48 protein-coding genes and 1 pseudogene (1 of these 49 cut by a window edge) are annotated in these 57430 nt (G+C 70.0%); 19 read left to right on the top strand and 30 right to left on the bottom strand.

Annotation, left to right across the window (positions count from 1 at the left end):
- Positions 1 to 141, bottom strand: a pseudogene (locus ABZ463_RS25050) (ATP-binding protein); the annotation flags it as partial.
- Positions 142 to 574: 433 nt separating this feature from the next.
- Here ABZ463_RS25050 and ABZ463_RS25055 point away from each other — a divergent pair.
- Positions 575 to 979 (top strand): carboxymuconolactone decarboxylase family protein, encoded by a 405-nt coding sequence (locus ABZ463_RS25055; protein WP_352015073.1) that lies wholly within the window; start codon positions 575 to 577, stop codon positions 977 to 979.
- A gap of 220 nt (positions 980 to 1199) precedes the next feature.
- The gene (locus tag ABZ463_RS25060; RefSeq protein ID WP_362779513.1) at positions 1200 to 1754 is read left to right on the top strand and encodes a TetR/AcrR family transcriptional regulator; all 555 of its coding nucleotides are present in this window, start codon (positions 1200 to 1202) and stop codon (positions 1752 to 1754) included.
- Between the two features lie 100 nt (positions 1755 to 1854).
- Here the strand turns inward: ABZ463_RS25060 and ABZ463_RS25065 are convergent, their stop codons facing one another.
- From ABZ463_RS25065 to ABZ463_RS25105, 9 genes are all read right to left on the bottom strand, one after another.
- Positions 1855 to 3387 (bottom strand): MFS transporter, encoded by a 1533-nt coding sequence (locus ABZ463_RS25065; protein ID WP_362779516.1) that lies wholly within the window; start codon positions 3385 to 3387, stop codon positions 1855 to 1857.
- Positions 3384 to 4412: an acyl-CoA desaturase gene (locus tag ABZ463_RS25070; protein ID WP_362779519.1), complete on the bottom strand. Its 1029-nt coding sequence runs from the start codon at positions 4410 to 4412 to the stop codon at positions 3384 to 3386. Before ABZ463_RS25070 ends, ABZ463_RS25065 begins: the two co-directional genes overlap by 4 nt.
- Before the next feature lie 547 nt (positions 4413 to 4959).
- Complete coding sequence (locus tag ABZ463_RS25075; protein WP_352015069.1) at positions 4960 to 5166, bottom strand: hypothetical protein; 207 nt, start codon at positions 5164 to 5166, stop codon at positions 4960 to 4962.
- A 1122-nt stretch (positions 5167 to 6288) separates the two neighbouring features.
- Positions 6289 to 6459 carry a hypothetical protein gene (locus ABZ463_RS25080; RefSeq protein ID WP_352015068.1) on the bottom strand — a complete coding sequence of 57 codons (171 nt, stop codon included), beginning with the start codon at positions 6457 to 6459 and terminating at the stop codon, positions 6289 to 6291.
- 857 nt (positions 6460 to 7316) lie between these two features.
- The gene (locus tag ABZ463_RS25085; protein ID WP_352015067.1) at positions 7317 to 7709 is read right to left on the bottom strand and encodes an Rrf2 family transcriptional regulator; all 393 of its coding nucleotides are present in this window, start codon (positions 7707 to 7709) and stop codon (positions 7317 to 7319) included.
- Between the two features lie 5 nt (positions 7710 to 7714).
- Positions 7715 to 8605 (bottom strand): ABC transporter permease, encoded by an 891-nt coding sequence (locus ABZ463_RS25090; RefSeq protein ID WP_362779522.1) that lies wholly within the window; start codon positions 8603 to 8605, stop codon positions 7715 to 7717.
- Entirely contained in the window at positions 8595 to 9386 is a 792-nt protein-coding gene (locus tag ABZ463_RS25095) for an ABC transporter ATP-binding protein (protein ID WP_362779524.1), read from the bottom strand. Before ABZ463_RS25095 ends, ABZ463_RS25090 begins: the two co-directional genes overlap by 11 nt.
- A gap of 38 nt (positions 9387 to 9424) precedes the next feature.
- The gene (locus ABZ463_RS25100) at positions 9425 to 10501 is read right to left on the bottom strand and encodes an ABC transporter substrate-binding protein (protein WP_352015064.1); all 1077 of its coding nucleotides are present in this window, start codon (positions 10499 to 10501) and stop codon (positions 9425 to 9427) included.
- Positions 10502 to 10821: 320 nt separating this feature from the next.
- On the bottom strand, positions 10822 to 12198 hold the full coding sequence (locus ABZ463_RS25105) for an LCP family protein (protein WP_362779527.1): 1377 nt from the start codon (positions 12196 to 12198) through the stop codon (positions 10822 to 10824).
- 218 nt (positions 12199 to 12416) lie between these two features.
- Here ABZ463_RS25105 and ABZ463_RS25110 point away from each other — a divergent pair, with 218 nt between their 5' ends.
- On the top strand, positions 12417 to 13304 hold the full coding sequence (locus ABZ463_RS25110; RefSeq protein ID WP_352015062.1) for a hypothetical protein: 888 nt from the start codon (positions 12417 to 12419) through the stop codon (positions 13302 to 13304).
- Here the strand turns inward: ABZ463_RS25110 and ABZ463_RS25115 are convergent.
- The 5 genes from ABZ463_RS25115 to ABZ463_RS25135 are packed head-to-tail and all read right to left on the bottom strand — an operon-like array spanning position 13269 to position 18751.
- Positions 13269 to 14186, bottom strand: coding sequence for an NAD(P)-dependent oxidoreductase (locus tag ABZ463_RS25115; RefSeq protein WP_352015061.1), 918 nt, complete (start codon positions 14184 to 14186; stop codon positions 13269 to 13271). The genes ABZ463_RS25110 and ABZ463_RS25115 overlap by 36 nt on opposite strands.
- 47 nt (positions 14187 to 14233) lie before the next feature.
- Positions 14234 to 15931 (bottom strand): class I adenylate-forming enzyme family protein, encoded by a 1698-nt coding sequence (locus tag ABZ463_RS25120; RefSeq protein ID WP_362779531.1) that lies wholly within the window; start codon positions 15929 to 15931, stop codon positions 14234 to 14236.
- Complete coding sequence (locus ABZ463_RS25125) at positions 15928 to 17049, bottom strand: cytochrome P450 (protein ID WP_362779534.1); 1122 nt, start codon at positions 17047 to 17049, stop codon at positions 15928 to 15930. The genes ABZ463_RS25120 and ABZ463_RS25125 overlap by 4 nt, the downstream gene beginning before the upstream one ends.
- Positions 17046 to 17777 (bottom strand): glycosyltransferase, encoded by a 732-nt coding sequence (locus tag ABZ463_RS25130; protein WP_352015058.1) that lies wholly within the window; start codon positions 17775 to 17777, stop codon positions 17046 to 17048. The genes ABZ463_RS25125 and ABZ463_RS25130 overlap by 4 nt, the downstream gene beginning before the upstream one ends.
- A 14-nt stretch (positions 17778 to 17791) precedes the next feature.
- Complete coding sequence (locus ABZ463_RS25135; protein WP_352015057.1) at positions 17792 to 18751, bottom strand: ketoacyl-ACP synthase III; 960 nt, start codon at positions 18749 to 18751, stop codon at positions 17792 to 17794.
- A 576-nt stretch (positions 18752 to 19327) separates the two neighbouring features.
- Here ABZ463_RS25135 and ABZ463_RS25140 point away from each other — a divergent pair.
- Genes ABZ463_RS25140 through ABZ463_RS25150 form a run of 3 tightly spaced genes read left to right on the top strand, consistent with a single transcriptional unit; the run spans position 19328 to position 22127 of the window.
- Positions 19328 to 21241, top strand: a complete 1914-nt coding sequence (locus ABZ463_RS25140) for a DUF6571 family protein (RefSeq protein WP_362779539.1) — start codon at positions 19328 to 19330, stop codon at positions 21239 to 21241.
- A gap of 20 nt (positions 21242 to 21261) precedes the next feature.
- Positions 21262 to 21828: a hypothetical protein gene (locus ABZ463_RS25145; RefSeq protein ID WP_362779542.1), complete on the top strand. Its 567-nt coding sequence runs from the start codon at positions 21262 to 21264 to the stop codon at positions 21826 to 21828.
- Positions 21825 to 22127 (top strand): hypothetical protein, encoded by a 303-nt coding sequence (locus ABZ463_RS25150; protein ID WP_362779545.1) that lies wholly within the window; start codon positions 21825 to 21827, stop codon positions 22125 to 22127. Before ABZ463_RS25145 ends, ABZ463_RS25150 begins: the two co-directional genes overlap by 4 nt.
- Positions 22128 to 22544: 417 nt before the next feature.
- On the opposite strand, the gene ABZ463_RS25155 is transcribed toward ABZ463_RS25150, so the two are convergent.
- Positions 22545 to 23063, bottom strand: a complete 519-nt coding sequence (locus tag ABZ463_RS25155; protein ID WP_362779548.1) for a hypothetical protein — start codon at positions 23061 to 23063, stop codon at positions 22545 to 22547.
- Between the two features lie 424 nt (positions 23064 to 23487).
- Here ABZ463_RS25155 and ABZ463_RS25160 point away from each other — a divergent pair, with 424 nt between their 5' ends.
- Positions 23488 to 24930 carry an MFS transporter gene (locus ABZ463_RS25160; RefSeq protein ID WP_362779550.1) on the top strand — a complete coding sequence of 481 codons (1443 nt, stop codon included), beginning with the start codon at positions 23488 to 23490 and terminating at the stop codon, positions 24928 to 24930.
- Between the two features lie 93 nt (positions 24931 to 25023).
- Entirely contained in the window at positions 25024 to 25392 is a 369-nt protein-coding gene (locus tag ABZ463_RS25165; protein WP_352015051.1) for a metalloregulator ArsR/SmtB family transcription factor, read from the top strand.
- On the opposite strand, the gene ABZ463_RS25170 is transcribed toward ABZ463_RS25165, so the two are convergent.
- The gene (locus tag ABZ463_RS25170; protein ID WP_362779553.1) at positions 25364 to 26359 is read right to left on the bottom strand and encodes a helix-turn-helix domain-containing protein; all 996 of its coding nucleotides are present in this window, start codon (positions 26357 to 26359) and stop codon (positions 25364 to 25366) included. The two genes, ABZ463_RS25165 and ABZ463_RS25170, sit on opposite strands and share 29 nt — an antisense overlap.
- A 101-nt stretch (positions 26360 to 26460) precedes the next feature.
- Here ABZ463_RS25170 and ABZ463_RS25175 point away from each other — a divergent pair, with 101 nt between their 5' ends.
- Complete coding sequence (locus tag ABZ463_RS25175; protein WP_362779556.1) at positions 26461 to 27540, top strand: L,D-transpeptidase family protein; 1080 nt, start codon at positions 26461 to 26463, stop codon at positions 27538 to 27540.
- 6 nt (positions 27541 to 27546) lie between these two features.
- Here ABZ463_RS25175 and ABZ463_RS25180 read toward each other — a convergent pair whose 3' ends face one another.
- The 3 genes from ABZ463_RS25180 to ABZ463_RS25190 form a co-directional block, all read right to left on the bottom strand.
- Complete coding sequence (locus ABZ463_RS25180) at positions 27547 to 28908, bottom strand: HAMP domain-containing sensor histidine kinase (protein WP_362779558.1); 1362 nt, start codon at positions 28906 to 28908, stop codon at positions 27547 to 27549.
- Between the two features lie 114 nt (positions 28909 to 29022).
- On the bottom strand, positions 29023 to 31722 hold the full coding sequence (locus tag ABZ463_RS25185; protein WP_362779560.1) for an AAA family ATPase: 2700 nt from the start codon (positions 31720 to 31722) through the stop codon (positions 29023 to 29025).
- 24 nt (positions 31723 to 31746) lie between these two features.
- Positions 31747 to 33075 carry an LCP family protein gene (locus ABZ463_RS25190; protein ID WP_352015046.1) on the bottom strand — a complete coding sequence of 443 codons (1329 nt, stop codon included), beginning with the start codon at positions 33073 to 33075 and terminating at the stop codon, positions 31747 to 31749.
- Positions 33076 to 33406: 331 nt separating this feature from the next.
- On the opposite strand from ABZ463_RS25190, the gene ABZ463_RS25195 reads away from it, so the two are divergent.
- Both ABZ463_RS25195 and ABZ463_RS25200 read left to right on the top strand, forming a co-directional pair.
- On the top strand, positions 33407 to 33901 hold the full coding sequence (locus ABZ463_RS25195; protein WP_362779832.1) for a GNAT family N-acetyltransferase: 495 nt from the start codon (positions 33407 to 33409) through the stop codon (positions 33899 to 33901).
- Between the two features lie 222 nt (positions 33902 to 34123).
- Positions 34124 to 34693 (top strand): NAD(P)H-dependent oxidoreductase, encoded by a 570-nt coding sequence (locus ABZ463_RS25200; RefSeq protein ID WP_352015045.1) that lies wholly within the window; start codon positions 34124 to 34126, stop codon positions 34691 to 34693.
- Between the two features lie 2 nt (positions 34694 to 34695).
- Here ABZ463_RS25200 and ABZ463_RS25205 read toward each other — a convergent pair whose 3' ends face one another.
- From ABZ463_RS25205 to ABZ463_RS25240, 8 genes are all read right to left on the bottom strand, one after another.
- Complete coding sequence (locus ABZ463_RS25205; RefSeq protein ID WP_362779564.1) at positions 34696 to 35448, bottom strand: glycoside hydrolase family 16 protein; 753 nt, start codon at positions 35446 to 35448, stop codon at positions 34696 to 34698.
- Positions 35448 to 37175 carry a hypothetical protein gene (locus tag ABZ463_RS25210; RefSeq protein ID WP_362779567.1) on the bottom strand — a complete coding sequence of 576 codons (1728 nt, stop codon included), beginning with the start codon at positions 37173 to 37175 and terminating at the stop codon, positions 35448 to 35450. The genes ABZ463_RS25205 and ABZ463_RS25210 overlap by 1 nt, the downstream gene beginning before the upstream one ends.
- A gap of 17 nt (positions 37176 to 37192) precedes the next feature.
- Positions 37193 to 37948, bottom strand: a complete 756-nt coding sequence (locus tag ABZ463_RS25215) for a hypothetical protein (protein WP_352015042.1) — start codon at positions 37946 to 37948, stop codon at positions 37193 to 37195.
- On the bottom strand, positions 37948 to 38940 hold the full coding sequence (locus tag ABZ463_RS25220) for a MinD/ParA family protein (RefSeq protein WP_352015041.1): 993 nt from the start codon (positions 38938 to 38940) through the stop codon (positions 37948 to 37950). Before ABZ463_RS25220 ends, ABZ463_RS25215 begins: the two co-directional genes overlap by 1 nt.
- A 35-nt stretch (positions 38941 to 38975) precedes the next feature.
- Positions 38976 to 40952, bottom strand: a complete 1977-nt coding sequence (locus ABZ463_RS25225; RefSeq protein WP_362779570.1) for a hypothetical protein — start codon at positions 40950 to 40952, stop codon at positions 38976 to 38978.
- Entirely contained in the window at positions 40949 to 42718 is a 1770-nt protein-coding gene (locus tag ABZ463_RS25230; RefSeq protein ID WP_362779573.1) for a hypothetical protein, read from the bottom strand. Before ABZ463_RS25230 ends, ABZ463_RS25225 begins: the two co-directional genes overlap by 4 nt.
- Positions 42719 to 42747: 29 nt before the next feature.
- Complete coding sequence (locus tag ABZ463_RS25235) at positions 42748 to 44028, bottom strand: hypothetical protein (protein WP_362779576.1); 1281 nt, start codon at positions 44026 to 44028, stop codon at positions 42748 to 42750.
- Positions 44029 to 44478: 450 nt separating this feature from the next.
- Positions 44479 to 46038 (bottom strand): MFS transporter, encoded by a 1560-nt coding sequence (locus tag ABZ463_RS25240; RefSeq protein ID WP_352015037.1) that lies wholly within the window; start codon positions 46036 to 46038, stop codon positions 44479 to 44481.
- 125 nt (positions 46039 to 46163) lie between these two features.
- Here ABZ463_RS25240 and ABZ463_RS25245 point away from each other — a divergent pair, with 125 nt between their 5' ends.
- From ABZ463_RS25245 to ABZ463_RS25280, 8 genes are all read left to right on the top strand, one after another.
- A complete protein-coding gene (locus tag ABZ463_RS25245) occupies positions 46164 to 47033 on the top strand; it encodes an NAD(P)-dependent oxidoreductase (protein ID WP_352015036.1) in 870 nt (289 codons plus the stop codon).
- A 445-nt stretch (positions 47034 to 47478) separates the two neighbouring features.
- Positions 47479 to 48678, top strand: a complete 1200-nt coding sequence (gene hemA / locus ABZ463_RS25250) for a 5-aminolevulinate synthase (protein ID WP_362779580.1) — start codon at positions 47479 to 47481, stop codon at positions 48676 to 48678.
- 30 nt (positions 48679 to 48708) lie between these two features.
- The gene (locus ABZ463_RS25255) at positions 48709 to 49551 is read left to right on the top strand and encodes a TauD/TfdA family dioxygenase (RefSeq protein WP_352015034.1); all 843 of its coding nucleotides are present in this window, start codon (positions 48709 to 48711) and stop codon (positions 49549 to 49551) included.
- Positions 49551 to 50513, top strand: a complete 963-nt coding sequence (locus ABZ463_RS25260) for a 3-oxoacyl-[acyl-carrier-protein] synthase III C-terminal domain-containing protein (protein WP_352015033.1) — start codon at positions 49551 to 49553, stop codon at positions 50511 to 50513. The genes ABZ463_RS25255 and ABZ463_RS25260 overlap by 1 nt, the downstream gene beginning before the upstream one ends.
- The gene (locus ABZ463_RS25265; protein ID WP_362779584.1) at positions 50510 to 51802 is read left to right on the top strand and encodes a hypothetical protein; all 1293 of its coding nucleotides are present in this window, start codon (positions 50510 to 50512) and stop codon (positions 51800 to 51802) included. The genes ABZ463_RS25260 and ABZ463_RS25265 overlap by 4 nt, the downstream gene beginning before the upstream one ends.
- Positions 51799 to 53628, top strand: coding sequence for a hypothetical protein (locus ABZ463_RS25270; protein WP_362779586.1), 1830 nt, complete (start codon positions 51799 to 51801; stop codon positions 53626 to 53628). The genes ABZ463_RS25265 and ABZ463_RS25270 overlap by 4 nt, the downstream gene beginning before the upstream one ends.
- Positions 53625 to 54980, top strand: coding sequence for a hypothetical protein (locus ABZ463_RS25275; RefSeq protein WP_362779588.1), 1356 nt, complete (start codon positions 53625 to 53627; stop codon positions 54978 to 54980). The genes ABZ463_RS25270 and ABZ463_RS25275 overlap by 4 nt, the downstream gene beginning before the upstream one ends.
- The gene (locus tag ABZ463_RS25280; RefSeq protein ID WP_362779590.1) at positions 54977 to 56242 is read left to right on the top strand and encodes an MFS transporter; all 1266 of its coding nucleotides are present in this window, start codon (positions 54977 to 54979) and stop codon (positions 56240 to 56242) included. Before ABZ463_RS25275 ends, ABZ463_RS25280 begins: the two co-directional genes overlap by 4 nt.
- 27 nt (positions 56243 to 56269) lie before the next feature.
- On the opposite strand, the gene ABZ463_RS25285 is transcribed toward ABZ463_RS25280, so the two are convergent.
- Positions 56270 to 56884, bottom strand: coding sequence for an anthrone oxygenase family protein (locus ABZ463_RS25285; protein ID WP_362779592.1), 615 nt, complete (start codon positions 56882 to 56884; stop codon positions 56270 to 56272).
- 17 nt (positions 56885 to 56901) lie between these two features.
- Positions 56902 to 57430, bottom strand: the 3' portion of a protein-coding gene (locus ABZ463_RS25290) for an NAD(P)H-binding protein (RefSeq protein ID WP_362779594.1). The gene runs 299 nt beyond the window's last position; 529 of the gene's 828 nt are visible here — the last part of the coding sequence; the start codon falls outside the window, past its right edge — the gene reads right to left on this strand; it ends in the stop codon at positions 56902 to 56904.

A 57430-nucleotide genomic window follows, 5' to 3' on the forward strand; every position in this document is an offset into this window, starting at 1 on the left:
CCCCAGCACCATGCCCAGGTGCTGGTTGATGTCGGCGTCGATCGCCACGACCGGCAGCCCCCGGCTCGCCACATAACGTGCGAACAGCGCCGACACGGTCGTCTTCCCACTGCCGCCCTTACCGACGAAAGCCACCCTCACGACGACGATCCAATCTGATTATGAAAATCATTGCAAGGTCTGAGAGTGATAATCATGCCACGCCGGACGGCGGGCGGCGCCGGCAAAAACGAGAACGGCACGAGGAGTTAGGTGATGGCGCGCCTGATACCAGTACTTTCCCTCCGATAAGTCACTTCGTATTTTTTCCTACCTAAATGGGATATATCGGTCAGGGGTTGACGGGTCTCTGTGGTGCGTCGATTCGGGAGAATGTCGCTGATTGCGTAATTAGTGCTACTTTGTGGGGTTTTCGGGGGAAGGGTTTGACTTAGAGCGCGCTCTAACTTCTAGCCTGTTCGATGTGGCGAACAAGGGGTCGCCGAAGCGCCGGACTCTCCCAGGTGAGGGCAGGGGCACGGTCCCGGCGTCACGTAGGGCTTGGGCACGGAACAGGAAGAAGGGGGCAGTTCCCATGGGTGAGAGCACGACCCGCGAGGAGCGCTACGAGCACGGGCTGGCGATGCTCGACGCCGTGGACGGCACGGCCGGCGCGAACGTCATCGAGTCGCTCAAGGACGTCGCCCCGGAGCTCGGTCACCAGATCGTCGCGTGGGGGTTCGGCGAGATCTACTCCCGTCCCGGTCTCGAACCCCGGGACCGGCAGCTCGTCACGCTCGGGATGCTGACCGCGCTCGGCGGCTGCGAGCCGCAGCTCACCGTCCACATCAACGCCGCCCTCAACGTCGGGCTGACGCCGCAGCAGATCATCGAGGCGTTCCTGCAATCGGCGGCCTACTGCGGCTTTCCCCGGGCGCTGAACGCGACGCTCACCGCGAAGAAGGTCTTCGCCGAGCGCGGGCTGCTGCCGGTCGAGTGATACACCCCGCTATTTGTTGATATTTCGGGGTCTGGGGTCGGTCGTGTGGGTCGTCGAAGCGGGAGACGAACCACGAGGCGAATGAGGCGGTGACCACGCCCAGCAGACCGACCCCGCCCAGCATCAACAGGCCACCACCGTCCTGCCCGCGCCCGCAGCCGACGCGGGCGGGTCTTCGGCTGTTTGAAACACTTGTTTGCGGCGTTGGTAGGATCATCACGTGGGAGTTCCTGAGGATTTGCTGGCCGCAACCAAGCAGTGCCTGTCCGAGCGCGGATACGCCCGCACGACGGTGCGCGACATCATCGCCGTCTCCGGCAGCAACCTCGCCGCGATCAATTACCACTTCCGCTCCAAGGACGCGCTGCTCACCCAGGCGATGATCGAGGTGACCGGCGAGGCGGTCACGGAGATCCTCAAGGCCTTTCCCGGCGACTCCAAGGAGTGGTTCGAAGCCTTCTGGGGTGAGCTGATCGAGTCCTTCCGCACCAACCCGACCGTCTGGCGGGCCAACGTCGAGACGCTCGCACAGGCCGCTCACCTGCCTGATGTGCGGGCCCGGCTGGCCGAGGGGCAGACGCTGGCCCAGCGGGAGCTGAGCGCGCGCCTGCCCGGGCACGACGAGGCGGGGGCCCAGGTGCTGCTGACGCTGTTCATCGGGCTGCTGGTGCGGTGGCAGATCGACCCCGACAGCGCCCCGACGGCCCGCGACCTGGCCACCGGCCTCCGCGCGGTCGTCCAGGCGGCGGGAGGCGGAGAAGCGGCACCCGCCTGACCGCTTCAGCCGCCCCACTCCAGGCTCCTCGCCCAGCGTCCCCGTTCTGCGCACCTCGTTCCGGCCCGCCCCGTTCCGCCTGCCGTGGCACGCGGCCTCTTCAGCGCATCGCGTGGCGGCCGGCGTGCTGGTCCTGTGGCGGCGCCGGGGTGCCCTTCGCCTGCCGTACGGCTCGCAGCATGACGGGAGCGAGCACCGCCATCACGCACAACGCGGTGGCCGCGGCGAGCATGGCGTAGTGCTGACCCTGTGTGAAGGCCTCGCGGGCGGCGGCGGCCAGCGAGGTCGCGGCCGGTTCCGGCAGGTGCCGCGCCGACTCCAGGGCGCCGCCGAGGGTGTCCAGCGCCGCTGACGGAGCGCCCGTCTCACCGAGGTGCCCCCGGTAGACGGCGGCGCCGATGCTGCCCAGCAGGGAGATGCCGAGCGCGCCGCCGAACTCGGTGGCCACCTGCGACAGCCCGGCGACCGAGCCCGCGCGCTCCGGCGGAGCGGTGGCGATGATCAGGTCGGAGGAGACCGTCAGGACGAGCGTGACGCCCCCGGCCATCAGCATGATCCCGGCGATCAGCAAACCACTCTGTCCCGTCACGTCCAGCCTGGACAGCAGCATGAACCCACTCGCGCCGACGAGCAGCCCGGCGCAGACCACCAGTCCCGGCCTGACCTTGCGGACCAGCACCGGCGCGAGCCCGGCGGCGAACATCGCCATGCCCGCCGACGGCAGCGCGTACAGTCCGGCGACGAGCGGCCTGGCACCCATGACCATCTGCAAGTACTGCGTCGTGAACAGGCTGGAGCCAACCATCGCGAAGACCCCGAGGGTGTTGGCGCCGATCGAGGCGGTGAAGGCGCGGCTGCCGAACAGGCGCACGTCCAGCATCGGATCGGCCATCGAGCGCTGGTGCCTGACGAAGGCGGCCCCCAGCGTCAGCCCTGCCACGATGGCCAGCACCGGCGCCCAGCCGAGGCCGTCCTGGGCGATGTGCTGGATCCCGTAGATCGTCGGCAGGATGGCGCCCAGCGACAGGGCCACGCCGAGCAGATCGAACCTGCCCGGACGCGGGTCACGCGACTCGGGCAGCAGCAGCGGCGCCAGGATCAGCAGCAGCGCCATGACCGGCAGGTTGACCAGGAACACCGAGCCCCACCAGAAGTGCTCCAGCAACGCGCCCCCCATCAGCGGGCCCAGCATCGCGCCGCCGGCGAACGCGCCGGTCCAGATGGCGATCGCGACGCGGCGCTGGCCGTCATCGTGGAACATGTTGCGAATCAGCGACAGCGTCGAGGGCATCAACGTGGCGCCACCCACCCCGAGCAGGGCACGGGTGACGATCAGCAGGTCGGCACTGGGAGAGAACGCGGCGACCGCGGAGGCGGCCCCGAACGCGGTGGCCCCGGCCATCAGCAGCCGCCGCCGCCCGACCCGGTCACCGAGCGTGCCCATCGGCAGCAGCAGCCCGGCGAGCATGAACGGGTAGATGTCGATGATCCACAGCAGCTGGGAGCCGCTCGGTGCCAGGGAGGCACTGATGAACGGCAGCGCGTACGACAAGACGTGCAGGTCGACGGAGATCAGCAACACCGGCAGGACCAGGACGGCCAGTCCGATCCACTGTTTGCGTCCGGCTTTCATGAGCGGCCCTTCTCTCGGAGCGGAGCACCGGCCTGGTGCAGGTGCCGCAGCGCCTCGGCGTGCGAGGCGACGAAACTGACTTCGTGGTACGGCCGACGCAATCGCCGGCAGTGGGCCTGCACGATGGGTTGCGCCAGGTGCAGGTTGGGGGTGGGCATGCTGGGGAACAGGTGGTGTTCGATCTGGTAGTTGAGCCCGCCCATGGCGAGGTCGATGAACCGGCCGCCGCGTACGTTGCGGGTGGTGAGGACCTGCTTGTGCAGAAAGTCGAGCTTGGCCTCCCCCGTGAGGGTCGGCATGCCCTTGTGACCAGGGGCGAACACGCAGCCCATGTAGACGCCGAACAGCCCCTGGTGGACGGCGAAGAAGGCCAGTGCCTTGCCCGGTGACAGGGTCCACGCCAGCCCACCCAGGTAACAGGCGAAGTGCGCGAACAGCAGCGCGCCCTCCAGGACGCGCTGTTTCATCCAGGGCTGCCGCAGTGCCCGCACACCGCCGACGCGCAGGTTGAGCCCTTCGAGCAGGAGCAGCGGGTAGAGGAGGAACGCCTGCCGGCCGCCGATGAGCCGGGCCAGGCCGCGCGCGTTGCGTGCCTGTTCCTGTGACCACACCAGGACGTCGGGTGTGACGTCCGGATCGAGCTCCTCGTGGTTGGGGTTGGCGTGGTGGCGGGTGTGCTTGTTCATCCACCAGCCGTAGCCGAGGCCGATGGCGAGGTTGCCGCCGAGCCGCCCGAGGATCTCGCTCGGGCGGCGATCGGCGAAGACCTGCCGATGAGCCAGATCGTGCAGAACCAGGGCGACCTGAGCGAAGACGATCGCGAAGTAGACGGCCGGCAGGAGCTGGAGCCAGGAGTCGCCCAGCCATAGGAACGCCGCCGTCCCTGCGAGGTAGGCGGCTGTGACGGCGCTGATCCGGATCAGGTAGTAGCGGGGGCGCCGGTCGAGGAGTCCGGCCTGCCGGATGTGTCTGGCCAGGCGACTGAAGTCGCTCGCGGCCGTGGCCGCTGCGGTTGCTTGTGCCATGTCGATGACCATACACATGTTTGAAACATTTGTGCAAAACATCTGTTTGTGACACTTGTTTGGACAGGGTGGCGGAGCGAAAGAACGAGACAAGCTGATCGAAGGACGCGCTGCCGGCCGACGCCATGGTCGAGGCGACCGCCGAGTAGGCCGACAAGCTGCGTCAGGCCATGGTGGGCGAAGTGCCACGTGAGGGGGAGGCAGCAGGCGATCGAGCTCCACCGCCCGGTCTTCGTGGCCGGCATCGAAGCCTTCGCTCAGGCCGAGCGCAGGCCACAGCCGCGCCAAGCACTGGCTGACGCTCAGGAGGCCGCACGCCTGGAACCGACCCACTGGCTCGCCGAAGGGACGTCGTCCCAGCGACGCGGCGGGCGGTCGGCGCCTTCTATCTGACCCTGCTGACGGGACTGATCCTGCAGCGTCTCATCGACCGGAGTGGTGTTGGGCGAGCGCCCGCCGCCGTTCCAGTCGAGTGGTTGGCCCGTGTCGGGCCAGTGCGCTTGGCAGAGGTCGATGACCTCGACGCCCAGCCGCCGCGGCGACCATGTCAGGCCTGCCGGGTGGGGTGGACGACCGTCTTGAAGAGGGTGACGTGGGCGGGACGCGAGGCCGTGAAGGCGACCACCTCGGTCACGTCGTCGGGCGAGAGCCACTCGGACGACTCGCGGGCCTGGGCGACCCGGGCGTTGACGCCCTCGTCGGTGACGTGCCCCTGGAGTTCTGCGGCGGTCATGGCGGGCTCGACCACGCTCACCCTGACGCCCTGGGGGCCGAGCCCGGCGCGTAGGTGGGGCCTCGTAGACCACCTCCACCCTCCTGGCCTACTCCGGCCACAACTCCGTCGCCTCCCTGGCCCGCTACGCCCGCGTCTCACCCGAAGCGCTCGCCCGCCGGCAAGCGGACCGCGACCCCGCGACCCGGCACCGCTGGGCACAGATCACCAGGCCGAAATGTCGCCGAGCGCGGTCAGCGTGGAATCTCCGCACCGCCTACTCAGGGTGATCACGTTCGACGGCTGCCGCCTCAGCGAGGGAGTCCTCCGGTGCCACTCACCGCCCCTTGCCGACATCGGCTTCTCGATGCCACCCGCGAGGACCCGCCCTGGTCAAGCGTCCACCGAGTGCGCCCCCGCCTCGAACTGCGCTGTCCAGCCTGCGACTGGAACATGCACGCCGAAGTCGGCCCTGCGGGGACGCGATTCTTCGCTCACGACGTCGCCAACCCGGAGTGTTCCTATCGGAGCGAGTCCCAGGCCCACCTCTGCGGAGGTGGTTCATGAGTTTTGCCGGTGACAGGCGTGAGGTCGTGAAACGAGGACGGCCACAGCGCCTTCGTCTGCGCTGATGGGCGACTACCGATGCGTTCCCGCCGGGATGAGTGTGAGCTGGTCGACATGACATCTCCCCGTCGGAAGAGAGCAGGCGAGCACCTGCGCATGCACCACCTTCGGATTGCTGTAGCCGACCAGCGATGAAGGCCCGAAGGAAATAACGCCATGATCACGATTGACTTAAAAACAACTGTAGTCCCCGAGGGGAATATCCCTTATGTAACCATATGTGCCCATGAGTGCCCAATGGAAATTGGTATATATAGGACATATGGTATAATAATGACTATTGGTACAAAGTGCCTTATTGTCCGGTTTCCCTGAAGATGCGCACCGTTCGTTGATGTACTCGGCTTGTTATCGATGAAGAGGCAACCTCTTCTACGTAGAGTGCTCCAGGGGGTGCTCTGTGTAGTGGCTCGGTTCGCTTATGCGATCTTGGGCATAGAAAAGAGGGCTGCACTGGTTGGCGACCATGGCGTGCAGCCCTCGGTGTGATGGGTGAGGCCCTAGCGCTTTCTCCTGTAGGGGTAGGCGTTAGGGTCCTCAGCCATTAAAGAGGTTCCTCAGAGCTTCCCGGATCTGATCGGCGAGGCCGTCCCTGAGTGCCCGGTGCGCCTCCAGCAGGAGGCGTCCTGTCGCGGCGACGGCGGCGACGATCTTCCACGGTTCCTTCGGATTCTCTCCAATGGTATTGCGCTTGTTACGCCGACCCATCTGTACCTGCCTCTTCTCGGAAGAACGGCCGTCCTCCTGGGGGGAGGTTCGGCCGGGATGGCCTTCGGCCGCCCTAGGTCCGGTCGAAGGCGGAGAAGACCCGACAGGTCTAACTGACTGTAGTACGTCGTAGCGCACCAAAGGTGGCACTTCGGGCTCTCTTCGAGAGAGGGGGATTACCGCGTGGCCAGTTGACTAGCGACTACTAGTGCTAATGGGGGGCGGAGGGCCCTCCCTATCGTTAAAAATGTCTATGGCGTAGCGATTGACCTCGAAGACGAGGAACCGGCGGAGGAGGGTTTCCGCTTGGGAATGACTATGGTGAGTAGCCGCTTCGGTGTTTTCCGGCCGCCGGGAGCCCGCGGACGGCCGATGCCCGTGAGAGCGATCATGAAGTCCCGGCGCCGGTGGGCTGGTTGATCTTCCCGCCGCCTATGATCCGGCTCGGCTGTTGCCCGTCGGGGTCGACGGTCACGCCGAACCGGGCCGGTCCGACTGGCCCCAGCTCACCCACGGGAAGAAGGTGTCGGCGGCCTCGCCCCAGACGGCCGGTCGCCATGCTGGTGGACCTCGAACTCGTCCAGGCCCGACGCCAGATCACCGCCGCTGCCCGGCGCGTGTCCGGCTCGAACACCCACAGCCGGTATACGGGCCGCTGTCGGACGGCCCTCGGCGCCGTCGCCGATGACCAGGCGCGGGTGATGACCGGCGGCGGCCGGGTTCTTGGCAGACCGACCACTCAGAACCTGAGTTTTGTCCGGTCGGCGTCCCAGCGCGGTCCGTTTCCGTCGTATTCCGGTGGCACCCCTACTTCGGCGTGATCCGGCCCTTCCACCGCCTGGTGGCTCGCGCGGGCGTCAGGGGAGGGCGTCCTTCGCGATATGGGCGAAGGTGATCTCGCTCAACAGCGTCTCCTCGTGCTCCCGCAACGCGCTCCACACGTCGGCCAGAGGCCTGGCCACCCCGGGGTAGTCGGCGCGCGGGGACTGCTCGGGATTGCCCTCCACGACCATGATCACGTCGGCCAGGGTGATCTGCTCGGGGGGCCTGGCCAGCCAGTAACCCCCGTCGGGACCGCGCTGGCTGTTGATGAGCCCGGCCCTGCGCAACTGCAGCAGGATGTTGTCCAGAAACCTCCTCGGGATGTTCTGCGCGACGGCGATCTTCTCTGCGGGGACGGGGCCCGGAGGCGCCGCGGCCAGTTCGGTGACCGCCCGCAGCGCGTACTGGGTTCTGGCGGAGAGCCGCATGTCGGTCAGCTACGCACCTGCTGCAGGCCCCAGCGGCGGCGCAGCGCGTTGTCGCCGGTCTCGAACAGCAGGTCGATGCCGACGCCGATCACCAGGATCACGATCATCGTGGCGAGCAGGCCCGCCGAGTCGGCGAGCTCGCGGTCGTAGTAGAGCCGCTCACCCAGCGAGGACTGGTGGGCGATGATGACCACCAGCTCACCGGCCATCAGCGAACGCCAGGCGAACGCCCAGCCCTGCTTGAGACCGGCCAGGAACGACGGCAGCGACGCGGGCAGGATCACGTACCGGTAGAGCTGCAGGCGCCGGAAGCCCAGCACGTGGCTGGCGCGCAGCAGGATCGGCGGGGTGTAGTCGACACCGGTGATCAGGCCGTTGGCGATGGACGGCGCGGCACCGAGGATGACCACGAAGGTGATCGCGCTCTCGGTCAGCCCGAACAGCAGGATCGCCAGCGGGAACCACGCGATCGACGGCATGGTCTGCAGGCCGGTGATCAGCGAGCCGAAGGCCGCCCTGAGCACCTTGACCCGGGAGACCACGGCGCCGATGACCAGGCCGATGACCACGGAGATCGCGAAGCCGGTGACCGCGCGGCGCATCGTCACCGCGATGGCCTGCCAGTACTCGGGGTCGGTGAACCGCTCGCCCAGCTTGCCGAAGGTCTCGGCCGGGCCCGCGAAGACGTACTCGGGCCACCGGCCGCTCCACACGACGCCCTGCCAGATCGCCAGCACGATGGAGATCGCGAGCAGCATCGGCCAGACGCGGCCCCAGACCTGGGAGGTCAGTCCGCTGCTGGTGCCGCCGCCCAGTTCGAGGGCGTCGAGCCCGGCGAGCTGCCTGGCGTGGACGTCGGAGGGCTGACCGGCGGCGGGTGCCTGGTCAACGGCCATGGCGCAGGACCTCCTGGCGCAGTCGGGCGGTGATGGTCGAGGCCAGCTCGGCCACCTCGGGAGAGTCGGTGAGGCGGGGCCGTTCGATGTCCACCTCGAACTCCTCGGCGACCTTGCCCGGCCTGCTGCTCAGCAGCACGACCCGGTCGCCGAGCCGTACGGCCTCGCGGACGTTGTGGGTGACGAACAGGACGCTGAGGCCGCGCTTCTGCCAGATCCGTTCGAGTTCGTCGTGGAGCAGGTCACGGGTCATCGCGTCCAGCGCGCCGAACGGCTCGTCCATCAGCAGCACGTCCGCCTCCTGGGCGAGCGCGCGGGCGAGGGAGACGCGCTGGCGCATGCCGCCGGACAGCTCGTGCGGGCGCTTGGCGCCGAATCCGCCCAGGTGGACGATGTCCAGGAACTCCGCGGCGCGGTCACGCCGTTCCCGCTTGGCCACTCCCTGCACCCGCAGCGCCATCTCGACGTTGGCGGCGACGGTGAGCCACGGGAACAGCGCGGGCTCCTGGAACATCATCGCGATCTTGCGTCCCCCGACGCTCAGCGTGCCGGCCGTCGGGCTGTCCAGCCCGGCGACCAGGGACAACAGGGTGCTCTTGCCGCAGCCTGAGGCGCCGAGCAGGCTGACGAACTCACCGGGCGCCACGGAGAGCGAGATGCTGTCGAGAGCCAGCAGCCCGTTCCTGCCCTGGCCGTAGATCTTGGAGACGCCGTCCAGCCGGACCGCGGGCTCGTCGCCCTCGGCCCGGCGGGCGGCCCGCTCCGTGAGCGGAGCTGTCACTGTGCCCTCCTGGGGGACTCGGATCGGGTGGTGGGGACTTACTTGTCGGCTACCTCGGACTGCCCCTGGGCCTTGAGGACCTCGTTGAGGGGCTTGAGGTCGTAGATGCCGGTCAGGTCGACGGGCTCAAGCAGGCCGATCTTGACCGCGTGGTCGGCGCTGGCGACCAGGGAGGAGGCGATCGGGTCGTTGGTGAAGGTGATGTTCTTGAAGGCGCTGTCGATGACCTCGGGCTTGAGCGCCTTGCCGCTCAGCTTCTCCAGCGCGGCGTTGACGGTCTTCGCGGCGTCGGCGGGGTCGGCGTTGATCGCGGCGTTGGCCTCGACGTGCCCTTCGAGGAGCTGCTTGACGACGTCGGGGTGCTGGGCGGCGAACTCCTGGCGGACGATCAGGTGGGTGATCACGAACTGCTTGTTCGGCCAGAGGTCGCGCTCGTCGATGAGGACCTTGCCCTTGCTCTCCTGGATCAGGCGGCTGGCGAAGGGCTCGGGGACCCAGGCGCCGTCGATGTCGCCGGTGGCGAAGGTCTGCAGGGTCTGCGAGTTCTCCTGCGGGACGATGTTGACGTCGCCGCCGCCCTTGGTGTCGGTCTTCAGGCCCTTCTCCTGCAGCCAGTAGCGCAGGGCGACGTCCTGGGTGTTGCCGAGCTGCGGGGTGGCGATCTTCTTGCCCTTGAGGTCGTCGACGCTGTTGATCTCAGGCTTGACGACCAGGAAGACGCCTCCGGAGGCCGCACCGGCGATGATCTTGATGGCCTTGCCCTTGGACTTGGCCCAGGCGTTGATGGCGGGGTTGGGGCCGATGTAGGTGGCGTCGATGGCGCCGGAGAAGACCGCCTCGATCGCGGCCGGGCCGGCGTTGAAGGTGGTGGTCGTGAGCTTGGTGCCGCCCAGGTGCTTGGCGAAGAAGCCCTTCTCGACGCCTACGAGCGCCGTTGAGTGAGTGATGTTCGGGAAGTATCCGAGCCGGACCTCCGCGAGCTTGCCTCCGCCACTGCTGGAGCCCCCGCTTCCAGACGTCCCTGTCGTTCCCGAGCTCCCGCAGGCCGCGGCCAAGGTCGTGAGCGCCAGTACGGCGAGTGCCGCCACCACCCCGCGTGCCCCGCGAGCTTTCATGACTACTCCCTAATTCCTACTTAATAAGTCGGTTAGGTGTATATAAGGGTTCGGCGGGGGTTTGTGTCAAGCCGATCACCTGAAGGGGTGGGCACTGTTACCGCTTCGTGTTCTTGTGTGTGGGTTCGGTGACGCTCTGTGGGGCCCATGGGGCGCATGTTCACCATTGGTGCTGATGAGGCTCCTGTGACCTGGATATCCGGTTCCCTGAGCCCGAACGGGGTGGGTTCACCGCATCTGTGTCGCGTTCCCCGCGTTCGTTACACCGCCCGCCACGGAGAGTCCTGGAACGGGTTCCGGTACGGCAGGGGCCCGGGAGGTCAGCCGCAGACGGCGTCGAGAGTGGCCGGGCCGTCGCCGGTGTGCCGCTGGGCGGTCCTCTTCGGTCCTGAGGCCGTGGTGGCCGAGGACTCCTCGGGCCGGGCGAGAATGGCGGCGATCTTGTGCTTGATCAGGCGGTAGTCGGGGTCGCCGGTGTCGATCAGCGGCGGGACGAACTGGAAGCTCCTGATCTTCGAACCCTTCACCTTCTCGGACAGCTCGATCAGGTTCGGCAGCAGCTCACGCGGGATGTCGGTCGAGACGGCGTGCGCGGTCGCGTCGGCCAGCCTCTCGAAGCTCCTGAGCACCGTCACCGGGTCCGCCTGCTTGGTGACGGCGTTCATCAGGCACTTCTGCCTGCCCATCCGGACGTAGTCGTCGCCGTAGGTGCGGGACCTGCCGAACCAGAGGGCCTCCTCGCCGGACAGCCTGCGGGTTCCGGCCGGGATCAGGCCCTCGTTCTGCCTGCCGTACACGATGGGGTCCTTGATGGTGACCTTCACCCCGCCCATCGCGTCGATGATCTTCGCGAAGCCGAACATGTCGACCATCGCGTAGTTGGTCACGTCGAGGCCGGTGAAGTCGCTGATCGTCTGCTTCAACAACGCCGGGCCGCGCTTGCCCGCGGGGACCCCGGGGACCATGTCGGGGTGCTCCTCGGCGTACTGGAAGACCTCGTTGAGCAGGCCGGGGGAGTACGGCGGCTCGCCCCCGAAGCCGAAGGGGAAGTGCTCACGCGGCGGCCCCTCGGGCATCGGGACGTGCTCCAGGTTCCTGGGCAGGCCGAACAGCACGGTCGAACCGGTCCGGGTGTCGATGCTGGCCACGGTCATGCTGTCGGTGCGCACCCCGGTCCGGTTGGCCGCGGCGTCCGCCCCGATCAGCAGGATGTTGAGCCGTTCACGACCCTTCCACGGATCGACCGGGATCGGGGTGGCGCTCTCGGTGAAGACCGAGGTCACGACCTCCTGGGAGATGTAGGCGAGCCGGGCCGCGTAGGCCATGGGCGCGACCACCAGCGCGCACAGCCCCCCGACGGCCAGGGCCGACAGGTAACGGGCGGGGCCGGACAGCGTCTCCGGTCGCACCAGCCGGTAGGACCGGACGACCACGGCGACCGTGGCGACGGCGAACAGGATCGCGCCCAGCGTGAGGACCCACAGCCAGCCGGGCTGCACGATCAGGGAGAGGACCTCGGGCCTGCCCGTGACGAGGGCGGAGGCGACCGTCCCGACGACGGTCAGGTACGTCCCCATCAGCAGCGCGCCCGTCACACGCCGTCCGGTCCACAGATGCGCCAGGCCCCACAGCACGGCGGAGCCCAGGGTGAGAGCCAGACCCCGTCCGATTCCCGAGTGATCCCTGTTACCTGCCATCTGGTCGACATCTCCCGTCCCTCTGGCCCCCCGTGTCCGCAGGTTAGTGATGGTTTTCGAGTGAATGGCCTATGTACCCCCGCGACGCGCTGAGAAGCCTGAGTCAAGATTCGGTGCGCGCATTCCCGCTGGTTGCCGTGGTTTGCGGGTCTTCCAAATCGCGGTCAAAAACGGTTCCCCGCGGGATCTCCCGGGCGAGAAAGGGGATTCCCGGTTATGTGCGAAGGACGATCAGCGCGGTCCTCGTCGTGCTCGGCTGTGTCTGCGCGCCGCTCGCCCTCGTCGGCTTCTGGATGGCGGACCGGGCCGTCGGAACCGGACGCTACGTCGAGACGGTGGACCCGCTCGCCGAGAACTCCACGATCCAGGACGACGTCGCCGACCGGGTCACCGCCGCGATCGCCGAGCCGATGCGGGAACTGGACACCTCGGTGCCCGACCACACCGCCCGGATGGCGGTGGACAAGGTCGTCACGGGTGACCGGTTCCCCGAGATCTGGAGGTGGGCCAACCAGGTGGCGCACCGGCGCATGTCCGGCGACCCACAGGGCGGCAACCTCGTCCTCGACCTCACCCCCGTCTACGAGATGGCCAAGGGCGAACTGGAGCACGAGGGCGTCCCGGCCGCCACGCGCCTGCCCGCGCTGCACCCGGAGATCGAGCTGCTCTCCGCGACCGACCTGGTCAGGGTCGTGACGGTACGGGACATCCTGGTCCCCTGGAGATGGGCGACGCTGAGCCTGTCGATCGTCCTGCTCGCGGTGGGCACGGCACTGGCCGGGGACCGGTTGTGCGCGCTGGTCGGCGTCGGGCTCGGGCTGGCCGGCGGCATGACGGTGCTGGCCGTACTGCTGGTCGTGGTCCGGGACACCGCCCTGTCCGACGTCACGGACGACGGCGCGCAGGGGCGGGTCTTCGTCACGGTCTTCGACGCGCTGACGAGGTCGTTGTGGACCGGGCTACGTGTGCTCTTCGCCGTCGGCCTGGTCGTCGCGGCCGTCGCGTTCGCCGTCAGGCACGTCCGGTCCTCACCAGCTGGCGGCGCCCGTCCACCGGGTGGCGGCTCCGGTTCACCAGGTGGCGGCGCCCGTGAAGGACGTGGCTGAGGGGCGGTAGCCGAGCCTGGTCCTGGCCGCGGTGATGTCCAGGGTCCGTTCGACGGCCAGGTGACCGACGGCGTATCGGGTGAGCCGTGGCGGACGCTGACGCCGCAGCATCCGGAACACCGCCTCGGCCATCGCGGCGGCGGGCTCGGCGAGCGCCAGGGGCAGATAGTACGGCTCGGCGTCGATACCGAGCTCCGCGATGAGCTCCCGCAGCGCCTCGTCGAGGACCACGGGCTCGGCGTCGGTCACGTTGAAGACGCCGTACTTCACCGGACCCGCCGCCGCCCGTAAGCACGCCTGGACCAGGTTGCCGACCGAGGTCAGGCTGATCCGCTGGCGCCCGTCCCCGACGGCCAGGAGCCTGCGTCCCCGGACCGCTCCAAGAACGCGGGGCAGCAACGTGGTGTCGCCCCTGCCGTAGATCGCGTGCGGCCGCAGGATCACCGCCGTGTCCAGTGCCCGTTCCGCGGCGGCCTTCGAGGCGCCGTAGGCGTTGGCGTACCGGCGGATCGGGGCCGCGTCCTCGGTGGCCATGACGGTCGGCTTGAACGGGTCGTAGACGCTGGCCGTACTCACGTGCACGAACCTGGCCTGGGGAAAGGCGGCGGCGGCGTTGCGGGTGCCGTCCACGTTGGCCGCCCAGATCGCCGGGGACGCGCCCCAGTCGGTGACGCTTCCCGCGCAGTGGATCACCGCGTCCACCTCGGGCAGCGGCGGACGGGCCCCCAGGAGGTCCCACGAGGTGTACGGCGCGCCGCCCACGTGCTCGGGATCGACGCGGGGGCGTCTGCCGAAGGCCCACACCTGCCAGCCCTCGTCCACGGCGCCCCGGCAGACCGCTCCGCCAACGAACCCGGAGGCCCCCGTGACCCCGATCCTCATCGGATCACCCCTTTCGGCAGTTGCTCAGGCGCGTTCACGGGCGGCGTTCACGGGCGGCGGGCCACCAGTTCGCGAAGGGCCGCGCGGTCGAGTTTGTCAGCACGACCCGAGCGGGGGAAGGCATCGATTGTCTCGATACGGGTGGGTATGGCGAGGGCGTCGACGATCTCGGGAAGCGCCTTCCTGAGCAGGGTCTCGTCGTACCCCTCGGCGGGGACGACGGCGAGCACGACCTCCTCGTCACCGGTCTCCGCGTCGGCGATCCCGACGACGGCCGCCTCGGCGACCCCCGGCAGCGCGGCGATCGCGGGTTCGTACAGGCCGGGGTAGATGTTCACCCCGTCCCGCAGGATCATGTCCTTCTTCCTGCCGAGCAGGACCAGCCTGCCGTCCTCGACACGGGCCAGGTCGCCGGTCGCGATCTCGGTGAGCGGCTCCTCCCCGAGGTAGCGCTGGGCCAGGTGCGGTCCGGAGACGAACAGCTCTCCGTCGTCGGCGATCCGCACGCCGACCCCGGGCAGCGGCGCGCCCAGGAGGTCGCCCCCCGAGTGGGCCAGCTTCTCCTCGGCCGAGGCGATCGCGATCGGCAGCGCCTCGGTCATCGCGTAGACCGAGAGCACCCGCGGCCCGGACTCGACGGCCCTGCGCAGCACGCCCGCGGGTGCGGGGGCCGCGCCGAGCAGCAGGTAACGCAGGGTCTCCGGCAGCCTCGGCGTACGGCGCAGCAACCTGTCCAGGTGGACGGGGACAGCGAAGGTGTGGGTGGCCCTCCTGGCGGCGAGTTCCTCGGCGAGGTCGCCGCCCCCGGGGAGCGACCAGGTCGCCCCGGCGAGCAGCGCGGGCAGCCCCAGCATCAACTGGTCGGTGTGCACGACGTCGCCGGGGCCGAGGGGGAAGGCCTCACGGAACAGCTCAAGGCCGGCCGCCAGGGACCCCCGGGTGTGGACCACGCCCCGGGGACGCGCGGTCGTTCCCGAGGTGAAGATCACCGCCGCAGGCTGATCTGGTGAAATTTCGGATATGTCTGGCGCGGTAGCGCCGGACATATCCGGCTGGGGGGTTCGCGGAAGGTCACGGCCTTCTTCCCCCGCCCGGTTCTCCGCCTGTCCTCCGGTCAGCCGCTCGGAACGGCCTTCATGCTGTTCACCGGTCTGTTCGCCACCCGCTTCCCCAGGACGGCGGGACCCGGCCGTGCCGGGCTCGGCCTGGGAACCGGTTCCGGCCTTCACGGGCTCCGCCCGGTCCTCGGGAACGGTCCCCCGTAGAACGCGTGACAGGCTCAGGGCGCCCCTGGGCACACCGGGCAGCCAGGGCCCCGTGTGCAGGTGCCGTACGGCGTGGCCGGGAAGCGGGTCGCGCAGGTTCGGCAGTAGCAGGCCCCGGCGGCGGGCCAGGCTCCGCAGCGGCCCGCTCAGGGTGTAGAGGACGGACTCGGCGACCACCCACCCGGGGCGGGTCGCGGTCATCCGGGCGGCGAGCACGTCGGGGGCGAGCCCGGGGTCGGCCAGCACGAGCGTCCCGCCCGCCGCGACCGAGCCGAGCGCCAGCACCACGGCGTCGACGCCGGGCCGTACCGCGAACAGCACGCCCCGCCCCGGCGCGGTCCCGGTCATCGCGGCGCGCACGGCCTCGACCCTGCGGGCCAGCTCGCCGTAGGTGATCTCCCGCCCGCGCCCGTCGATGAGGGCGGTCCGGTACGGCTCCCGCCGGGCGGTCTCCAGGATCCCGGTGATGATGTCGTTCATGCCGCCTTGATCCACAGATGTTCGTAGGTGGGGATGAGGACACCCCTGGCCGCGCGCCGCCGTACGACACGGACGTCGTGGGAGAGCAGGACCGAGGCCACCGCCCTGATCTCGGCCAGGGCGAGCGGGTAGCCGATGCAGAAGTGCGCCCCCGCGCCGAACCAGATCCGCCGCAGCTCCGGCGGATGTCTCCTGGACGGGTCGAAGGGGCCGTAGGAACGGGCGCAGTTGTGCGTCACGATCACCACCCGGTCGCCGGGCCGTACGGCCAGCCGCCCGACCCTGGCCGGTTCACCGACCGAGCGCAGCATCACCGGGGTCGGGGTGGTGACCCGCATGGCCTCGTCGATCACCCGGTCCAGGTCGTCCACCCGGGTGCCGTGGTCGTGCAGCAGCGCGACCAGCCGGGGGACGAAGGTCGCGACCGTCTCCGTCCCGGTCAGGAAGAACGCGCCCGCCGCCCCCCTCGCCTCGGCGGCCGACAGCCCCTGAGCCCGCATCCTGCCCATGACCGTGGACTCGTCCCCGGCCTCGTAGGCGGCCTGCGCGATGTCCCCGATCCGGTCGAGCACGCCTCTGGCGATCGCCACCTGCCGTTCGTTCAGCCGCCGGGAGCGCAGCGAGACCATCGAGACGACCCGCTCCCCCTCGGCGAACAGCTCCCTGGCCCTGGCCGCCGAGACCTCGCCGAGGCCGATCACCCGGCAGATCACCGCCCCGGCCATCGTCCGCATGACGTCGACCAGATCGACCGTCTCACCCCGTCCGAGCCGCGCGGACAGGTCGTCGAGCGGCTCCCGGAGCACGTCGGCGACCAGCTCCGAGACGTACCCGGGGGTGAACAGCGGCATCAGCTTCCTGCGCAGCGCCGCGTGCCCGGGACCCTCCATGTTCAGCAGCACCGAGGGGCCGAGCACCGGCGTCCACAGCTCACCGGGGGAGCCGGGGCCGTCCTTGCGGAAACGCCCGTCGGTCAGCACGGCCCGCGCCGTGGCGGTGTCGTTGACCACCACCCCGAGACCGGGGACGCGGACCACGGGACCCAGCCGGGCCAGCAGTCGCACCAGCGGATAGGCGAAGGGGTGGGCGGCCAGGTGGAGCCTGGTCTCGTGGTTCACCGGATGTCGACCACGTCGGGGCGGTAGCGGTGGTCGGCGTACCACGCCAGGGTCCCGGCCAGGCCGTAGGCGCGCAGGCGGCGCACCGAGCCGTAGACGACCACGTCGCGGCGGGAGCCGTACGCGGAGGTGATCCTGCGGACCTGGTTGACCAGGGCGCGGTCCTCGTGGACCTCCTCGATCGCGGTCCTGGGGAAGCCGCCCGCCCGCTCGTACAGCGATGCCGTGATGGCCATCGCGCAGCCCGGCATCATCACGTAGGGGCCGAGGTACTCCGGCGACCGGTTGCCCGGCCTGAAACGGCCGAACGTCGCGGCCACGTCGACCACGAACGGGATGAACCGCCGCTCCCAGAACTTCAGCGGGAACTCGTCGGTCCTGGGCAGCAGCCTGCCCCCGACCATTTCGAGCCCGTCGTCGAAGGCGCGCCTGACGCCGCGCACCCAGTCGGCGCGGGGCAGGCAGTCGGCGTCGGTCCTGGCGATGTGGGTGGCGCCGTTGGCGATGGCGTGCCGTACCCCGGTGTCGGAGGCGGCGCCGGTGCCCTTCTGCCGTTCGGTGATCACCCGGACGCCGTGCCGTTCGACGATCTCGGCGGTTCCGTCGGTGCTGGCGTTGTCCACCACGACGAGCGTGAAGTCACGGTCGTCCTGCGCGTCGAGCGCCCTGAGCGTCGCCTCGATGCCCCGCGCCTCGTTGTAGGCCGGGACGACCACCCACAGGTTCATCGCGTCAGGTTCTTTCACATCTCCGCCAGCATCACGCCGGTGCTGATCCCGCCGCCCAGGCCGAGCAGCGCCACCATGTCCCCCGGTCGCCAGTCGCCCAGCGCGAGCTGCAACGGCAGGGTGGTCGAGGCGCAGTTGCCGTGCTCGGGGAGGCTGACCACGAGCCTGTCCCGGGGGATGCCGAGCGTGGCCGCCAGATGGTCCAGGTACGGCAGCGCGACCTGGTGCACCGCGACGAGGGCGAAGTCCTCCCAGCCCAGGCCGGTGCGTTTGAGCGCGTTGAGGAAGACGTCAGGACCGGCCAGCTCGAACGCCTCCTTCAGACGCCGCCCGTCACCGCGGAAGTAGGAGTACTCGGGGTCGCGCGGATGCGCGGAGCCGCCGCCGGGCAGCGTGCCGATCGCCCACGCGGTCGAGTCGGCGGTGAAGTCGCGGTAGAAGATGCCGCGCTCGTCGTCCGCGCTCAGCATCACGGCGCTCCCGGTGTCCGACAGCGTGTATCCGGCGAAGGACTCGGCGAACTGGGCGTGGTCGCGCACCCGCCAGCGGACCGCCCGCGAGGGGACCTCGCCCGAGCAGACCAGCACCCTGCGGTGCGCCCCGGTCAGGATCAGCGCCTCGGCCACCTGGATGCCGTTCAGCACGCTGTTGCAGGCGTTCTTGACGTCGAAGACCGGGCACGAGAGCCCGAGCTTGGCGGCCACGATGTGCGCGGTCGCGGGCTCGACCATGTCCTGCGAGGCGGAGGCGAAGATCAACAGATCGACGTCGGTGTGGTCGAGCCTCCTCACGGCCTCGACGGCCAGGTCGGAGGCCTGTTGGCCGTCCTCCGCGACGTGACGTGACCGGATGCCGGTCATCCGTTCGATGACACCTCGGTGGGGGACGTATCCCTCGATCCGTCGCTCGACCTCCGCGCTGGACATGGTCCGTGGCGGCAGATACGTCGCGACGCCCGTGATCCGGGCCTTCATGCTCCCCCTAGGTGGTGTCACCTCTTCCTCATATCGGGGCAATGTACCGAAAATATGGGTAATTGTCCTGGTCAGCTCGGGGCGGGGGGCCGCCGGCCGGGTGGGTGAGGGACGGACCGAAACCCTCAAGATCGTGGTGAGGGTGCCCGGCGGGGTGGGTTTCGGCCCTCTGGAAATCATGGGATCGGCTGGTAGAAATCCCTCCCGTGGTGGGTTGGGTGTTTTACGGAGTGATGTCTTGATTTATCGGAGTATGTGGTAGGGATTCTGTGATTTTCCCTGACTTCACAGGACGGTGGTAGACGTGCTCCATATTGCGGAGATCTTTACTTAAAAGTGGATGGAAAATAATCTTGTTGCCGTAGTCGCCGTATTCTGCCGACCGCGTTGGAGCCCTCCCCTCTCATGGCTCATCCATATCCCACGCCCTCGCCGTTGCCGACGGTCTCGGCGCCGCCTCGGCCGTCCACCGGTCAGCAGGCCGGAGAGTCCCAGGCGAAAGCCGCCGCTCCCGTGCCCATGCCGCATCCGGCCCCGGGCGTCAACGGTGAGTACTCGGGAATCGACCCCGCCTCGATGGACGACTTCGAACGGGGACTCGGCAGGGCACAGGACACCCTCGGCAGGAACGAGCCCCGCATTCGCAGCGCCCTGCAGAAACTCGACCTGGACACCTCGGGCCTGAACGCCCTGCGCGAGATACGGAGCTGGATCGAGACCAGCCGCCCCGACCTGCGTCGCCGCAGCGAGACGATCCGCGCAGAACGCACCGCCTGGGGAACGGCCTCCTCCCTCGACACGACCCCTTTCGGCCTGCCCACCTTCGACGAGAAGCTGTACGGCAAGGCCGCCCACGACCCCGACGTCTACGCCGCCACCCTCAAACTGACCGAGGCCGCGCAGAAGGGCGAGGCCGACGACAGGACCCTGGCGGAGCTGGAGAAACGCACCGGCGACAAGACATTCGCCCTCGGCCTGATGACCACCCTCGGCGCCACGGGGTTCCGCGAGCTGATGGCGAAGGCGGTGGAACAGGGCGACAGCAAGAAGGCGAAACGCCTGCAGGCCGCCCTCGGCAAGACCCTGGGAACGGCGAGTTCGAAACTTCCCGACACCTGGCGTGACGAACTGGTCTCAAGGCCCGCCCTGGGATGGCCGGGAAACGAGTATCGCGCGGTCGCGGAGGCACTGAAATACGGCACCTTCGCATCTCCTTTCCTGCTCTCCGTCGCCAGGAAACTCGACGCCTGGGACCGCGAACCCAACCCGCCGGGCATCAAGTCGAACGTCATGGTGCCGCTCATGGAAGCACTCAGCCGCAATCCGGCAGCCGCCCAGGACTTCTTCGCGGGCGACTCCACCGCGCTCAAGCACTTCCTGACGGAGTGGAGCATGACCGATGGCGGCGAAGCACTGGGCAAGGCCCTGGAGGCGGCGACGCTCACCTTCCGCGACCACGACGGTTCCCCACAACACCCGTCGCGGGGTTACCTGTCGGCAAAAATCGCCTCGGAGCTCATCCACCTGGGGGCCGAACAGATCAATTCGGGGAGCTCCCTCACGGAGTTCGTAAAACCCGTCTCAACCGGTCGCATCCTCGCCGGTTACATCAGTGACGTGGACCGTGTCGCTCAGGATGGCGCGGATTTCGTCGTTCCTGCGGCCCGGAAATCGGACAATCCAAGCTCACCTGGACGAGATCCATGGGGGGCGCAGTTCAAAAAAGAGGAATTACGCCAGGTGATGAAGGAGGCCTTCACGGACTCCCAGGCGTTCGCCCCTGTTCTGGCGGCTCAGACGGCGTTCACACGATGGCTTTTCGATCACGGAGCCGCTGAACTGGCCGATGGCCGGGGTGACGACACGCTCAAGGTCAATGCGGCACGTGTCGGAGCGGGGTTCGGCATGATCACTGATGTTGCCGGCCTGTCCAAGATCGAGAAGGGCAAGGAGTTGGATGAGGCGCAGGAGCGGAACGTGAAACTGCTCACGGCGGCGGTGAACACCGCACTCGCTTTTCCGCAGAAAGGTGCCTGGCCGGTCGCGGCCGGTGTCGTGGGGGCGTGGACGGGGATCATCGAGGACAGCGCAAAGGGGCACGCGGAGGACGACGCCATTGATGACGCCAACGTAGCCGTCGACCAGTCTATGAAGATAATGCAAGATGTCGCTGTCCAGTCCATGCTCAAGCACGGTTTGTTTGGTTCGGTCGAACCCACCGCAAAGACCCACCCCTGGGCTTCGCTCGAAGGCCTGAGGAAGGGGGACGACCCTCGCGAGAATCCCAACAACTTCCTCAAATCGGATGGCCGGACCCTCATGTCCAGGGATGAGATGATCGACAAAAATGCGGTAAGCAACGAAGAGAAGAACCGACGTCTCGTCGCCTATCAGCGCTGGCTTCGCGAGGGGCCGTCGAAAAAAATCTGGTATGAGGTTGAAAGGTATATGAACGACGGGTTCTCCACCGCATTCGTTAAGAACAGATGATGGCGAGAAGACTGCTCCCCGTGATGGGAGTCCTGGTGTGCGGAATTGGATTGCTGGTCGCTTGCGGACGCGGCGTCGTCAAGACCGAAAGGAGCCCGTTGCCCTCGGTGGCGGCGCCACCTTATGCCTGTGATCATATCCCGCTCAAAGCAATTGAGATGATGACGGGAACGCGTGATCCGGTAGTCCGTGGATCATTTGATCTGGAGCTCATGGGGGGGATCGGGTACGGAACCTGTACGGTCTACAGGAGAGACGGCGACCAATTAAAGGTATTACAGGTCGGTCTTACCGCCGGAGGCTATTCAGAAAAAGTCAAGGAACAGATCGAGACCGGGGCCCCTCCGCTTCCTGAAATTGTTCCCGGCGCTGTCGGCTATTATTTCAAGGACAAGGACAGCGAGAGAAACGCCGCATACGCACTGCTCTCGCGTGGCAAAGCACAGATCACCGTTCAGCTGGAGGTCGGCGCCGCAGGGCGTGACAACGCCGCTGATGTGCTGGCGTTGATGAAGTTGATCGCGCCGAGGCTCATCACCGATGCCGGTGCCCCGTCCGCGAGTCCCTCCTCGAAGAGAAGCTCATGACCAGGTTGGTGCCCAATCCGCTTCATGCCGCGTTGGAGGACGCGCTGCGGACGATCGAACCGTTGGTCCAGGAGGTCGAGAGCGGTTTCGAGACGCCGTTTCAGGAGTTCCACTCCGGCGGAGTGTGGACGGGGCCGGCGGCGAAGCGTTTCGACGAGCAGCTCGTCGGTCACCGTACGCGCCTTCGGGGGTCGGCGGACAGGATCCTGGCTGATCTGCGGCAGACGCTGGCCCGCACGCCGCGCCAGGTGTCCGAGGAGGAGGCCACGGCGATCAGGAAACGGTACGGCCTGCCCTGACAACCGGGCGGAAGCCTCAGCGGCCGGAGACATCGAACCCGGAAACGCGGGGGCCGGGAAACGTCACGATCGAGGTCGGCCAGGTGGGTGAGGGGCGGACTGAAATCCTCAAGATCGTGGTGGAGGTGGTTTCGGCCTTCCGGAAACCGGGGGACGCCCGGCGTGCGGTCCGCTGGGTGTCATGAGGTCCGGTGGTCGTGCCGGGGGCCTGCGGCCGTACCCGCTCGTGCCCGGCTCGTCGCTCCGCGGGTACCGATTTCACATGAACGCCGAATTTTGTGAACCGAAGGCCGGTGGGCGAAGGGCGTTTCCACGCCACCGCCCGAGGGGCGAAAAGCACCCTCGGGCGGTGCGCCAGGCATAAACGTCAGCGGTTCACGGCGCAGGTGGCGAACGTGTCGTCAGGCGTCTTCGACGTCAGCAGTTGCGGATGGACCACACCGGTTCCCAGTTGTAGTCGTGTACGCCCGAATCCGGAGTGAACGAGTGCAGCACCTCACCCGCCTGCCCGTAGAAGTACGACGTGACGCCCCCGGTCTGGTTGTTCGTGTAGAAGCCCTCGCCCTTCCAGTAGGACAGGCTGTACCTGGCGCACGTGTACAGCCGGAACTGCCGCCACTTGTTGGTCACGGGGTTCCACGCCTCGGGGCAGAGATTGCCGCTCGGACAGGTGATGGTCGTCCCGGGGTCGTACTCCGCGTAACCGGCGGAGGGTGAGACCGTCGGAGGGTTCGCCAGGAGGGCGGACGTGGCGGGAGGGGCGGCCGGGCGCCTGACCTGGCCGCCGGTCGCGCCCGCGGCCTCGGGGGCGTCCGGCGAGGTGACGGCCGCGCCGGTGGTGCTCACCGTCGTGCCGGTGGTGCTCGCGTCCGCCCCGGCGGGGGCGAGACCGGCCACCAGCACCGCCGCGGACAGAACGACTCCGATCCTTTTCATGATTGTCACTTGCGTGAATTCCCTTCTTGGAGGAGAGGGTCTTGCTGCGAGTGATCCGGGTCGGCACCGGCCTTCGGGACACATGGTCCGGCCTGAATCACCGACCAAAAGACAGATCTGGTCGGCAGGGCGACCAGTTCCGCAGGGAGAGCATAAGCAGACGTTCCACGGATGAACAAACTGATTATTTCTTCGCGTGAGAAAGCGGCTGGTCGTTATTGTGGCGGTGGGGTACTTTATTGTCTTTCCGGTGATTCCGGAAATGCTCGCCATGACAAGCCGTTTCCGCGGGGACGCTCCGGTCCGGCCGCCGGGGAAACCGGGAGGACCCCGCCGTCCGGTGGGCCGGGCAACGACCGTAAACGTCAGGGCAGGGGTGCCGGAGCGGGGCATGAGGTGATCCTTTCGGGGTAGCCGGGGAGGCATGAGCGACGTTCAGACGGGGACGGTGACCACGAAGGTCCCCGCGAGGTTGGACCGGCTGCCCTGGTCACGGTGGCACTGGATGATCATCATCGGCCTCGGAACCGTCTGGATCCTCGACGGCCTCGAAGTGACGATCATCGGTAACCTCTCCGCCCAGCTCGCCAAGCCCGGCAGCGGCCTGGAGATCACCCAGACCCAGGTCGCCGGTACGGCCGCCGCCCTCTACGTGGCCGGAGCGTGTCTCGGGGCGCTGTTCTTCGGCTGGCTGACCGACAGGTTCGGCCGTAAGCGGCTGTTCATCATCACGATGGTCGTCTACCTGGTGGCCACCGCCGCGACCGCGTTCTCGTTCTCGGCGTGGTGGTTCTTCCTGTTCCGTTTCATGACCGGGTTCGGTATCGGTGGTGAGTACGCCGCGATCAACTCCGCCATCGACGAGCTGATCCCGAGCCGCCACCGGGGGCGCATCGACATCGTCATCAACGGCAGCTACTGGCTGGGGGCCGCGGGCGGCGCCCTGTTGACGGTCCCACTGCTCAACGGTTTCGCGGTGAACATCGGCTGGCGTATCGCCTTCGGTCTCGGCGTCGTCCTCGGCCTGGGCATCCTGCTCGTCCGGCGGCACGTTCCGGAGAGCCCGCGATGGCTGTTCATCCACGGCCGGGACCGGGAGGCGGAGGAACTCGTCGACGGCATCGAGGCCCAGGTGGAGGAGGAGAAGGGGGCGCGCCTCGACGAGCCTGAGCGGTCCATGACCATCCACCAGCGCACGTCCATCGGGTTCGGGCGGATCGCCCACACCATGGTGGCCCGCTACCCCAAGCGCACGATCCTGGGCTTCTCCTTGTTCATCGGGCAGGCCTTCCTCTACAACGCCATCACCTTCGGGTACGCGCAGATCCTGTCGACGTTCTTCAAGATCGACACGACCACCGGTTACTTCTTCGCGGTCATCGCGATCGGCAACTTCCTCGGTCCCCTGCTGCTGGGGCACCTGTTCGACACCGTCGGCCGTGTCCCGATGATCTCGGCGACCTACATCGGCTCCGGTGTGCTGCTGCTGGGTACGGCCTGGCTCTTCTCCCAGGGGGTGCTGACCGCGGTGACCCTGACCGCCTGCTGGTGCGTGGTGCTCTTCTTCGCCTCGGCGGGGGCGAGCGCGGCCTACCTGACCGTCAGCGAGATCTTCCCGATGGAGACCAGGGCGATGGCCATCGCGTTCTTCTACGCGATCGGCACCTTCGTCGGAGGCGTCGCCGGCCCGTTGGTCTTCGCCAACCTCGTGGGCAGCGGCCAGGTCGGGGACACGGCGCTGGCCTTCTGCATCGGCGCGGTCCTCATGATCGCCGCGGGTCTGGTCGAGGTGTTCCTCGGCGTCAAGGCGGAGGGCAGGGGGCTTGAGGACATCGCGGAGCCGTTGAGCGCCGCCACACCGACGTGACGGTGCAATTCGGACGAAGAACGTTCCATAATCCGGACCGGGGACTTGATATGATAGTGATTATCATTTGAGCATCTGTTCAGGAGTTCGCCCATGGATGTCGCCACCGCGCCCGACATACACCCCACCATGGAGCTCGACGAGGCCGAGGCGGGGGCGACGCGAGAGCGGATCGTCACCGCGGAGGAGGCCACCCAGCTCGCGGAGCTGTTCCGGCTGCTGGGAGACCCGACCCGGGCCCAGCTTCTCTACGCCCTGCTCGAAGCCGGTGAACTGTGCGTCTACGACCTCACCGAGACGGTCCAGGTCAGCGACACCGCTGTTTCACACGCCCTGAGACTGCTGCGGACCGCGGGCATCGTGGCCAGTCGCAGGGCGGGCAGGATGATCTACTACCGGCTCGCCGACGTCCATGTCCGAATGCTCCTCGACCTCAGCCGTGAGCACCTACGGCATGGCTGAGGCCGTTCGCCGTCGGCCTGAACGTGCGGCGGTAGGCCATCGGTGAGACCCCGACCGTGCTCTGCATGTGCTGCCGCAGCGAGGCGGCGGTGCCGAAACCGGCCTGGGCGGCCACGGCGTCCACGGCCAGGTCGCTGGTCTCCAGCAGGCGGCGGGCCAGTTCGAGCCGTTGCAGGACGAGCCACTGGCCGGGACTGAGCCCGACCTCGTCGCGGAAGCGGCGGGTGAACGTACGGCGGCTCATCCTGGCGTGGGTGGCGAGGTCGACGAGAGACAGGGGCAGGTGCAGGCGTTCCAGCGCCCACGCCCTGGTCGTGGCGGTCGTCGCCGCGGCCTCCTCGGGCACCGGGCGCTCGATGAACTGGGCCTGGCCGCCGTCACGCCACGGCGGGACGACACAACTCCTGGCCACCCGGTTGGCCACCTCGCTGCCGTGGTCACGACGGACGATGTGCAGGCACAGATCGACCCCGGCGGCGACGCCCGCTGAGGTCAGCACGTCCCCGTCGTCGACGAACAACACGTCCGGGTCCAGCTTCACCTGGGGAAACAGCTTCTGGAACCGTTCGGTCCAGCTCCAGTGCGTGGTCGCGGGCCGTCCGTCGAGCAGTCCGGCGGCGGCGAGCACGTAGGCGGCGGTGCAGATCGAGACGAGCCTGGTGCCCGGCCTGATCAGGGCGAGCGCGTCGGCCAGGGGAGGCGGCAGCACCCCCTCCACGGCGATCGGGCCGAGCCGGTGGGTCGCCGGGATCACCACGGTGTCGGCGGTGGCCAGCACCTCGGCCCCGTGGTCCACGGAGATCGAGAAGTCGGCGTCCGTCTCGGCGGGGCCACCGTCCAGGGTGCAGGTGAGCACCTCGTAGAGGTGTTCTCCCGCGGCGTTCCTGGCCATGCCGAAGACCCGGGACGGGATGCCGAGCTCGAAGGGGATGACACCGTCCAGGGCGAGTACCACGACTCTGTGCATGACCCGATCCTTACACACAAATGATTCGGGCCACCATGACTGGGTGATTCTTTGCGTTTCGTCACCTCGCCCCTCCGGACAGTGGGGGTACTTATCGCCATGTGATCAAGTTTTTGGCGGGGACGGTGGCTCTGTCCTTCGGCGCACTGGGCTTCGCGGCTTCGACACCCGGCGGCTCGTTGCGCCCCGGCGACTTCGCCACGCCCGTGAAACGGCTGCAGCAGGAACTGCTGAGGCTGGGGTTCGCGCCGGGACTGGTCAACGGCTACTACGGCTCGGAGACCCAGGCCGCCGTCTGGGCCTTCCAGAAGTCACAGGGGCTCGTGCCGCGTGACAGGGTCGGCAGGCGGACCTGGCGCGCCCTGGCCCACCCGCGCGTCCCGGCGCCGATGGTGCCCGGCGGTGAGCCGCGGCGGGTGGAGATCGACCTGGAACGTCAGCTCCTCACCGTCTACCGGGGCCGTCACCGGGCACTCGTCTCCCACGTCTCCCCCGGCGCCGGACCCGCCTTCTGCCGGAACGGCCTCAGCTCGGCGGAGGAGGCTCCGACGGGGGACTTCCAGGTCGCCGAACGCCTTCCGCGCCCCGGGGTCGATCCGCTGGCCCCGATCTACGAGACGTTCTCCTTCGCGGCCTCCGGACCGGGCGGCGGCGGACCCGGACCGGGCGGCGGACCCGGGGCAGGGCCGAGCGGTGGCAGGCCCGAGGCCGGGGCGGACCGTGACAGGCACGAGGTCAGGCCGAGCGGTGGCGGGTCCGAGGTCAGGCCGGTGCGCCGGATGAGGGAGGTCCCCCTCCCGGACGGAACGCCCCGTCCCCGGCCGACGGTCCGGCGGTCCTACCCGATCAACACGGTCGCGCCGGTCAGGCCGGCCCCCACGGTCAAGCCCGTCTACCCGATGGCCACGGTCAAGCCGATCCGCCCGGTCCCCACCGCCGGGCCGTTCCATCTGCGGCCCCCCGCCGAACCCCCCATCGGGCCCCCCGTCGGACCGATCGACATCGGGCCGATCAGCCGGGCCCCCGCCGTACGGTCCGTCCCGCCCGAGGTCCGGGCGCAGGCGAGCCCGGAGCCCGCCGCGTCCGCGGTCCGCGGGTGCGTCCGGGTTCCCACGCACGTCGCCGAGCGGCTCTTCGGCCTGGTCGAGCCGGGTGACCCGGTGTACGTCCGCCACGGCTGAGAGCCGTCACGGCGTCGCCAGGGACAGGGGGAGTTTGAGGACGAGCCTGGCGCCCTGACCGTTCGTGCTGGTGGCCGCGTACAGGACGCCCTGGTGCGCCGAGGCGATGTCCCTGGCGATGGGGAGGCCGAGACCGGTCCCCCCGGCGTCGCGGCTGCGGGCCGAGTCCAGGCGGGCGAACCGCTGGAAGATCCGTTCGCGTTCCTCGGGCGGGATGCCGTGTCCGTCGTCGGCGATCTCGATGACGGCGTCCCCGTCCTGGCGCGCGACGTGGACGTCGACCTTGTTGGCCGCGTGACGGTCGGCGTTGGCGAGGAGGTTGGTCAGCAGGCGCATCAGCTGGAGCCTGTCGCCCCTGACGACCACGTCCGGGGCGAGGTGCGTGCGGATCTCGTGCCGGGAGGGGCGGCGCCGTACCTCACCGGCGACCAGTTCGCCGAGGTCGATGGATTCGGGGTCGCCGGTGACCCCGGCGTCGAGATGGGCGAGCAGGAGGAGGTCGTTGACGATCGCCTGGAGGCGTTCGGCGTCGTTGAGCGCCGACCGTATCGTCTGGGAGTGGTCCTCGAACTCCGGGTCGGACAGGGCGAGTTCGAGCTTGGTGCGCAGTCCCGTCAGCGGGGTGCGCAGTTCGTGCGAGGCGTCGGAGACGAAGCGGCGCTGGCGTTCGGCGGCCTGGTCGAGCCGTTCGAGGGTGGTGTTGATGGTCCGGGTGAGCGCGCAGAACTCGGTCTCGTCGTCGCCGACGGTCAACCGGCGGCCGAGGTCGGAGGCGCTGATCGAGGCCATCTCCTCGCGCATCTCGTCGACCGGTTCCAGGGTCCGTCCGACGGCCCGCCAGGTGCCCCAGCCGAGCAGCGCCAGAAGCACGAGGGACAGACCGGCGAGCCCGAACTCCAGGGTGTGGCCCGTGACCAGCGCGGACTCGGGCGTCGCCGCGTAGACCATGACGCCCCCGGCGGGGGCGTTCGTGTCCAGCAGGCCCACGACGACGAAGCACGTCCTTTCGCCCGCCCGGGTGGCGCACGACCTGGTCTCCACCCGGTTGTCGTTGTCCGGAGGCCAGGCCCTGGTGATGGCGGGACGGCCCCTCATCGCCAGACTGGCCGCGAGCACCCGGCCGTCACGGGCGACGACCTGCAGGCGCCTGACCTGCTGCGTCGGCAGGATGTCGTCGTTCACCCTGCGGTTGACCTCGTACGCCTGCCGGGCGGCCTGCGAGACGAGTTGCACGGCCCGGTCGGAGAGCCAGGCGCGTATGGCGAGCGACGTCGCGGCCGAGCCGATCCCCAGGATCACCGCGAAGATCATGACCGTGGTGAGCGTCGCCCGGGCCCGGATCGAGCGAGGCCTTCGCCATGAAGCCACGCTTCCCCCCAAAAGATCCTCTTCTCCTATTTATAGGTTGTGGATCTTCACAGGAGAGCAAAGGCGAAATAGCCCTTATGTCCTTTTAAACGAGTGCGGCAATCGGATGGTCGATCAGTCGGAGAGGGCGATCGTCGCCAGCTCCCCACGGGAGGCGACCCCGAGTTTGGGATAGGCCTTGTAGAGGTGGTAGCCGACCGTGCGCGGGCTCAGGAAGAGCTGGGCGGCGATGTCCCGGTTCGACAGTCCACGGGCCGCGAGCCGTACGATCTGCAGTTCCTGCGGGGTGAGCAGGGCCAGCAGGCCGGGCGCCGAGGTGGCGGGGGCGGTTGAGCCGGTCGCGTTCAGCTCCGCCCTCGCCCGGTCCGCCCACGGCGTGGCCCCCAGCCGCTCGAAGACCTCAAGCGCGGCGCGCAGGTGGGGCCGGGCGTCGGCCTTCCTGCGCGTACGGCGCAGCCACTCCCCGTACAGCAGCGCGGTCCTGGCCCGTTCGAACGGCCGTCCCTCCACCCGCAGCGCCTCGGCGAAGTGCTCCTCGGAGTCGTCGAGCAGGGCCTGGCAGCGCGCGAGCAGGGCGCACGCCCACGGCTGCCCGATGCCGAGCGCCCACCGGCGGAAGCCGTCCAGGGCCTCGGCCGCCCGTTCGGGGGCGCCGAACCGTACCGCCGCCTCGACCAGGTCGGGAACACTGCGCTTCCCGGCCACCTGGTAGCCGCCCGCGACCGGTTCGAGACGCGAGAGCGCGGCCTCGATCCGGCCCCGCCCGAGGTCGAGGACGCCGAGCGCCCAGGTCGCCCACCCGTGGCCCGCCGGTCCCGCCGCGAGCGCCTCGTCGGCCAGCGCGCGGCAGCGCTCCTCGTCGCCTTCGAGCGCGGCGAGGTAGGCGAGGAAGGCTCCCAGCTGCGCGGCCCACTGTGTCTGCCCGGTGTCGCGCGCGATGCGCAGGCCCTCGGTCGCGGTGGTCAGCGCGTCGCGGTGCCGTCCGTGGAACATCTCGGTCTCGGCGAGGAAGAACAGCAGCGTGGGCAGCGTCCCGATGCCGCCCGTCGACCTGGCCTCGGCGACCAGCGCCCTGGCCGTCTCGCCGACCTCCTCGTCCTGCCCGGCGACCAGCCCCATCCCGCAGACCTGGACCAGGTCACCCGGGCGCGCGCCCGCCTCGCGGGCCTCGGCGATCGTCCTGGCCAGTGAGGGCGCCGTCCCGCTCCGCGTCAGCGTCGCCGTGACGAACGCGGCGACCGGCGCCAGCGGGTCACCGTCCGGCAGGGACAGCGCACCGAGCCGGGCGGCGGCGTGGTCGACCTCGGCCGCGCCGATGTACCAGGCGCCGTGCAGGGCCTGGAACAGCATGCGCGCCGCCTCCGTGCCCCCGGTCAGGGCGGCCCCCTCGACCAGCGCCTCGTAGGCGGCGCGCACGGTCCCGCGCAGGAAGTCGGCGGTCGCGCGGACGTGCGTCAGCCGCGCCCCGAGCGCCGCCGTCCCCGCACGCTCCCCCGCCTCCGCGTGCTCCCCCGGGCCCACGTGCTCTCCCGGCTCCGCGTGCTCCCCCGGGCCCACGGCGAGTACGGCCAGCAACCGGGCGGCCTGTTCCGCGAGCGTCCCCGCCCGGTCGAGCTGGCCCGCCCACGCCGCCGTCTCCGCGGCCAGGGTGAGCCGTGCGGCCCGGGTGTCCGGCCGGAGGCTCAGCCTGGCGGCCCGCTCGTAGGCGCTCGACGCGGCGGCGTACCCGCTGCGGTCGCTCGCCCGCGCGGCCGTACGCTCAAGCTCGGCCGCCACCTCCTCGTCGGGGCCGGTCGCGGCCATCGCCAGATGCCAGGCGCGCCGGTCGGCGTCCTCCTGGCCGTCAAGGGCCTCGGCGAGCGCCCGGTGTACGGCCAGCCGCAGACTGGGCGGGATCCCCTGGTAGACGGCGGCCCTGACCAGGGGGTGCCGGAAGGTCACGGTGCCCGCCTGGACCCTGACCAGGTCAGCGCTCTCCGCCGGATGCAGGTCTTCGAGGAAGTCCCCGAACGTGGCCGCGGCCCGCAGCACGACGCGCAGGTCACCGGTGTCCTCGGCCGAGGCGACGGCCAGCAGCCCCTGGGTCGCCTCGGGCAGCCGCTTGACCTGCCCGAGGAAGGCGTTCTGGACCCGGTCGGTCAGCGCCGGCGCCGTACCGTCTCCGGCGGCGGCCTTGGGCAGCTCGATCAGCGCGAGCGGATTGCCCCGCGCCTCGGCGAGCACGCGGTAGCGGGTGACGGGGTCGATCTCCGGACCGAGCAGGGCCGCGGAGGCGGGCGCGTCGAGGCCGCGCAGCACGAGCTCGTCGATTCCCTGGGCGGTGAACGGGTCACGCGCGGCGAGGATCAGCACGACCCCCTCCGCGTCCAGCCGTCGCGCGGCGAACAGCAGCGCGTCCGTCGAGGCCCGGTCGAGCCACTGGGCGTCGTCGACGAGCACCAGCAGCGGCCCCTCCTCGGCCAGCTCGGACAGCAGGGAGAGCACCGCGAGGCCGACCAGCAGCCGGTCCCCGGCCTGTACTGCGGCCAGCCCGAAGGCGGCCCTGACGGCCCGTTCCTGCTGCTCGGGCAGCGCGTCCAGCCGGTCGAGCACCGGCCGCAGCAGCAGGTGGAGCCCGGCGAAGGGCAGCTCGGCCTCCGACTCGATCCCGGTGCCGCGGAGCACCCGCGCGTCCCCGGCCGCGGCGTGGTCGAGCAGCGCGGTCTTGCCGATGCCGGGTTCGCCCCGCACGAGCAGGGCGCCGCTACGGCCCGCGCGGGCCTCGGAGAGCAGCCGGTCGATCACGGCCTGTTCGGCGGCCCGCCCGTACAACATGCCCCGACCCCTACTCAACCAGGATCAGGTGCCCGCACAGGAGTCGTGGGTGGCGTCGAAGCCCTTCAGGCTGTCGAGGTCGTCCTGCTTGAGCGGCTTGAGACCCTTCCAGTCGTCGCCGATGGTGAGGATGAGCCTGGGCGTGGTCGCCCGCCGTACGAGCAGGCCCGAGGACTTGAGCACGTCCCGGGTGAGGGTCGGCGCCGCGGGGGCGCCGTTCGGCGAGTAGGCGATCGTGGTCTTCGGGTACGGCTTGTGCGGCGCGTCGGTGATCTTGGCGATGTGGTAGCCGCGCTCTTCGAGCTGTACGGCCACCAGCGAGCCGAGACCCTTCCTGGCGGTCCCGTTGCGGACCTCGACCTGGATCTTCGACCGGGAGACCTTGGCCTGGCCGCCCCTGACGCCGGACCCCTTGACGGCCGTGTCCTTGGCGACGATCTGGAAGAGCTTCCTGCTCTGCGGCTCGACCCACTCGACCCGGCCCGGATAGGTGACGGAGTAGCGCCACGGTGTGGTGATGAAGTGGATCTGCCCGGCGGCCAGGCCCTGGGCGCTGGTCGCCAGGTCCTTCATCACGCTCGGGGTGAGCGCGGGGTCGGTGGTTACCGACTTGGTGGCCGCGTCGAGGAAGCCGAAGAGCCGGGCCGGGTCGGTGAGCGTCTCGCCGCTCATCACCTTCTTGATCATGGAGGCGATGAACATCTGCTGCCGCTGGATGCGCCCGATGTCCGAGCCGTCACCCAGGCTGTAGCGGGCCCTGACGTAGCCGAGGGCCTGCTCGCCCTTGAGCGTCTGCTTGCCCGCGGGCAGGGTGAGCAGGGCCTTCTTGTCGCGGATCGGCTCGGGGATGCACACCTCGACCCCGCCGACCGCGTCGACCATGTCCTTGAAGCCGGTGAAGTCGACCTTCACGAAGTGGTCGATGCGGATGCCGGTGAGCGTCTCGATGGTCTTCCAGGTGCAGGTGATCCCGCCCGAGTTGAACGACTCGTTGATCATGCCCAGGTGCGCCCGCTGGCCGGTGAGCCCCGGCTTCGCCTTGCAGTCGGGGAGCTGGACCATCGAGTCGCGGGGGAAGCTGACGACCATCGCGTTGTCCCGCTTCGGGGAGATGTGCGCGAGCATGATGGTGTCGGTGCGCTCGCCGGGGAACTTCCCGTATTTCGCGTTCTTGCCGCCGCGCTGGTCGGAGCCGACCACCAGGACGTTCAGCGCCTTGGTCGCGACCTTCACGGGACGGGCGCCCAGTTCCTCGTCGGGGACCTCGATGTGTTTGACGTTGCCGCTCAGCCTGAGGTAGGCACCCGCGACCGTCGCCACCGCCAGGACGACGACGGTGGTGACGATGGACACCAGCCACCACAGCCATTTGCGACGTCGCCGTGGGGCCTGGCCTTCCGGCTTCGTGGGCGCCTCTGTCAGCCCGCTACTCACGTGTCTCCCGGGGAGGATGGGTCAGGGACACGCCCATGACCGTGGAGCCGGTTCCCGGCCGTCGCTGAGTGTACTAATCCTCCGTAAGGGTGGGATAAGAACCGGGAATCACCCCATCTGCCCGGAGTGGTGGGGCGCCCCGGCCTGCCCGTCGATCGGCAGGGTAGCGCGTGCGCACGCTCCATGACCTGTGGACCGGTGGCTTCCGTAGAACCTTCGGCGGGAGATGTCCTGTTACGATCCGCCGGTGATGATCCGTGATGGACTGCCGGAGGATGTCCCTGCGGTCCTGGCGATGTTCGACAGCGCGGTCGCATGGCTGACGGCGCGGGGCCGTACCGGACAGTGGGGCGACCGGCCCTTCTCCGAGGACCCGGCCCGCGTCGAGAAGATCACCTCCTGGGCGCTCTCCGGCGGGATGCGCGTGGCCGAGGTGGACGGCGGGCCCGCGGGGTGCCTCGTGCTCGGCAACGCCGTCGAGTACGTGGAACCCGCCCCGGAACCCGAGCTCTACGTCCAGGGACTGGTCGTCGACCGCCGCTTCGGCGGCCACGGCGTCGGCGCGGCCCTGCTCGCCAGAGCCCGCGAGGAGGCGCTCGAAGGCGGGGCCGTACTGCTGCGGGTGGACTGCTACGCCGGTGACGACGGCCGTCTCGTCGCCTACTACGAGAGCCAGGGCTTCACCAGGGCCGAGCCGTTCACGGTCGGCGCGTGGCCGGGGCAGGTCCTGCAGATGAGGCTGTGACCCGGACACGCTTGTAGACGGGGCTGTACCTGGGCATACGGGGTGGCTCCCGTGGGCGGGAGCGTGACCTGGACATGGGGGACAGGCCCTGCGGACGGGACCGTGACCTGACCATGTGGGGCGGGCCCGTGGACGGGAGTGTGACCGAAGTCGCGGTTGACCTCAAGTCAGCTTGAGGTTGCACGGTTGGGGGTACGAGCCGTGCACCCCGAGGAGGCCACCGTGCTGGACATCGCAGTGATCATCGCCAGTCCCCGCGAGGGCGGCGTCGGCACGACGATCGGCCGATGGTTCCTCACGCAGGCCGGCCGCCGGGCCGACCTGCGCCTCGACGTGATGGAGCTGAGCCGCACCCCGCTTCCCCCCGCCCAGCCGTCCCTGACGGGCGACACCGGGCAGGAGGCCGCCGCGCTGGCCGCCAGGATCGCCGCCGCCGACGGCTTCGTGGTCATCACCCCGGAGTACAACCACGCCTACCCCGCCTGCCTGAAGCTGGCAATCGACGCGGTCCGCCACGAGTGGGCCGCCAAACCCGTCGGGTTCGTCTCGTACGGCGGTCGCTCCGGGGGCCTGCGCGCGGTCGAACAGCTCCGCCTCGTCTTCGCCGAACTGCACGTGGTGTCCCTGCGCGAGACGGTGAGTTTCCACCACACCCCCGTGCTGTTCGACGCCGAGGACAGACCGACCGGGGGCGACGGCGCCGACGGCGCGGTCAAGATCATGCTCGACCAGCTCATCTGGTGGGCGACCACTCTCAAACAAGGCCGCCAGGCCAGGCCGTACACGCCCTGAAATCAGGACTCCAGGGGGTAGACGCGTAGCCAGTCGACCTCCATCCAGGCTTCGCCCTGGTCGCCCTGGCCGGGGAACCAGTCCAGTTGCAGGCAGACCGACATGGGGCTGCGGGCCGCGTTCGGCGAGCGGAACCACTCCTGACCGTCGAGGTAGCCGACGACCCCCTCCGAGGTGTTCTCCACGGCGTAGGTGTGCCAGTCGGTCATGTCCACCTGGGCGTGCGCCTGCTCCTGGCCCTGTGGCGTGTGCAGGAAGAAGTTGGGGCGCTGCCGCTGCGGGTCGTTGATGACCTCAAGGAAGTCGATCTCCTCCCCGGTGGAACTGCGCACGTTCCCGCCGCCCTCCTGCGGCCACAGCAGGGCGACCGGGTGATAGGACCCGGCCCCCGGGTACAGCCGGATGCGCGTCTCCCAACGGCCGTAGGTCTGGACGTGGCGGGCGGCCAGCCCGGCGGTCGTGCCGTCGGCGCGGCCGTACAGGTAGAGGGCGCCGTCACCGAGGAAGAGCTGGTCCGGGGAGCGGCGGCCGTTGCCCGCGTGTCCCGGGGAATCGTAGACGACCCACTCGTCCTCGTCGAGGTAGTCGTCGAACTCGGCGCACCAGGTGGGCGCGCCCCAGCCGAGGGCCTCGGCGTTCTCCGAGGGGGAGCAGTCGGCGCCGGACAGCACCTGGCCCTGCGCGACGGTGAGGGTGCTCACCGCCAGCGCGGCCACCAGGCTGAGCACGGCTAATCGTAGGTTCGACCTGGACATCAGGATCGCCGCTCCTGTGGTCTGGCGCAGAGCGCGGAAGGACTGAAGCTCCAGCAACCCGGTGCCTTCGGCGACCAGGTCCCGGACGGGTTCGCGGGACGGCCCTCACGCCCGGCGGGTGGCCCGAAGGCCCACCGGGAGGTCACGGCCGCCGACCACGGCGTGTTCGCCGCCGCGGTGGGGAACTCGGAGGTACGGCTGTGCCACGGCCCGAGGCTCCAGCACGCGGCGAGCTGGTCGGCGCCGCAGACCCCGGAACCGATGGAGTGCCGCAACGGCGGCAACGGGACGACGACCACGGAGAAGGGGGACGAGGGGAAGGGCACAGCGGCGGGCGCAGTGGTGGATTCGGCAGTGGGTCCGGAGGCGGGCACTTCGGACGGTGCTGTGGCGGGTGCCGCGGTCGGTGTCACGGTGGGCACCTCGGACGGCACGGTGGCGGGTATCGCGGTCGGCACCGTGGTCGGCACTGTGGCCGGCACAGCGGGAGTGGCCGTGGGTACGGCGGTCGCGTCCGGCGTGGCCGTGGGTACGGCGGTCGGGGCCAGAGCCGGAACCGAGGTCGGAACCGGGGTCGGGGTCGGCGGGACCGGTTCGGGTGGGGAGGCGACGGAGACCGAGGGGCTCTTGGTCGTCGACTCGGAGTTCGTGCCGGTCTTCGCCTTCTGCCGCGTCTTCCTCCGGGCCTTCTCGTGGGCCTTCTCACCACCGCTCTTCTTCGCGCCGGCCTTCGCACCGCCCTTCTTGTCACCGGCCTTCTTGGTGGTGTCGTTCTTTCCCTGGTCCTTCTTCTCGTCGTGTTTCGCGCCGGGCTTCTTCGCCGTGGGCTTCTCGCCGGTGGAGTTCTTCGGCGGCTTCGGGGAGGCGGTCAGGTCGTCGCCCGGCTTCTGCGCCGTGGCCGGGGCGGGCGGCGTCGTGGCCACCTGCGGAACCTCACCCTTGCCGGGCTTGCCGAGACCCGGGGTGGGAGCGGGGACCGGGGACGCCGGATCGTCGATCGAGAGCGAATCGATGTCACTCGTCTTCCCGGCGGGCGCCTTCAGCGCCGTGACAGCGGGGGTCTCCTGCGTCGTGGGGACGTCCGTGTCGGAGGAGGGCTCCTTGTGTGCCGCCTTGGGGCGCGCGAGCGGCTTCGACGAGGAGGTCCCCTTGCCGGTTTCGGAGACTTTGGTGGACTTCCCGGCGGACTTCTTGGCGGGCTTCTTCGCGGAGCCACTACCGGAGTCACCGGCAGAGCCACCACCGGAGTCGCCGTCGGAACCGCCATCGGAGTCGCCGTCGGAACCGCCATCGGAGTCGCCGGTGGAACCGCCGTCGGAGTGATCGGCTGGCTGGTCGGATTCCGGAACGTCGGGGTCGGACCCCTCGGCGGGCGCCACCTCCCCGGCCTCCTCCGAGCCCCCGGAGCCGCCGGAACCCTTGGAACCTTCAGAGCTCTTGGAGCCCGCAGAGTCCTTGGAATCCCCAGAGCTCCCGGAGTCCCCGGACCCCTCAGCGTCCCCGGACCCCCCGGAGTCCTTGGAGATCGACGAGCCCTCCGAGTCGGAGAGCGCGGAGGTGTCCGACTCGGTCTCGGGAGCCGTCTGGGAGGTGGTCGAGGTCTCACTCGTGGGTTCGGCCAGGGCGCTCCACGGGTGGGCGGCGACCGCTCCCGCCGTCGCGGAGACCCCGGCGAGCAGCAGGCCTGACATCAGGGTGACGCGCCGGGACGGGATGCGTCGGGGCATGGGCGGTCCTCCTCGATCTAGGGGGTGGGGTCGGAACCGGCGATGGGCTTCCAGCCCGCGGCGGTGAACTCGGGACTGCCGGGCAGGGCGACCTGGGGCACCGTGGTCGTGACCGGGTCGGGGATGTTGACCCAGTCACCCTGGCTCGGGCCACGCATGGTGGGGTTCCAGCTCATGAGCAGGTTCATGGCGTACGGACTCGAATAGGTGGGGTCGGTGTCCCCGACGCCCTTGGTCGCGGTCACCTGGACCAGGACGGAGACCTGGACCAGGTCCTTCGAGCGGGAACGCCACTGGACGCCGATCGTCCTGGTTCGCATCGCGGCGTCCTCGGGCAGCGGTCCGGTCCTGGGCAGGCCGAGGGTCTGCCGCCATCCGGCGACCGCCGCCCGCGCCCCGGCCAGGGCCGTGTCCCGCTGCTCCGGCGGGGCGTACAGGACGGCGGCATGCTCGGCCTGGGCGACGTCCAGCGTCCAGGCGCCCTCAAGCGCGGCGGCGGCGGCCGAGGCCGCCCCCAGGTCCGTGTGCGGGAACCCGACGGGATAACCCGCCTCGCTCTCGTAGCCGGACGGCTGCGCGAGCACGACGCCCCCGCCTCCGTCCTCGGCGGTGGAGACCGTCGAGACCACCTGGGGTTCCTGGCCGCCTCCCACGACGCGCCACATCACGGCCGCCAGCAGGATGGCCCCGACCATGGAGACGACGACGAGGAGCATCCTGCGGTTGTTGCGTGGCGGGCCGAGGTCCCAGTCCAGGTCGCCGTTCTTGGCCACTAGCGGCTCCGGTCCTGGCGCTGGCCGAACGCCTGGCCCGCCGCGGCGGCCAGACGCAGGTAGGCGCCCCTGGTGGTCGGGCGCAGCCGTACGAGGTCGACCTCGGCGCCCTCCTTGAGATGCGGGTCGTACGGCACGCGGATCACCGAGCGGCAGCGGGCGGCGAAGTGCCGTTCGAGCAGGCTGACGTCCACGTCGGACTTGGGCTCGACGGCGTTGAGCACGACGATGGCGTTCCTGACCAGGTCGGAGTGGCCGTGGGCGGTCAGCCAGTCCAGCGTCGCGGCGGCCGAGTTGGCGCCGTCGACGGCGACGAGGCTGACCAGCACGATCTGGTCGGCCAGCTCCAGCGTCGCCCCCATGGCGCCGTGCAGCAGCCCCGTCCCGCAGTCGGTGATGCAGATGGAGTAGTAACGCTCGATGAGCCCGGCGACCGTCCGGTAGTCGTCGGCGTCGAACGCCTCGCTCACCGCCGGGTCGCTGTCTGAGGCGAGGACCTCAAGCCGGGCGGGCGACTGGGAGGTGAAGGCGCGCGCGTCGGCGTAACGCATGATGTGCGGGGCCTCGGCGAGCATGGTGCGGATGGTCGCCGCGGTCTCCGACTTGACCTTCAGCCCGAGGGTGCCCCGGTCGGGGTTGGCGTCGATGGCGATCACCCGGTCGCCCCGCAGGGAGGCCAGGGTGTTGCCGAGGGCGACGGTCGTGGTGGTCTTGCCGACCCCGCCCTTGAGACTCATCACCGCGATCCGGTGGTGGCCGCTGGCCACCGGGGTCTGGGCCTGGGCGATCAGCGTGCGGCGTTCCAGTTCGGCGCTCGACTCGGCAGGGGTGATCCTCCCGCCGGAGACCTGCCACACCAGGCGGCGCCAGCCGCCGGTCGGTTCGGGACGTCGGTTGATGAGCAGGTGTTCGGCGGTGAGGGGGACCGTCTCCTGGAACGGTTCGCCCTGCGGGGGCGGCGAAGCCTGGATCTGGGGGGACGTCTCCGTCATGGCCAGGGTCCTTTCACAGAGGGCAGCGCGGGAGGTCAGCAGGTCTGCCAGCGCACCGTGGTGGTGATCGAGTCGTCGGGTCCGTGGACGGTCAGGGAGGTCGTCGCGGTGAAGGGCGTGCCGCACCAGTGGCGGATGCGGTGGGCGCGCAGGGCGATCACGTCGGGGCGGCCCGGCCGTGTGGTGCCGCTCGACGGGCGCACCGTCAGGCCGGGGGCCGTGACGCGCCACCGCAGGGGGGAGCCCGTCACGGTGAGGAGGATGTTCCCCTGACCGAACTCGTCGAGCGTCACCAGGGGAGGGACACGCACCCGCTTGGCGAGTTCCCCCGACCCTCCCGGCTCTCCCGAGGCGGACCCGGACGACTCGGCCCCGGGGAACGTCAGCTGGGGCGAGGCCGTCGGCCGGTCGGGTGTCTGGCTCTGCGTGGTCGTCCGCAGGGAGGTCACCGTGTCCCGCGACCCCATCACGGGCGCCAGGAGGTTCATCCCCAGCAGGGTGCCCGTCGCGCCCGCGACGACGACGATCACGACCTTGACGGTGGTGTTCCTGAGCCACGTCCCGAGGGGGGCGAGCGCCTCCAGGACGCGGACCCCGAGGGGATACCCCTCCGTATCGTCCGGCTCGCGTCCCGTCGCGGGCTTCGGAGCGGGCTTCTGGGGGGACTTCTGGGCGGGCTTCTGGGAGGACTTGGCGACGGCGGGCAGGGACGGCATGGTGGCCGAGGCGTCCGTCTCGCGCTCGGCGGTGTTCCGCGCCCACGCCTGGGTGAACAGGGCGTCGTAGAGCGGGGTGTTCTGCCCGGGGACGGGCGGCGCGAGTGGCGGCCCCGAGGGCACCGGGGGCACCGAGGGCCCCGGGGCGGGCAGCACGGGCAGGGACGGCAGCGTGGGACGGTCCCCGTGCCGCTCGGGGGACCTCGGGGTCTCGGAGGACTTGGGAGACCTGGAGGACGTGGGGGAGCGGTCTCCCGAGGCCGGGCCGTACGGCATGGAGCGGTCCCGGCGGCTGCGCCGGTCGGTTTCGGTCTCGGGCGCCGGACGATCCCGGCGGTCAGGGCTCTGCTTCGGCCCGGTACGGCTCACGCCCTCGGGACGGACGGTCCGGTAGGGCATCGTGGAGCGGTCCTGCCTGGCGGGACGCGTCCGGGGGTCCACGGCGGCGGGGGGCCCGGAGACGGGTTCGGTACCGGTTTCCGCGACGGCCGTGGGCGCGGCGAGCGGTCCCGCTCCGGCGATGCCCGGGGAACGCCTGGCCGGGGGCTTCGGCGGGGACGGCGGCGGCTCGGGCAGGGCGTCCAGGAGCTGACGCCGGACCTGCGGGGGAAGCGAGCGGATGCGCGGATGGGAGACCATCTGCGGGACCGTGTAACGGATGTTGATCGGCCGCGCGCACACCGGGCACTTCAGCATGTGGGAGATCAGGTCCCCCCGTGCCTCCGCGTCGATGTCGGCGGCCGTCCACTCCTCCTCGGGGAAGATCCGCTCGACGAGGGGGCCCAGCTCGGGGCAGGTGCGGCGGTGGTTGGCGAGGGCGTCGAGCCCGCTGGCCAGGATCTCCAGCAGGTCCTGGGTGCGGGTGGCGAGCCTGGTGATCTCCTCGACCGGCATGGCCAGGACGTGCGCGAGGTCCTCGGTGGTGAGTCCGTGGCGGTACATCAGCCTGAGCGTCTCGGTGCCCAGCGGTTCGACGAGCGACCAGACGCGCTCGGTGACCTCCTCGTCCGGCATGCCGGGCCCCGTGTCGGGGACGTAGATCTCCCGGTGGTCGGGGGACGCCAGGCAGTCACGCCGCAGGGCGGAGAACAGCCGTCCTCTGACGCCGACCCCCTCCGGCGGGGACGGCTCGGCCAGGCACGCGGTCAGCACGGAGGCGACCGCGGGTAACGCCCGGCCTGAGGCGAGGTGGGAGGCGGCGTAGTCCAGCAGGTGCGCGCCGTGTTCGCTCACCCACGCCGCCCCCTCGCCGCCGGCGCCGGGCGTGACACGCCCGACGCCGGTGGAGGTGCTCATGGTCCGGTGGGCCCGTCCTGGTCCGGCTCGACCTGGCCGGGGCCGTTCTTGATGTAGCGACGGGTCTCGTACGGCCCCGCGTCGGACGGGGTCTCCCGCCGCTGCTGCTTGGAGTGGCTCGTCTGCTGGTCGGGCTGCGGCTGGGCGGGTACGAGGCCGCCGGACTGGTCGTGCTTGTCGGGCTGGGCCGGGGGCTGCTGGCCGTACTCGCCGTTCTGGCCCTGCTGGTTCTGCTGGTCGGGCTGGCCCTGCTGACCGGGCTGGTCGTCCTGGCCGTAGGGGTCGTACTGGTCGTTCTGGTCCGGCTGCTGCTGCTCGGGCTGCTGCTCGGGCTGCGCGGGGGCCTGGGGAGACTGGGCGGGGGCCTGGTCCGTCACCACGAACTCCAGGTTCCGCTCGGGCAGGCCGGTGAACTTGGTCCAGTTGCTGACCTCGCCGGGCGCGGGCTCGGCGTAGAGCCAGCGGACGAAGGCGGGCCACCGGCAGGAGTCGCGGGGGATGACCGCGCCGTCCTGGTCGGCGCCGAGCTCGCGCAGCTCGTCCTCGGTGTAGTCACGGCACGGCGGGGTTCCCGGCGGGGCGATGTTGAGGTCCCACACGCCGTTCTCGTCGGTGTAGCGCATGTTCTTGTCGAGCCCCAGGGCCTCCTGGGCCCGCTTGAGCAGCTCGGGGTCCTTGAAGACCGGCAGCGTCTCCACTCCCGCTCCCATGGGGGCGGGCTGGAGCACGGTCTGGTCGGGCTCCTGCTCGGGGGTGAACGCCTCCCCGTTCTCGTCGGTCGTCTCGGGCGCCGACTGCGCGTCCGGGTGGTGTTTGCCCGAGGACTTCGGAGCGGCGTCCGAAGTCTTGGGAGCGGCGTCCGAGGACTTGGGAGCGGCGTCCTGGGGCTGGTTGACCGGGTTCTGGGGCTTCTGCTTGGCGGTTGTCTTGGGCGGCGTGACCGGCTTGGCCGTGCCGTTGGGCAGGGCGGGCTTGAGGGCGCCGGTCGGCTTGGCGGCCTTGGGCGGCTTGGGAGAGTCCGGCTGCGGCTTCTCGTCACGGTCGGCGACCTTCGGCGCGTCCGCGCCGATGCCGAGCTTCGGCTTCTCCGCGAGGGTCGCGGGCTTGTCGATCACACTGCCGTTGTCCGAGATGCCCCCACTGACCTTCTTCGTCGGCGGGGGCGGGGGCGGGTCGGCCTTGGTGTTCGTCTTCGGGGGCTGGACCGGGGCGGAGACGGGTGCCTTCTGCGTGGTGCCGCCGCCTCCACCGCCTCCGCCCCCGCCGCCCGTGTTGCTCTTCGGGGGGGCGTCGTTCTTGACGGGCTTGACCGTCGGCTGCGGCGCGGCCTTCGGCGCTGTGTCCTTGGCGTCCTTGGTGTCCTTGGCCGTCCCGGACTTGGGGTTGCTGGGACGCTGGAGCGGGGCCGTGGCACTGGCCAGCACGGGCAGGCCGATGCAGCCTCCCGCGCTTCCTGAGACGGCGTGCCCGTCGGCGGTCGCGGTCAGGCAGACCTTCGCACCGGCCAGGGCCGTGCCGAGGGGACCCTTCTTGCTGATCGTGCTGCCCGCGTCGGAGCCGGACAGCGACGGGGCCTCGCCCGCCTTCCACGCCTGGGCGAGTTCGTCCAGGTGATAGGTCCCCGCGGCCAGCCGTACGGACTGCTCGGCGGGGGGCTGGGAACGGGCGGCGATGACGGTTCCCAGCCCGGCGCCGGCACCGAACACGCCGATCGCGATGCTCGCGGTGATCACCGTCGCACGTGAGGGCTTACGTGAAGGTGTCATATGGGCGTTCCTCTTCTCCCGGTGGGACGTCAGTCGCCGTGGCTCTCCAGGACCTCACTCCACTCGCCCAGTACACGGACGGGGTCGGTGGAGCCGGCGGGGGGTACATATGTCACGTACATCCGTCCATAGGTGGCGCTCGCCGAGTGGGTGAACGCCTTGTTGCGCGTGCGGACTGCGGCGGAACCCTTCAGGGTGACCTTCGCCCCCGCGCGCTCGGCCATGCGGGTGTCGGTTGAGCGCGCCGAGTACCAGACCAGGGCGCCCCCGTCCCCGGTTCGCAGCGCCCGGATCGGGCCCTCCTGACGGTAGGTCAGGCTGAGGATCCATCCGGCGTCCTCAAGCTGGGCGCGTTCCTGCTGCCAGAACTTCACGGTCTCGCTGGTCCACGGCCCGTCCTCGAATCTCTGGTCGGGCTTGGCGCTCTCCAGGCTCTCCAGGTGCTCCTCGGCGATCTGGCGCGGGGTCGCGACCAGGCCGGTGGCGTTCTCAGGAAGGCTCGTGGCGTAGCCTTCGGCGTCCGTGGCGATCTTGGGGAAGGCGGGCAGGATCGCGCGGGTGTCGAGTCCCGAGGCGACCAGGCGCCAGCCCGCCGGGGTCGAGCTCATCAGGTCGACGACCCGGGCGATGCCGGTCTCGTGGGCGACCGCGACGAACCAGTCGGGGGAGCCCTCGACGTGCCGGGGCACCCACACCTGCGGGTTCGGCCAGGTGCCCGAGGCGACCGTTTCGCCCTGCATCTTGGCGGTCTTGAAGCTGGCCCGGGTCATCTCGACCGCCAGTCCGCCTTCGAGCTTGCCCATGGCCGCCGAGTCCATCCGGGTCTGAACCGCCGACAGGTTCTTCTGGTACGAGCCGTGGATGCGGTAGGCCTGCCGGACGGTGAGCTGGGGGGACTCCTCGGGCTTCGCGGTCGTCCCGATGGCGGTCTTGCCCGGTGGCGCGGTGGCGGAGGCGCCGTCCCCGGCGCCGCTCCGGTCGACGTAGACCGAGGTGGAGGGGGCGGGCTTGCCGACGTCGGTGTCCGAGGGGCTCCGCGACGCCGCTCCCCAGCCCGCGCTCGACGTCTGCGGCGAGGGGTCGGCCACGAGGGTCTGCGGGGTCGCGGAGTTGGCCCTGATCAGCCAGACGCCCGCGCCCGCGACGACCACGGAGAGGGTTCCGAACAGTACGGCACGGCGCCAGTTGAACGTCGGCAGGCTCTCGGGGTGCCAGTCGGACTCGTGCTCAGATTCGTCTCCGGTGGAAGCGCCGCCACGACCGGGAGGCCAGGCTTCCTCATCTGGGAAATCTGATGCACGCCATGACATAGGTCCAAATATTAGACTGACCGTGATCCATTGGGAAGGTAAAGCGCAATGGTAATCGGCACTTATGGTTATTAAGTTATAAATAATACATAATCATAGATATGTGCTGTCCGAAACCCCTCCTTTGCGGCCGGGTGCCGAGGCCGTACGGGGGGTGCCGGAACCTCTCTGGAGAGGTTCGCGGCCTGAGGTTTGCGCTGGTCTGCGCTATTTGCTGGTGATCTGATATTTCCCTGAAGCGGGGTTTCCGTTCTCCTTGCGTTGTATTTCCGTTTTCCGAGGGTGGGGGCGGGGAGGGGGAAATCGTTTCCAGCCCCGAGGCGCCGTCCCGGCCCCCCGGCGGTCGGACGGAATGGCCCGCGCCCTTTCGAGGCGCCCGATCGGGCGAGCTGAACACGACAATTAGGGGCTGTCCCTTTTCCCGAACGCGCGAGGGTTTCCCGGCGCGGGTCAGCCGATCCGCGCGGGCTCGTCGTCCTGCGCGCGGCCCGCGTCGTCGAGGACCACCTCCGGGATCTCCTTGGGAACACCGCGCAGCGTGAACAGCACGGCCACCGCCAGTACGGCCAGCAGCGCGGCCCCCGTCACCAGCGTGGTCCGCATGCCGTCGAGGAAGGCCAGCCTCGCGGCCCGCCCGACGGCCTCCGCGACCTGGGCGGGCAGGCCGGCCGCGACCTGCAGCGCCCCGCCGAGTGACTCCCCGATCTGCCCGGCCACCCGGTCCGGCACCCCGGCGGGCAGCCGCAGGCCGTCGCGGTAGGCGCCGTTCAGCACACTTCCCAGTACGGCGATGCCCAGCGCGCCGCCCATCTCCTGACCGGTCTCCGCGATGGCCGAGGCAGCCCCGGCCCGCTCCCTGGGGACGGAGGCCAGGATGGTGTCACCGGTGACGGCGAAGGCGAACCCGTTGCCGAACCCCGCGAGGACCATGGCGAGCAGCATGTACGGGTAGCCGGTGTCCGTCCCGAACCGGCTGTACAGCACGAACGCCGTCGCGCCGAGGGCCAGCCCGAGGGCCACGACCCGGGCCCTGCCGAGCAGGCCGACCAGCGGGGTCGCCAGGGCGCCGCCGACCGCCGCGCCGAGTCCGCCGGGCAGGCTCGCCAGCCCCGAGACCAGCGGCGACCACCCCAGGACGAGCTGGAAGTACTGCGCGAAGGCCAGTGAGGCGGCCAGCATGGAGAAGATGCACACGACGTTGGCCCCGACCGCGCCGGAGAAGGCGCGGTGGTGGAAGAGCCGCACGTCGATGAGGGGTTCGGCCAGCCGCCGCTGACGCCGGACGAACAGGGCGAGAACCACCACGCCGACCACCGCCGCGACCAGGACGCCGGGCGCGGTCACCCCGTCGTGAGCGGCGTTCTTCACCGCGTAGATGACCGCGACCACCCCGACGATCGACAGCGGGACGCTGACCGGGTCGATCCGCCCCGGGTTCGGGTTGCGCGACTCGGGGAGCACGAGGGCGCCGGCGACGACGATCAGCGCGGCGACCGGGACATTGACCAGGAAGACCGACCCCCACCAGAAGTGGTCGAGCAGCAGGCCTCCGATCACCGGGCCGAGGGCGAAGCCGAGCGCCGAGACGCTGCTCCAGACGCCGACCGCGGTGGCCCGCTCGCGGGGGGAGGTGAAGACGTTGCGGATGATCGACAGGGTCGAGGGCATGACGGTCGCGCCCGCGACGCCGAGCAGCGCCCTGGCGGCGATCAGCAGCTCCGGCGTCGGGGCGTAGGCCGTCAGCGCGGAGGCGCAGGCGAAGGCGACGAGCCCGGCCAGCAGCAGCCTCCTGCGCCCGATCCGGTCGCCGAGGTTGCCCATCGTGACCAGGAGCCCGGCCAGGGCGAAGCCGTACACGTCGACGATCCACAGGAACTGGGTGGCGGAGGGGCGCATGTCCCGCGTCAGCTTCGGCGCGGCCAGGTGGAGCACGGTCAGATCGATGCTGAGGAGCAGTACGGCGAGACAGGCGACGGCCAGTGTGCCCCACCGGCGGGAGGAGGAGATCATGGGAGGAGCGTCGGTGACGGCGTTGACGGGACGCTGACCGGACGCTGACGGCCCGTCCGGTTGCGCTTCCGTGGATCAGGGAAGCCCTCCGGTAGGCGGGAACGGGGACGACGGAGGGGAAGGCAATGCGGGTAGCGGTGCTCGGGATGGGTCGGATGGGCAGGGCGATGGCCCAGCGACTGCTCGCCCGCGGTCACACGGTGCGGGTCTGGAACCGTACGCCGGGCAGGGCCGCCGAGGTGGTCGACGCGGGCGCGACCGAGGTCCACTCGCCGCTGGACGCCGCGCTGGACGCCGAGGCCGTGCTGCTGTCCCTCGCCGACGACCGGGCCAGCCGCGACGTGATGGGACGGCTCGTCTCCCTGGGGCCGGACGAGGCGACGGTCATCGCCGACACGAGCACCGTCTCCCCTTCGACCTCCCGTGAGCTGCGGGACATCGCGCCCGGCCGCCGTTTCGTGGCCGCGCCGGTCATCGGGGCGCCGCAGGCGGTGGTCGAGGGACAGGCCACGGTGCTGATCGGCGGCGATCGGGAGTACGCCCGCGACCTCGACCCCGTCTGGTGCGACCTGTTCGCGGTCCAGCACTACTGCGGGGAGGACCCTGGCGGCGCGCTGACGTTCAAGCTGCTCAGCAACTACCTGCTCATGGCCGGGCTCGCCGTGCTCGGCGAGGTGGTCGCGACCGGTCAGGCGGCCGGGCTCGACCAGGAGAGGCTTCGCGACTTCCTGAGCCGCTGGCCGACCGTGGCCCCCGCCCTGCACAACCGGCTCGACGACGTCCTCGACGGTGACCACAAGGGCTGGTTCACCACCCCGCTCGGCGCCAAGGACGTACGGCTGGCCGTCGAGCTCGGGGAGTCCCTCGGCCTCGAACTGCCCGTCGCCCGGCTGGTCGAGCGACGTTACGAGGAGGCCGCGGAGAACGGCTGGGCGGACCGCGACATCGCGGCGGTCGTCGAGCTGGTTCGCCGCCGTCCGGAACCCCCCAGGTGACGGCCGGAAAACACGGCTGATTTCCTTCAAACGCTGATAAACCCCGGCTTGACAGGAATTCCCAACATCCCTACTGTCTGTGTAGGTAATACAGGAAATAGCGCACATATCCCTGATTAGGGTCTGTGCGGGACAGCACTTCCGTGGCCACTCTCGCGATAGGGGCGACGAGATCGATGGCAAGAACGAGAGCTGATCTTTCCGGCGCACGCGGGGCGGCGACGTCCCGCACGGAGCCTGGTGGCGCGCCCACCACCTGTCGGACCTGTACCGAGAGCTGAGAGGCCGGGGGCCGCCGTGGCGGCTGACCCGTTTCGTTTTCCGTGGCGCGTGCCCCTGGGGCCGGGGCCGCCGGATCGCCGTGTCCGTCTCACGGGCGCCGTCGCCACAGGCCGAAGGTTGGGCCGACTCCTCCAGAAACCGGGGTTGAATCATCATGCGGACGTTGACGGAGCACACGAACACGCTGCTGGGGATATTTCCCAAGAAAATCGAAGAACTTAAAAAGGACGGGCTTTATCGCAGTTTCGTCCCCTTCTCCCATCTGGCCGCCGAACGCGGCCACGCGGTACACAGCACAGACGGTGCGGGCCGGGTCCAGGTCTGGTGCAGCAACGACTACCTCGGACTCAGCCAGCACCCCGAGGTCATCCGGGCGCAACTCGACTCGACCGTGGAACACGGCACGGGCAGCGGCGGATCACGCAACATCGCGGGCACCAGCGCGGCCCACGTCGAACTGGAGACCAGACTCGCGGCCTGGCACGGCAAGGAACGCGCGCTGGTCTTCTCCAGCGGCTACATCGCCAACTTCGAGACGCTGAGCACCGTCATCTCCGCGCTCCCCGGCATCGTCGTCTTCTCCGACGCCAAGAACCACCGTTCCCTCATCGAGGGAATCCTCCGTACGGGATGCGCGAAACACATCTTCCCGCACAACGACCTCGACGAGCTGGAGAGGGCGCTCGCCCAGTACGACCACGACCGTCCCAAGCTGATCGTGTTCGAGACCGTCTACTCGATGGACGGCGACGTCACCCCGGTGCGCGCCATCTGCGACCTCGCGGAGAAGTACAACGCGCTGACCTTCGTGGACGAGACGCACGCCGTGGGCACCAGGGGCCCGACGGGCGCCGGAGTGTGCGAGGAGGCCGGGGAGAACAGGCCGACCTTCGTGCAGGGCGTCTTCAGCAAGGCCTTCGGGACGGTGGGCGGATACGTGGCGGGTCCCGACGCGGCGCTGGACTACGTCCGCTCCCACGCGCCCGGGTTCATCTTCACCACCTCGCTGCCCCACTCCAGCCTGGACGCCACGCTCAGAAGCCTGGAGCTCATCCAGGACGGCGACGCCCTCAGGCGCGCGCTGGCCGACAACGTGCGTCACCTGAAACAGGCGCTGCGCGCCGCCGGGATCGGCTTCCTCGACGCGGACAGCCACCTGGTCCCGGTGCTGGTGCCCGGCGCCGAACGTGTCAGGCGGGTGGCGCGCGTGCTCTTCGAGGAACATGACGTCTACGTCACCCCGATCAACTTCCCCTCCGTGCCCAGGGGCGCGGAGCGCTTCCGGATCACCGTTCCGCCCTTCAGGACCTCCGGCCAGATCGACGACTTCGTGGCCGCGCTGCGCAAGAGCCTGGACTCCTGAACGCCTCAGAATCCGACGAGAGGGCCAACCATGACGATCAGTGAGATCACCCCGTTCATCGGCGCCGAGCTGACCGGCGTCACCTACGAGGACCTCGAACGCCCAGAACTCTTCGACCAGCTCGTGGACAACCTGAGACGGCGCGAACTCGTGGTCGTGCGCGGCGTCGAGCTGACCCCGAAACAGCAGATCACCCTGGCCAGACGCCTCGGCAGACCCGTCCCCTTCCTGCTCAGGGAGTATCGCCATCCGGAGTTCGAAGAGATCATGATCTCCTCGAACGAGGTGCGGAACAACAAACCGGTCGGGGTGGCCAGGGTCGGCAACTTCTGGCACCAGGACTCCTCCTACATCGCCGACCCGGCGCCCTACACCATGCTGCACGGCGTGAACGTGCCCTCGACCAGCGGGCACACGCTCTACGCCAGCGCCGTGGACGTCTACGAACGCCTCCCCGAGGAGTGGAAGCGAAAGATCGCCGGGAGGAACGCCCTGGCGACCGTCAACAAGCGCCTGCGGATCGGCAAGGAGCACGTCGGCCTGTCGGTCGCCGAGTTCCGCGCGCTGATCGACATCGAACACCCGAAGGTCGAGCACCCCCTGGTGCGCGAGGACCCCTTCACCGGACGCCCCTACCTGTACGGCTCTCCCGAGTACCTCGACTCGGTGGTCGGCTTCGACGCCAACGAGAACGCGGCCTTCTTCGCGATCGTCGACGAGCTCGTCCAGGACCCCGAGCACGTCTACACCCACCGCTGGACCCCCAACGACCTGGTCATCTGGAAGACCGCGACGACCTACCACTGCGCGACCGCCGTCGAGCCGGGCGTCGGGCGGACGGTGCACCGCGTCAGCATCCAGTCCGGTGACTGATGGGCGGCATCGTCGACTTCGAGGTCCGTCTCCCCAGGGGACGGGCCGCCGTCCACCTGATGCACCGGGCCTCCGGCGTGCCGGTCGAGGCCATCAGGGAGATCACGCACACCGAGGAGTTCCCCGTCCTGGGCGAGACGGAACAGTCCTGGGAACTCGCCGCCGAGGCGGCCAGGGCACTGCTCGGCCGTACGGCGGTGCGACCGGGGGACGTCAGGCAGGTGATCTTCGCGGGCTCCGGTGAGTGGGACGTCCCGTTCTGGTCACCGGCGGCGCGGGTGGCCGCGGAACTCGGCGTCGAGGACGCGCACTGCTTCGAGGTGGCCAACTTCTGCAACGCGGGCACGACCGCGATCAGGATCGCCCTCGACCGGCTCGCCGGGCAGCGCGGCGACGGGTACGCGCTGGTGCTCGTCGCCGACCGGCTCAGCCAGCTGGTCGACCACGCCGACCCCGGGTCCAAGGAGCTGTTCAACTTCGGCGACGCGGCGGCGGCCGTACTGCTGTCGAGGCGGGAGGCCGTCTTCGAGGTGCTGCACACCGCGGTGCGGACCGACCCGAGCTGGGCCGACTACTACCACGGTGAGCAGCGGGACGGGCGCCTGGTGATCCGCAGGGGGCCGCACCGCTCCGGGCTCGCCGACGCCTACGTGGACAACTTCACCCGGCTGGTCGAGGAGACCCTGCGGGCCGTCGGCGGCAAACGGGACGACGTCGCCCACTTCCTGATCAACCAGGGTGACCGGAGGATGCACGAGCGGCTGCTGCGGGAGCTCGGGCTGCCACGGGAGAAGAGCGTCTTCAACTACCACAGGCTCGGCCACATGGGAGGCGCCGACACCCTGATCGCCCTGGACGGGCTCAGGGAACGGCGGGCGCTGCGGCGCGGGGACCTGGTCCTCCTGGCCACGAGCGCCATGGGCTTCAGCTGGGGAGTCACCGCATTGGAGTACGCGCGATGAAGATTCTGGTCGTCCACCAGGTTCCCTACCGGAAGATCGACTACCACCTCGCCATCGACCACGAGGTCCACGACGTCACCTACGTCGGCCGCGCGGAGCGGATCGCCGAACTGCCCGAGGGACTGCGCTGCCGGAGACTTGAGGTCGGCCCCGCCGACGACCTGGCCGGGTGGATCATCGAGAACGTCTCCCCCGCCGAGGGGTTCGAGCAGCTGCTGTCGCTGTCGGAGGACGGCGTCCTGCTGGCCTGGCGGGTACGGCGCCACCTCGGGATCGAGGGCCCCTCCCTCGACCGGCTGCGCCGGGTGCGCGACAAGGTCAGCATGAAGGAGGCGCTCGAAGGCTCGGGGGTTCGTCACCCGCGTTTCGTGGCGGCCGACGCCGTACCCGGTTCGCTGCCGTGGAGCGGCAGGACCGTCCTCAAACCCCGGCAGGGCGCCTCAAGCCAGGAGGTCGTCATTCACGAGACGGCCGAGGCGGCGCTGGCCGCCTGCCGCGCGCTCGGCGACCCCGGCGGGTTCGAGCTTGAGGAGTACGTGGACGGCGACGTCCTGCACGCCGACGGGCTGGTCCAGGACGGCGAGCTGGTCGACGTCGTGTTCAGCAGGTGTGTGCGGACGCCGCTGGACTTCGCGCAGGGGACGCCGATCGCCTCGCACCAGATCCAGCACGACGAACGCCACCGGGTCTTCGCCGAACGGGTGCTCAGGGCCCTGGAGATCGACACCGGCTGCGTCCACCTTGAGTTCTTCGAGACCAAGGAGCAGGAGCTGGTCTTCCTTGAGGTCGCCAACCGGCTCGGCGGCGCGGGCATCGTGACCTCGCACCTGCGTCACACCGGGGTGCACCTGCCCTCGCACGAGATCGCCATCCGGCTCGGCTGGCCCAGGCCGCGACCGCGCCCGGCGAGCGGGCGCTACCACGGCTTCGCCATCTTCCCCGGCCACCACCTGAAGCCGGCGGAGGGCTACACGGTGGACGTGCCCGATCACATCAGGAACCACCCGTGGGTGGACAAGGTACACAGCCTGGACGGCAGGCAGCCGCTGCCCGACCACATCTCCTACCAGGAGTGGGAGATCCCGGTCTTCATCGAGGCCTCACACCCCGACCCCGGCGTGCTCAGGCAGATCCTCGGCGAGTTCGTCCTGGCCCCCCTCGTGCGACCGGGAGGCCCGCCGGTGAGACCGGGAAGCCCTCCCGTCAGACCGGGAAGCCCTTCCACCGAGCCGGAGGGCCCGCCTGTCCGGTCGGAGGGCCCGCTCGTCAGGCCGGAGGGCGTGCGGTGAGGCACTATCCGACCGACCTGTTGCTGGCCGTCGAACACGCCGAACGCCATCCCGTGGAGGCGCTCGCCGAACACGGGCTGACCGGCCTGCTGAACGGCACCGCGCTCACCGAGGCCCTCGACGAGCTGTTCGACGGCCTCGGCCGGTATCCGTGGCGGCCCCTGCCCGACGGCGACGTCGAGGAGTTCGCCCCCGTCGGCACGGTGCCGCTGGACGACGAGGAGCCGGGGGCCACCCTGCGCGGCCTGCTGTACGGCCTGGCCACCGGCAACCGGGTCGTCGTGCGCACCGGGCGCCGGGACCTGTGGCTCGCGGTGACCGGCCTGCTGACCGGGGCGGGCGTGCCCCTGCCCGACGTCACGGTGACGGACCGGGACGACCGTACGGCGGGGCCGCCCGTGGAGGTCCCGCCGCCCCGGGTCCGGGGCGTCTTCCCCACCGAGGCCGCCAGGCGGGCCGCCGAACTGGCCGCCGACGCCAGGGCCGGGTGGGTCGGGCGGCTGTTCACCCGCGACCACCTGGCCGGTGTCTCCCTGGCCGTGGCCCGGGGCCGGGACGCGGCCGAGGAACCAGGACGGATCGGGGCGAAGCTTCGCTACCTGGCCGGGCGGGCCCGCCGTACCCGGTACTACCGGGACCTGCCCGCCGTCACCGGGCGGCAGGACCTGACCCGGCTGCCGATCCTGGACAAGACGGTCCTCGACGCCCACACGCCGCCGGTCAGCCGGGACATGTCCAGCGACGCGCCGCCGAGCGGCGAGATCCTGCGCAGCGGGGCGACCACCGGGGAGCCGCGCTACATCGTCTACTCCCTCACCGACTGGTCCAACATGGTGCGCGAGGCCGTGCCCATGCTGTACGGCGTCGGCCTGGAGAAGGGGGACCGGCTGGTCAACGCCCTGTTCGGCGGCAGTCTCTACGGCGGCCTGATCACCAGCAGCTGCGAGCTGTCGCGGATGCCGATCGAGTGCTACACGACCGGCCAGCACATCACGGTCGACGACCTGCTCGCGCTGGTGCGGAACTTCTCCGTCAACGCCGTCGTCGGCCAGCCCGCGCTGATCCTGCCCCTGCTGCGCGAGGCCGCGGCCCGCGAGCCTGACCTGCGCCTGGAGAAGGTCGTCTACGGCGGCACCGCGATGACCGAGACCGACAAGGCGTGGCTGCGCGAACGGCTCGGGGTCCGGGTGATCTCCAGCATCCTCGCGGCCAACGACGGCGCCCAGCTCGGCTACCAGTGCCCCGGCCTCGACGGCACGCTGCACCACCTGTGCGACGACTACAACCTGATCGAGGTGGTCGACGAGGAGGGCCGCCCGGTGCCGGACGGCGAACCCGGCCACCTGCTCGTCACCGCCCTGCAGAAGTTCGAGGGGCCGCTGGTCCGCTACCGGATCGGCGACGTCGGCCGCGTCCTGCCCGGCCGTGGCTGCGGCTGCGGGACCCCGGGCAGGATCCTGGAGTATCTCGGCAGGTCGGACGGCCTGATCAAGGTCAAGGCCCGCACGGTCCTGTACGACGAGATCCTCACCGCGCTGGCGGTCTTCCAGGTCTCCCGGCTCCAGGTCGAGATCACTTCGAGCGACGGCACGGACACGGTGGTCGTCCGTACCGAGTCGCCGCTCGACCTCGACCCGGAGAAGGTACGGCACCTGCTGGGGAGCGAGTTCGAGGCGCTGAGCGACCGGCACGCCTTCGGCGACGGGCTTGAGGTGTTCCGGCTGCTCGTCGAGTGCCACCCCGAGGGGGGCCTGCCGAGGAACCCGGTGAGCGGGAAGGTCAGACCGGTGATCGACCGGCGCGTCGGATCCGGAGCGGTCTCATGACCAATCGCGTCACGGAGCTGTACAACGAGGAGCTGTTACGCGGCGGCAGTCCCCTCGCGGAGATCGACCTGCACGACGAGGAGCGCTTCCCGTACCTGGCCGGCATCGACCGCCGGTATCTGAACCGGCCCGTCTTCGTCGGGGAGGGGGAGCTGAACCGGTTCGCCGACGACGTGGTCCGCGCCGTGGACATCCTCATGTCGCTGCCCGAACGGCTCTACGACGGCGACCTCGACCGGCTCTGCCGGACCCTGGGCGTCGAACCGCGCAGGGCCCGGCTCATGCGCCGTCTCGGCGGGGCCAGGCCGTACCGCTTCGGCCGGATCGACGCCTACCACGACGGCGAGTCGTTCAAGATCCTGGAGTTCAACGCGACCAGCGAGACCGGCGGCCTTGAATGGGTCGGTCCCGCGACCAGGGCCATGCTCGACCACGACGCGCTGCGCGCCTTCGCCGAACGGCACCGCCTCGGCTTCGTCGACGCCCCGGAGAAGGTGGCCGAGGCGTTGCGCGAGGCGGGCGCGGCCGTCACCGGGGGCCGGGATCCGGTGGTCGCCCTGATCGAGGGGGAGGGCGGGCTGGCCGACTACGGCGTGGCCTGGCGCCCGCTGCACCGGCTCCTGCGCGACCTCGGCCTCGACTGCCGTCTGGGCGAGATCACCGACCTGGACTTCGGGAACGGCCGGGTCCTGTTCCGCGGCACCCCGGTCGACGTGGTCTACCGCGTCTTCGAGGTGGACCAGGTCGTCGACCACCCGGAGGGCCTCCGGCTCACCGAGCGGCTCCTGGCCGCGCACGAGAAGGGGAGCGTGGTCGTCTGGACCCCGCTGGAGACGGAGATCTACCGGCAGAAGGCCTGCATGACGCTGCTGTCCGACCCCGGTCTCGGGGTACGGCTCTCCGCCGAGGAGCGGGCGCTGATCGACCGTGTGCTGCCCTGGACCCGCTCCCTTGGGGAGCCTGGCCTGTTCGAGGAGTGCGTGGAGCGCAGGGAGCGTCTCATCCTCAAGCCGAACGACGCCTACAGCGGGCGGGGCATCGTCGCGGGCTGGGAGGTCGGCGAACGCGAGTGGCTACGGGCCCTGCGGGACGGGGCGGAGACGGGCGCGATCGTGCAGGAACGGGTCGTGCCGCGCCACGAACCGGTCGTCGATCCGGTGACCGGCCGCGTCGAGCCGTGGGAGGCCTGCTGGGGGCTCTACTACACCCCGGCCGGGGGGTACGCGGGCGGCGGCTGCCGCTTCCAGAAGGTCGGCCAGGTGGACATCAGGGCGCTGGGGCCCGGCACGAAGACCAAGGTCGCGGGCGTCCTCACCTACCCCGACGCGGTTGAGGGGGTCGGCTCGTGGTGACCGAGGACACGGCCGTACGGCGGGCGGAAGGGGGCCTGGGGCGCAACTTCAACTACCTGCTCTCGGCCTACTCGATCCAGACGCTCGGCGAGGGCGTGGTGATCGCGGCCCTGCCGCTGCTGGCGAGCAAACTCACCGACGACCCCCGGCTCATCTCCTGGGTGCCGCTGGCCACCGAGCTGCCCTGGCTGCTGCTCGCCCTGGTCGGCGGCGTGATCGTCGACCGCTACGACCGGCGCCTGCTGATGATCGGCGCCCAGACGGCGCAGACGCTGCTGCTCGTCACGGTCGCGTTGATCGTGACGCTGGGCGGCACCAGGATCTGGATGATCTACATCCTGGCGTTCGGGCTCTGTGTCGGCGACATCCTCTTCATGGGGTCGAGCCGGGCGCTGATCCCCACGGTCGTGCGCGGCGCCGACCTGGAGACCGCCAACGGGCGCAACGTGACGGCCGAGACGCTCGGCCGGATGTTCCTGGGGCCCGCGCTCGGTTCGGTGCTGTTCGTACTGTTCATCCCGCTGCCGCTGTGGGTGAACGCCGCGACCTACGTCGTCTCGATCGTGCTGATCTCCCGGATCCGCAACGCGGCCGGTCACTTCAGGGTGCCTCCCGCCCCGGAGGCGGCCGAGGGGCGGCGCGGGGTGGTGGCCGAGATGATGGAGGGCGTGCGCTGGCTGGCCGGGCACCGGGTGCTGCGTGTCGTCGTCCTGCTGGCCGCGACCAGCAACTTCAGCGTCTTCATGGCCCAGTCGGTCACCGTGCTCTTCGCCAGGGACGTCCTGGGCGTCGGGGACGCGGGATACGGCGTCCTGGTGGCCGCGATGGCGATCGGCGGGGTCGCCGGAGGCCTGGTCAGCCGTCGGGTCGTCGGCCGCTTCGGCACCCGTTCCGTGGCCATCGGGGTCTCGGTCGCCAGCGCGCTGAGCCTGGTGGCCATCGGCCTGTTCGGCAGGCAGCCCGTGGTGGTGGTCGCGCTGTTCGGCGTCTGGTCGGCGGGACTGTCCGTATGGAACGTGATGGCCCAGTCGCTCAGCCAGCGGCTGGTCCCCAACCGGCTGATGGGCCGGGTCGGCAGCGCGACCAGGATGATCGCCTTCGGCGCGCTGCCGCTCGGCGCCCTCGCCGGAGGTCTGGTCGCCGCCGCCTACGGCCTGACGGCCCCCTGGGTGGTCGGCGGGGTGGTGCACCTGACCGTCGCCCTGCTCACGCTGCCCGCCCTGCTGCGCTGGCCCTCGGTGATCGAGGCGCCCCCGGCCTGACCGCTGCGGACGGCCCCGCCGCCGGCGTCACCACCCGCCGGGCGCCTGGCCGTACGGCGCGGCCCGGGTGTACGGCATGGCCTGGCCGTACGGCGCGGCCTGGGTGGCCCCGGCGGCGCCGGGCGCCGGCGTGGGGGCCGGGGTCGCGGTGACCCGGCCGTGCAGGACGAGCGCCCAGGTGAGGGCGGCGAAGGCGGCGACGTTCGCGACCGTCCTGACGATGTTCCAGGTGACCCACCGCGCCTCGAAGGCGTGCCGTACGGCGGCCAGGTCGGCGATGTCACCGGGTTGGCCCGCCTTGGCGAGCTGGTCGTTGAGCGGCACGTTGACGGCGCTGGTGACGACGAACATGACCGCGTACAGGACGAGGGCCGCGATGATCCAGGGCAGGAGTTCCCGGCCGGTGCTCAGGTGCAGCACCAGCGCCGCGACGGTGAACGCGAGGCCGCCCAGGAAGCAGACCATGAACCAGCCGTTGATGATGGCCACGTTGATCCGCTGCATCGCCTCGACGAAGGTGCGGTCGTGCGAGCGCGCCAGACCGGGCATCACCGCGTAGGAGAAGGCGGCGAACAGCCCGGCCATGAGGCCGGTGGTGAGGGTCGCGGCCAGCAGGGAGACCGTCTGCAGAAGCTTGATCATGGTGCTGTCTCCCGGTCTCAGATGTTCCAGACGCCGGTCGCGGCGGTCGCGCGGGCGTAGTCGGCGAAGTCGCGGGGCCGCCGCCCCAGGGCGCGCCGCACGCCGTCGCCCAGGTGGGCGTTGCGGCCGTCGAGCACGGTGGTGAACAGGTAGGTCAGCAGGTCGACGACCTCGGCGGGGACACCCTCGGCGAGCATCGCGGCGGTGTGTTCCCTCGCGGAGACCTGGGTGAGGCCGACATGGCGTCCCGACGCGTCGCCGATCTCGGCGACCGCCTCGGCGAAGGTGAGCAGCCTCGGGCCGGTCAGCTCGTAGACCTCACCCACGTGCCCGTCCTCGGTGAGCGCGGCGGCGGCGACGTCGGCGATGTCGTCGGCGTCGACGAACGGCTCGGGCACCTGCCCGACCGGCAGTACGACCTGACCGGCCAGCACCGGGTCGAGCAGGTACCCCTCGCTGAAGTTCTGGGCGAACCAGCTCGCCCGCAGGATCGTCCAGTCGGCTCCCGACGCCCGCACCGTCTCCTCCGCGGCCTGAGCCTCCTCC

This window comes from Streptosporangium sp. NPDC020145, from assembly GCF_040631275.1.
Lineage (GTDB): Bacteria > Actinomycetota > Actinomycetes > Streptosporangiales > Streptosporangiaceae > Streptosporangium.

What these genes read in the sequence shown, in the direction of transcription:
- ABZ463_RS25150 (WP_362779545.1), top strand. Translation starts at nt 21,825, where the DNA reads ATGACCAGGTTGGTGCCCAATCCGCTTCATGCCGCGTTGGAGGACGCG.
- ABZ463_RS25255 (WP_352015034.1), top strand. Translation starts at nt 48,709, where the DNA reads ATGACGATCAGTGAGATCACCCCGTTCATCGGCGCCGAGCTGACCGGC.
- ABZ463_RS25130 (WP_352015058.1), bottom strand. Translation starts at nt 17,777, where the DNA reads ATGAACCTGTGGGTGGTCGTCCCGGCCTACAACGAGGCGCGGGGCATC.
- ABZ463_RS25240 (WP_352015037.1), bottom strand. Translation starts at nt 46,038, where the DNA reads ATGATCTCCTCCTCCCGCCGGTGGGGCACACTGGCCGTCGCCTGTCTC.
- ABZ463_RS25115 (WP_352015061.1), bottom strand. Translation starts at nt 14,186, where the DNA reads ATGAGGATCGGGGTCACGGGGGCCTCCGGGTTCGTTGGCGGAGCGGTC.
- ABZ463_RS25140 (WP_362779539.1), top strand. Translation starts at nt 19,328, where the DNA reads ATGGACGACTTCGAACGGGGACTCGGCAGGGCACAGGACACCCTCGGC.
- ABZ463_RS25160 (WP_362779550.1), top strand. Translation starts at nt 23,488, where the DNA reads ATGAGCGACGTTCAGACGGGGACGGTGACCACGAAGGTCCCCGCGAGG.
- ABZ463_RS25245 (WP_352015036.1), top strand. Translation starts at nt 46,164, where the DNA reads ATGCGGGTAGCGGTGCTCGGGATGGGTCGGATGGGCAGGGCGATGGCC.
- ABZ463_RS25265 (WP_362779584.1), top strand. Translation starts at nt 50,510, where the DNA reads ATGAAGATTCTGGTCGTCCACCAGGTTCCCTACCGGAAGATCGACTAC.
- ABZ463_RS25055 (WP_352015073.1), top strand. Translation starts at nt 575, where the DNA reads ATGGGTGAGAGCACGACCCGCGAGGAGCGCTACGAGCACGGGCTGGCG.
- ABZ463_RS25210 (WP_362779567.1), bottom strand. Translation starts at nt 37,175, where the DNA reads ATGCCCCGACGCATCCCGTCCCGGCGCGTCACCCTGATGTCAGGCCTG.
- ABZ463_RS25235 (WP_362779576.1), bottom strand. Translation starts at nt 44,028, where the DNA reads ATGTCATGGCGTGCATCAGATTTCCCAGATGAGGAAGCCTGGCCTCCC.
- ABZ463_RS25080 (WP_352015068.1), bottom strand. Translation starts at nt 6,459, where the DNA reads ATGGGTCGGCGTAACAAGCGCAATACCATTGGAGAGAATCCGAAGGAA.
- ABZ463_RS25230 (WP_362779573.1), bottom strand. Translation starts at nt 42,718, where the DNA reads ATGACACCTTCACGTAAGCCCTCACGTGCGACGGTGATCACCGCGAGC.
- ABZ463_RS25105 (WP_362779527.1), bottom strand. Translation starts at nt 12,198, where the DNA reads ATGGCAGGTAACAGGGATCACTCGGGAATCGGACGGGGTCTGGCTCTC.
- ABZ463_RS25285 (WP_362779592.1), bottom strand. Translation starts at nt 56,884, where the DNA reads ATGATCAAGCTTCTGCAGACGGTCTCCCTGCTGGCCGCGACCCTCACC.
- ABZ463_RS25100 (WP_352015064.1), bottom strand. Translation starts at nt 10,501, where the DNA reads ATGAAAGCTCGCGGGGCACGCGGGGTGGTGGCGGCACTCGCCGTACTG.
- ABZ463_RS25275 (WP_362779588.1), top strand. Translation starts at nt 53,625, where the DNA reads ATGACCAATCGCGTCACGGAGCTGTACAACGAGGAGCTGTTACGCGGC.
- ABZ463_RS25185 (WP_362779560.1), bottom strand. Translation starts at nt 31,722, where the DNA reads ATGTTGTACGGGCGGGCCGCCGAACAGGCCGTGATCGACCGGCTGCTC.
- ABZ463_RS25120 (WP_362779531.1), bottom strand. Translation starts at nt 15,931, where the DNA reads ATGAACGACATCATCACCGGGATCCTGGAGACCGCCCGGCGGGAGCCG.
- ABZ463_RS25090 (WP_362779522.1), bottom strand. Translation starts at nt 8,605, where the DNA reads ATGGCCGTTGACCAGGCACCCGCCGCCGGTCAGCCCTCCGACGTCCAC.
- ABZ463_RS25165 (WP_352015051.1), top strand. Translation starts at nt 25,024, where the DNA reads ATGGATGTCGCCACCGCGCCCGACATACACCCCACCATGGAGCTCGAC.
- ABZ463_RS25135 (WP_352015057.1), bottom strand. Translation starts at nt 18,751, where the DNA reads ATGAAGGCCCGGATCACGGGCGTCGCGACGTATCTGCCGCCACGGACC.
- ABZ463_RS25260 (WP_352015033.1), top strand. Translation starts at nt 49,551, where the DNA reads ATGGGCGGCATCGTCGACTTCGAGGTCCGTCTCCCCAGGGGACGGGCC.
- ABZ463_RS25170 (WP_362779553.1), bottom strand. Translation starts at nt 26,359, where the DNA reads ATGCACAGAGTCGTGGTACTCGCCCTGGACGGTGTCATCCCCTTCGAG.
- ABZ463_RS25225 (WP_362779570.1), bottom strand. Translation starts at nt 40,952, where the DNA reads ATGAGCACCTCCACCGGCGTCGGGCGTGTCACGCCCGGCGCCGGCGGC.
- ABZ463_RS25195 (WP_362779832.1), top strand. Translation starts at nt 33,407, where the DNA reads ATGATCCGTGATGGACTGCCGGAGGATGTCCCTGCGGTCCTGGCGATG.
- ABZ463_RS25205 (WP_362779564.1), bottom strand. Translation starts at nt 35,448, where the DNA reads ATGTCCAGGTCGAACCTACGATTAGCCGTGCTCAGCCTGGTGGCCGCG.
- ABZ463_RS25220 (WP_352015041.1), bottom strand. Translation starts at nt 38,940, where the DNA reads ATGACGGAGACGTCCCCCCAGATCCAGGCTTCGCCGCCCCCGCAGGGC.
- ABZ463_RS25065 (WP_362779516.1), bottom strand. Translation starts at nt 3,387, where the DNA reads ATGAAAGCCGGACGCAAACAGTGGATCGGACTGGCCGTCCTGGTCCTG.
- ABZ463_RS25155 (WP_362779548.1), bottom strand. Translation starts at nt 23,063, where the DNA reads ATGAAAAGGATCGGAGTCGTTCTGTCCGCGGCGGTGCTGGTGGCCGGT.
- ABZ463_RS25085 (WP_352015067.1), bottom strand. Translation starts at nt 7,709, where the DNA reads ATGCGGCTCTCCGCCAGAACCCAGTACGCGCTGCGGGCGGTCACCGAA.
- ABZ463_RS25070 (WP_362779519.1), bottom strand. Translation starts at nt 4,412, where the DNA reads ATGGCACAAGCAACCGCAGCGGCCACGGCCGCGAGCGACTTCAGTCGC.